The 57,671-nt window shown below is 56.2% G+C and carries 43 protein-coding genes and 1 tRNA gene (2 of these 44 running past the window's edge); 16 read left to right on the top strand and 28 right to left on the bottom strand.

The window, feature by feature from the left end:
* On the top strand, positions 1–487 hold the final stretch of the coding sequence (locus WMO46_RS03825; RefSeq protein ID WP_349093844.1) for a DUF4435 domain-containing protein. The gene continues 611 nt to the left of window position 1, outside the view; 487 of the gene's 1,098 nt are visible here — the last part of the coding sequence; its start codon lies off the left edge, out of view; the stop codon is at positions 485–487.
* A gap of 17 nt (positions 488–504) precedes the next feature.
* Here WMO46_RS03825 and WMO46_RS03820 read toward each other — a convergent pair whose 3' ends face one another.
* Entirely contained in the window at positions 505–1,764 is a 1,260-nt protein-coding gene (locus WMO46_RS03820) for an aspartate kinase (protein ID WP_349093843.1), read from the bottom strand.
* Positions 1,765–1,964: 200 nt separating this feature from the next.
* Complete coding sequence (locus WMO46_RS03815) at positions 1,965–4,100, bottom strand: prolyl oligopeptidase family serine peptidase (RefSeq protein WP_349093842.1); 2,136 nt, start codon at positions 4,098–4,100, stop codon at positions 1,965–1,967.
* A gap of 85 nt (positions 4,101–4,185) precedes the next feature.
* On the opposite strand from WMO46_RS03815, the gene WMO46_RS03810 reads away from it, so the two are divergent.
* The 4 genes from WMO46_RS03810 (at position 4,186) to mdh (ending at position 7,353) form a co-directional block, all read left to right on the top strand.
* Positions 4,186–5,013 (top strand): 2,3,4,5-tetrahydropyridine-2,6-dicarboxylate N-succinyltransferase, encoded by an 828-nt coding sequence (locus WMO46_RS03810; RefSeq protein WP_349093841.1) that lies wholly within the window; start codon positions 4,186–4,188, stop codon positions 5,011–5,013.
* 2 nt (positions 5,014–5,015) lie between these two features.
* Positions 5,016–5,738 (top strand): biotin--[acetyl-CoA-carboxylase] ligase, encoded by a 723-nt coding sequence (locus WMO46_RS03805; RefSeq protein ID WP_349093840.1) that lies wholly within the window; start codon positions 5,016–5,018, stop codon positions 5,736–5,738.
* 81 nt (positions 5,739–5,819) lie between these two features.
* Complete coding sequence (gene gcvH / locus WMO46_RS03800; protein ID WP_019151429.1) at positions 5,820–6,197, top strand: glycine cleavage system protein GcvH; 378 nt, start codon at positions 5,820–5,822, stop codon at positions 6,195–6,197.
* A gap of 214 nt (positions 6,198–6,411) precedes the next feature.
* Positions 6,412–7,353: a malate dehydrogenase gene (mdh, locus tag WMO46_RS03795; RefSeq protein WP_026076674.1), complete on the top strand. Its 942-nt coding sequence runs from the start codon at positions 6,412–6,414 to the stop codon at positions 7,351–7,353.
* A gap of 128 nt (positions 7,354–7,481) precedes the next feature.
* Here mdh and WMO46_RS03790 read toward each other — a convergent pair whose 3' ends face one another.
* The 3 genes from WMO46_RS03790 to greA form a co-directional block, all read right to left on the bottom strand.
* Positions 7,482–9,791: a TonB-dependent receptor gene (locus WMO46_RS03790; RefSeq protein ID WP_276760100.1), complete on the bottom strand. Its 2,310-nt coding sequence runs from the start codon at positions 9,789–9,791 to the stop codon at positions 7,482–7,484.
* A 66-nt stretch (positions 9,792–9,857) separates the two neighbouring features.
* Positions 9,858–10,193 carry a hypothetical protein gene (locus WMO46_RS03785; RefSeq protein ID WP_349093839.1) on the bottom strand — a complete coding sequence of 112 codons (336 nt, stop codon included), beginning with the start codon at positions 10,191–10,193 and terminating at the stop codon, positions 9,858–9,860.
* Positions 10,194–10,330: 137 nt separating this feature from the next.
* A complete protein-coding gene (gene greA / locus WMO46_RS03780) occupies positions 10,331–10,807 on the bottom strand; it encodes a transcription elongation factor GreA (RefSeq protein WP_019151433.1) in 477 nt (158 codons plus the stop codon).
* Between the two features lie 115 nt (positions 10,808–10,922).
* Between greA and cls the strand changes: the two genes are divergently transcribed.
* From cls to WMO46_RS03745, 7 genes are all read left to right on the top strand, one after another.
* On the top strand, positions 10,923–12,287 hold the full coding sequence (cls, locus tag WMO46_RS03775) for a cardiolipin synthase (RefSeq protein ID WP_349093838.1): 1,365 nt from the start codon (positions 10,923–10,925) through the stop codon (positions 12,285–12,287).
* Positions 12,288–12,311: 24 nt separating this feature from the next.
* Positions 12,312–12,923: an outer membrane beta-barrel protein gene (locus WMO46_RS03770; RefSeq protein ID WP_019151435.1), complete on the top strand. Its 612-nt coding sequence runs from the start codon at positions 12,312–12,314 to the stop codon at positions 12,921–12,923.
* A 163-nt stretch (positions 12,924–13,086) separates the two neighbouring features.
* The gene (locus WMO46_RS03765; protein WP_026076676.1) at positions 13,087–13,908 is read left to right on the top strand and encodes an outer membrane protein assembly factor BamD; all 822 of its coding nucleotides are present in this window, start codon (positions 13,087–13,089) and stop codon (positions 13,906–13,908) included.
* Between the two features lie 2 nt (positions 13,909–13,910).
* On the top strand, positions 13,911–14,243 hold the full coding sequence (locus tag WMO46_RS03760; RefSeq protein WP_019151437.1) for a DNA-directed RNA polymerase subunit omega: 333 nt from the start codon (positions 13,911–13,913) through the stop codon (positions 14,241–14,243).
* Positions 14,244–14,256: 13 nt separating this feature from the next.
* Positions 14,257–15,480, top strand: coding sequence for a bifunctional phosphopantothenoylcysteine decarboxylase/phosphopantothenate--cysteine ligase CoaBC (gene coaBC / locus WMO46_RS03755; RefSeq protein WP_129651549.1), 1,224 nt, complete (start codon positions 14,257–14,259; stop codon positions 15,478–15,480).
* Positions 15,481–15,540: 60 nt separating this feature from the next.
* A complete protein-coding gene (gene recN / locus WMO46_RS03750) occupies positions 15,541–17,184 on the top strand; it encodes a DNA repair protein RecN (protein WP_349093837.1) in 1,644 nt (547 codons plus the stop codon).
* Between the two features lie 80 nt (positions 17,185–17,264).
* Positions 17,265–17,852, top strand: coding sequence for a phosphoglycerate mutase family protein (locus WMO46_RS03745; protein ID WP_129651547.1), 588 nt, complete (start codon positions 17,265–17,267; stop codon positions 17,850–17,852).
* A 42-nt stretch (positions 17,853–17,894) separates the two neighbouring features.
* Here the strand turns inward: WMO46_RS03745 and WMO46_RS03740 are convergent, their stop codons facing one another.
* From WMO46_RS03740 to WMO46_RS03730, 3 genes are all read right to left on the bottom strand, one after another.
* The gene (locus WMO46_RS03740) at positions 17,895–18,809 is read right to left on the bottom strand and encodes a DMT family transporter (protein WP_349093836.1); all 915 of its coding nucleotides are present in this window, start codon (positions 18,807–18,809) and stop codon (positions 17,895–17,897) included.
* An 89-nt stretch (positions 18,810–18,898) separates the two neighbouring features.
* Positions 18,899–20,530 carry a chaperonin GroEL gene (gene groL / locus WMO46_RS03735; RefSeq protein WP_019151442.1) on the bottom strand — a complete coding sequence of 544 codons (1,632 nt, stop codon included), beginning with the start codon at positions 20,528–20,530 and terminating at the stop codon, positions 18,899–18,901.
* A 16-nt stretch (positions 20,531–20,546) separates the two neighbouring features.
* On the bottom strand, positions 20,547–20,816 hold the full coding sequence (locus WMO46_RS03730; RefSeq protein WP_129651545.1) for a co-chaperone GroES: 270 nt from the start codon (positions 20,814–20,816) through the stop codon (positions 20,547–20,549).
* A gap of 234 nt (positions 20,817–21,050) precedes the next feature.
* Here WMO46_RS03730 and WMO46_RS03725 point away from each other — a divergent pair.
* From WMO46_RS03725 to WMO46_RS03715, 3 genes are all read left to right on the top strand, one after another.
* Positions 21,051–21,126 (top strand) — tRNA-His (locus WMO46_RS03725).
* A gap of 249 nt (positions 21,127–21,375) precedes the next feature.
* Positions 21,376–22,467 (top strand): site-specific integrase, encoded by a 1,092-nt coding sequence (locus WMO46_RS03720; protein ID WP_349093835.1) that lies wholly within the window; start codon positions 21,376–21,378, stop codon positions 22,465–22,467.
* 1,191 nt (positions 22,468–23,658) lie between these two features.
* The gene (locus WMO46_RS03715; protein WP_349093834.1) at positions 23,659–24,150 is read left to right on the top strand and encodes a hypothetical protein; all 492 of its coding nucleotides are present in this window, start codon (positions 23,659–23,661) and stop codon (positions 24,148–24,150) included.
* A 221-nt stretch (positions 24,151–24,371) separates the two neighbouring features.
* On the opposite strand, the gene WMO46_RS03710 is transcribed toward WMO46_RS03715, so the two are convergent.
* The 16 genes from WMO46_RS03710 to WMO46_RS03635 all read right to left on the bottom strand — a co-directional run bounded on the left by WMO46_RS03710 (position 24,372) and on the right by WMO46_RS03635 (position 50,480).
* Positions 24,372–24,743 carry an RteC domain-containing protein gene (locus WMO46_RS03710; protein WP_349093833.1) on the bottom strand — a complete coding sequence of 124 codons (372 nt, stop codon included), beginning with the start codon at positions 24,741–24,743 and terminating at the stop codon, positions 24,372–24,374.
* Between the two features lie 347 nt (positions 24,744–25,090).
* Positions 25,091–27,097: a glycoside hydrolase family 127 protein gene (locus WMO46_RS03705; protein ID WP_410520076.1), complete on the bottom strand. Its 2,007-nt coding sequence runs from the start codon at positions 27,095–27,097 to the stop codon at positions 25,091–25,093.
* An 83-nt stretch (positions 27,098–27,180) separates the two neighbouring features.
* Positions 27,181–28,338, bottom strand: a complete 1,158-nt coding sequence (locus WMO46_RS03700) for an aldose epimerase family protein (RefSeq protein WP_349093832.1) — start codon at positions 28,336–28,338, stop codon at positions 27,181–27,183.
* Between the two features lie 21 nt (positions 28,339–28,359).
* The gene (locus WMO46_RS03695) at positions 28,360–29,418 is read right to left on the bottom strand and encodes a glycoside hydrolase family 43 protein (protein WP_349093831.1); all 1,059 of its coding nucleotides are present in this window, start codon (positions 29,416–29,418) and stop codon (positions 28,360–28,362) included.
* Positions 29,419–29,441: 23 nt separating this feature from the next.
* Positions 29,442–31,979, bottom strand: a complete 2,538-nt coding sequence (locus WMO46_RS03690; RefSeq protein WP_349093830.1) for an alpha-L-arabinofuranosidase C-terminal domain-containing protein — start codon at positions 31,977–31,979, stop codon at positions 29,442–29,444.
* Positions 31,980–31,990: 11 nt separating this feature from the next.
* On the bottom strand, positions 31,991–34,231 hold the full coding sequence (locus WMO46_RS03685; protein ID WP_349093829.1) for a GH92 family glycosyl hydrolase: 2,241 nt from the start codon (positions 34,229–34,231) through the stop codon (positions 31,991–31,993).
* Positions 34,232–34,237: 6 nt separating this feature from the next.
* A complete protein-coding gene (locus WMO46_RS03680; RefSeq protein ID WP_349093828.1) occupies positions 34,238–36,784 on the bottom strand; it encodes an alpha-L-arabinofuranosidase C-terminal domain-containing protein in 2,547 nt (848 codons plus the stop codon).
* 99 nt (positions 36,785–36,883) lie between these two features.
* Positions 36,884–39,400: an alpha-L-arabinofuranosidase C-terminal domain-containing protein gene (locus WMO46_RS03675; protein WP_349093827.1), complete on the bottom strand. Its 2,517-nt coding sequence runs from the start codon at positions 39,398–39,400 to the stop codon at positions 36,884–36,886.
* Positions 39,401–39,442: 42 nt separating this feature from the next.
* Positions 39,443–41,710 carry a GH92 family glycosyl hydrolase gene (locus tag WMO46_RS03670; RefSeq protein WP_349093826.1) on the bottom strand — a complete coding sequence of 756 codons (2,268 nt, stop codon included), beginning with the start codon at positions 41,708–41,710 and terminating at the stop codon, positions 39,443–39,445.
* A 12-nt stretch (positions 41,711–41,722) separates the two neighbouring features.
* Entirely contained in the window at positions 41,723–43,354 is a 1,632-nt protein-coding gene (locus WMO46_RS03665) for a hypothetical protein (protein WP_349093825.1), read from the bottom strand.
* A 74-nt stretch (positions 43,355–43,428) separates the two neighbouring features.
* Positions 43,429–46,002 carry an alpha-L-arabinofuranosidase C-terminal domain-containing protein gene (locus tag WMO46_RS03660; RefSeq protein WP_349093824.1) on the bottom strand — a complete coding sequence of 858 codons (2,574 nt, stop codon included), beginning with the start codon at positions 46,000–46,002 and terminating at the stop codon, positions 43,429–43,431.
* A gap of 19 nt (positions 46,003–46,021) precedes the next feature.
* Entirely contained in the window at positions 46,022–47,086 is a 1,065-nt protein-coding gene (locus tag WMO46_RS03655; protein ID WP_349093823.1) for a cellulase family glycosylhydrolase, read from the bottom strand.
* Positions 47,086–48,108: a uroporphyrinogen decarboxylase family protein gene (locus WMO46_RS03650; RefSeq protein WP_349093822.1), complete on the bottom strand. Its 1,023-nt coding sequence runs from the start codon at positions 48,106–48,108 to the stop codon at positions 47,086–47,088. Before WMO46_RS03650 ends, WMO46_RS03655 begins: the two co-directional genes overlap by 1 nt.
* 28 nt (positions 48,109–48,136) lie before the next feature.
* Entirely contained in the window at positions 48,137–48,811 is a 675-nt protein-coding gene (locus tag WMO46_RS03645) for a vitamin B12 dependent-methionine synthase activation domain-containing protein (protein ID WP_288661242.1), read from the bottom strand.
* Between the two features lie 16 nt (positions 48,812–48,827).
* Positions 48,828–49,466 carry a corrinoid protein gene (locus WMO46_RS03640; protein ID WP_288661245.1) on the bottom strand — a complete coding sequence of 213 codons (639 nt, stop codon included), beginning with the start codon at positions 49,464–49,466 and terminating at the stop codon, positions 48,828–48,830.
* Between the two features lie 9 nt (positions 49,467–49,475).
* Positions 49,476–50,480 (bottom strand): uroporphyrinogen decarboxylase family protein, encoded by a 1,005-nt coding sequence (locus WMO46_RS03635; RefSeq protein WP_349093821.1) that lies wholly within the window; start codon positions 50,478–50,480, stop codon positions 49,476–49,478.
* Positions 50,481–50,617: 137 nt separating this feature from the next.
* On the opposite strand from WMO46_RS03635, the gene WMO46_RS03630 reads away from it, so the two are divergent.
* A complete protein-coding gene (locus WMO46_RS03630; protein WP_288661247.1) occupies positions 50,618–51,535 on the top strand; it encodes an AraC family transcriptional regulator in 918 nt (305 codons plus the stop codon).
* Between the two features lie 55 nt (positions 51,536–51,590).
* Here the strand turns inward: WMO46_RS03630 and WMO46_RS03625 are convergent, their stop codons facing one another.
* The 4 genes from WMO46_RS03625 to WMO46_RS03610 all read right to left on the bottom strand — a co-directional run.
* On the bottom strand, positions 51,591–53,684 hold the full coding sequence (locus tag WMO46_RS03625; protein WP_349093820.1) for a glycoside hydrolase family 3 C-terminal domain-containing protein: 2,094 nt from the start codon (positions 53,682–53,684) through the stop codon (positions 51,591–51,593).
* A gap of 186 nt (positions 53,685–53,870) precedes the next feature.
* Complete coding sequence (locus tag WMO46_RS03620; RefSeq protein WP_288661251.1) at positions 53,871–54,815, bottom strand: BT_3044 domain-containing protein; 945 nt, start codon at positions 54,813–54,815, stop codon at positions 53,871–53,873.
* A 24-nt stretch (positions 54,816–54,839) separates the two neighbouring features.
* On the bottom strand, positions 54,840–56,777 hold the full coding sequence (locus tag WMO46_RS03615; RefSeq protein ID WP_349093819.1) for a RagB/SusD family nutrient uptake outer membrane protein: 1,938 nt from the start codon (positions 56,775–56,777) through the stop codon (positions 54,840–54,842).
* 19 nt (positions 56,778–56,796) lie between these two features.
* Positions 56,797–57,671 carry the 3' portion of a SusC/RagA family TonB-linked outer membrane protein gene (locus tag WMO46_RS03610; protein ID WP_288661255.1) on the bottom strand. It continues 2,254 nt past the right edge of the window, so only the last 875 of its 3,129 coding nucleotides appear in the window; the start codon falls outside the window, past its right edge — the gene reads right to left on this strand; the stop codon is at positions 56,797–56,799.

Raw genomic sequence — 57,671 nt, 5'->3', positions numbered from 1 at the left:
CGGCGAAAAGACCCTCGAATGGCTCCGGCGCAACGTCACGAAGCGCGAGAAGCTGCTCCGCCGGCGCAATCCGCGGATGATCGAACCGATGAAGGAATTCGAGGAACAGCTCAAGGAACGCGGGCTGAAACCCGAGAACGCCTATCTGTTCATGCACGGCCATACGCTGATGGACAACGTGGTGATGATCGCCCTGAACACCGTGTGCGAGAAGCTGCGGGCGATGTCGATCGCCAAGATCACCGCATCGAAGAAGCAGGGCGTGGCGCTCAAGAACGAGATGGCGAACTACACCAATTCGCTGCGCTCGATCCGCGACGTGCTCCTGGACAACGAGAACTACACCAAATGCGCGCTCTACAAACGTCTGGAGCGCGACATCGAACGCTATATCGCCCGCACGATCTGGAACATGAAGCGCAACGGCGAGATCCGGGAAACATCGATGATCGGCATCATCCACCGCCTCCGGCAGGGGCAGGAGTAAAAAAAAGGAGTGTTTTTCTAACACTCCTTTTTCCGTACCACGCGCACGGTGGACTGCGTCGCCTGCCGCACGAAGACCTGCGGACCGCGGGCGTATCTGCGCCACAGCTCGTCGGTATAGCCGCGCACGGTCAGCAGTTCCATATTCTCGGCCTTCATCACGTCGAAGCCCGCTTCGCGCAGCGCCTCGACCGCCTCGTCGATGTGCCACGAATTATCGACGCACAGACTCAGGTTCACGGCCGAGTTGTGGATCAGGTTGGTCTTGATGCGGAACCGCTCCAGCAGCGAGAAGATCGTGGCGAACTTCTCCTCCAGCACGAACGAAAAGTCGCGCGAACGGATCGTCAGCAGCACCTGGTCCTTCTTGAGGATCAGGATGGGCACATCGACCGGGGCCGACATGCCACGGATGACCGTACCGGGCTTGCGCTTGTCGCCGAAAGGACGCACGTAGAGCGGAATGTTCTTGTTCTGAAGGGGTTTGATCGTCTTGGGGTGGATGATCTGCGCCCCGCTGTAAGCCAGCTCGATGGTGTCGAGGTAGTTCAGTTCGGTGATCTGCACGGCATCGGGGAACGCCTTCGGATCGGCGTTCATCACGCCATCCACGTCCTTCCACACCGACATCGACTCGGCGTCGAGGATGTTGGCCACCACGGCCGCCGAATAGTCCGAACCTTCGCGCCCCAGCGTGGTGGTCGTGCCGTCGGGAGCCCCGCCGATGAATCCCTGTCCGATGAAGATATTCTCGTCACACTTGCCCAGCGCGTTTTTCAGCAGCTCCGTCGAGGCTTCGAGGTTCACCCCGGCATCCTTGTGACGCTGTTCGGTGAGGAAGCAGCGGCGCATGTCGATCCAGCGGTTGGGAACCCCGGCGTAGTTGAGGTATTCGGAGATGATCGTCGTCGAAACCAGCTCGCCGTAGGCCACGATCGTGTCGTACCACAACTCGGCGTCGGCCGGTTTATAGTCGGTCTCCACGGCTATTTTTTCCAGCTCGTCGAACAGCTCATCGACCGCCGGCAGGCGTTTGGGGCCGCGCCACAGGTCGTCGATGATCTCCGCATGGTATTTGCGCAACGCCTCGACATTGTCGAGCGAAAGCTGCCGGTCCCCTTTCTGAACCCCCTCGAACACCTTTTCCAGCGCATTGGTCGTCTTGCCCATCGCCGAAACGATGATGAACAGGTTCTGTTCGTCGTCGATGATCTTGCGCAGGTTTCTCACGCCGTCGGCATTCCGCACCGACGCGCCTCCGAATTTATAGACCTTCATGTTATCTCTCGTTTTAACCTAACTAACCTTACCTTACTGTCTTACCGCTATCTACTGCCGTACTCTCGCGGCCATCGGCCGCGTATACAAATCTACCCCACCCCAAACCCCTCCCGTGGGAGGGGCTTGTCGCAACGCGACCGGGATTTCGACCGGGATTTCAACCGGATGTCCCGAAATGAAAAACCAATTTTTAATTTTTAATTCTTAATTACCTTATAGGGCACTCCGATGTTCTGGAACAGGAATGCGTACTGATCCGTCGCTTCGTCGATGCGCTTCGAGGTGGGTTTGCCGGCCCCGTGGCCCGCCTTCGACTCGATGCGGATCAGGATCGGGGCGTCGCCCGCCTGGGCGTGCTGCATCGCGGCCGCGAACTTGAACGAGTGGGCCGGCACGACGCGGTCGTCGTGGTCGGCGGTGGTCACCAGCGTCGCGGGATATTTCGTCCCCTCCTTGATGTTGTGCAGCGGGGAGTACTTATAAATATAGGAGAACTGCTCCTCGTTGTCCGACGAACCGTACTCCACGGCCCAGCCCCAGCCGATGGTGAACTTGTGGTAGCGCAGCATGTCCATCACGCCGACGGCCGGGAAGCAGACGGCGTAGAGGTCCGGACGCTGCACCTCGCAGGCGCCGACCAGCAGACCGCCGTTCGAACCGCCGCGGATCGCCAGCTTGTCCGACGAGGTGTATTTCTCGGCAATGAGGTATTCGGCCGCCGCGATGAAGTCGTCGAAGACGTTCTGCTTGTTTTCCAGCATGCCGGCCTTGTGCCACGCCTCGCCGTACTCCGAACCGCCGCGCAGGTTGGCTTCGCAGTAGACGCCGCCCTGCTCAATGAAGAGGATCGTCGTCGGGGTGAATCCGGGGGTGATGTTGATCTGGAAACCGCCGTAGGCATAGAGCAGGCAGGGATTCTTGCCGTCGCGTTTCAGCCCCTTGCGGTAGGTGATGAACATCGGGACCCGGGTGCCGTCCTTCGACGTGTAAAACACCTGCTCGGTCGTGAACTGCGAGGGATCGAATTTCACCTCCGGGGCCTTGTAGAGCGTCGATACCCCCGAGGCGATGTCGTATTTGTAGACGGTCGCGGGTGACGTGTAGTTGGTCAGCGTATAGTAGAGCTCCGTATCCTCCCTCTCGCCGCCGAAACCGCCAACCGTACCGATGGCGGGCAGCTCGACCGTGCGCACCAGCTTGCCGTCGTAGTCGTACTGACGGACCCGGTTCTGCGCATCCTGCAAGTAGTAGGCGAACAGATAGCCGCCGGCCGTGCCGACCCCTTCGAGCAGGTTTTTCCCATCTTCGGGAATCACCGTCGCAACCTTGGCGGGAGCATTCAGCTCGATGCGTTTGAGCGCGTAGTTCGAGGCGCCCTCGTTGGTGACGAAGAACAGCGCGTCGTCCTTGCAATCGACGGGCATGTAATCGGCGTCGAAGCCCGGGAGCAGCGTGCGGAATTTCGGTTCCGAGACTTTCTTATAAAGGATCTCGTTCCCCGACGTGCCCTCGGAACCCACGATGAAGAGCCACTTGCCGTCGTCGGAAGGCACGGCCGAGAAGTAGCGCAGCGGGTGCGCCTTGTCCTCGTAGACGAGTTTGTCGGCCGACTGGGGCGTACCCAGTTCGTGGTAGTAAACTTTCTGGAATTCGTTCTTGGACGAATAGGCGCTCTTTTTCGGCGCGTCGTAGGCGCTGTAATAGAATCCCTTGGAATCGGGAGCCCACCGGGCGCCCGAGAACTTCACCCACTCGATCCTGTCGGCGGCGAGCGACTTGTCGGCGGTGTCCATCACGCGGATCTCCACCCAGTCGGAACCCGACGCGGCAGCCGAATAGGCGAACCAGCGTCCGTCCTTCGAGAACGACATGGCGGCCAGCGCCACCGTTCCGTCGTCGGAGAGCGTGTTGGGGTCGAGGAACACCTCGCCCGGGGTGCCCGGCTCCTTCGTGCGCCAGATCACCGCCTGGTTCTGCAAGCCGTCGTTATAAGTATAGTACCACCAATCGCCGTGCTTCGCGGGAGCCCCCTCCTTGGGATAGTTCCACAACTCGGTCAGCCGCTCGCGGATCGCCCCGCGGAACGGAATCTGCGAGAGATAGTCCTGGGTCACGGCGTTCTCGGCGGCGACCCAGGCGGCCGTCGCCTCGGAGTTATCGTCCTCGAGCCAGCGGTAGGGATCGGGGACTTCGGTACCGAAATAGTTGTCCACCACGTCGCCGCGCTCGGTTTCGGGGTAAGGCAGGTGTTTGATCTGTTTCATGTCGCTGCAACTTGCCGCCACCGCCGCTGCACCGAGCAGGACGGCGGCTTTGTAGGAAAAACTCGTCATAATAGAACCGTTTGGGTAATGATCGGGACAAAGTTAGGAAAAATTCGATATTTTCAGTAATTTTGCCTATCGAAAACAACAGACTATGTACAACGAACTCAAAACGATAATCGAGCAGGCGTGGGAAGACCGCGCACTGCTTCAGAACCCCGCCGTGCAACAGGCCGTGCGGCAGGTCGTGGAACTGGTGGACAAGGGGCAGCTCCGCACGGCGGAGCCCGTCGCCCCGGACACGAGCGAATGGCAGGTCAACGAATGGGTCAAGAAGGCCGTGATCCTCTACTTCCCGATCCAGCCCATGCGCAAGATGGAGGCCGGGGAGCTGGAGTGGTACGACAAGATGGAGCTCAAACACGGCTACGAAGAGCTGGGCGTGCGCGTCGTGCCTCACGCCGTGGCGCGCTACGGAGCCTACATCGCCCCGGGGGCGATCCTGATGCCCTCGTACGTGAACATCGGCGCCTACGTCGATACCGGCACGATGGTGGACACGTGGGCCACGGTCGGTTCGTGCGCCCAGATCGGCAAGCACGTCCACCTCTCGGGCGGCGTGGGCATCGGCGGCGTGCTGGAACCCGTGCAGGCCGCACCGGTCATCATCGAGGACAACTGCTTCATCGGCTCGCGCTGCATCGTGGTCGAGGGGGCGCACGTCTGCCGCGAAGCCGTGCTGGGCTCGAACACCGTCATCACCGGCTCGACGCACATCATCGACGTTACGGGACCCGAACCCGTCACCTACAAAGGCTATGTGCCGCCCCGCTCGGTGGTCGTCCCGGGCAGTTACCGCAAACAGTTCCCGGCGGGCGAATACAGCGTCACCTGCGCGCTGATCATCGGACAGCGCAAGGAGTCCACCGACAAGAAAACATCGCTCAACAACGCCCTGCGCGACTTCGGCGTATCGGTATAGGCATGATCTACCGCATCGAAGAGACCACCTCCACGAACGACGACGCCCGCGACGCGAAATACCGCCACGGCGACATCGTATGGGCCGAACGGCAAACCGCCGGACGCGGCCAGCGGGGACATACGTGGACGAGCGCCGAGGGCGAGAACCTCACCTTCTCGGTGGTGCTCTGCCCCCGGTTCCTGCCCGTCGGCGAACAATTCCTGCTGTCGGAGGCCGTGGCGCTGGCGCTCACGGACACCTTCGCGCAGGCAGGCATCGAGACCCGCATCAAGTGGACCAACGATATCTACGCCGGCGACCGGAAGCTGGTCGGCATCCTGATCGAGCACAGCTACTCGGGGCCGACGCTCGACCGCACGGTCGTCGGAATCGGCATCAACGTCAACCAGACGCAATTCGACCCGGCGCTTCCGAACCCCGTGTCGATGGCCGCCGCCGCAGGACGCAGGTTCGACCGCCGCGAAGTGCTCGAAACCTTCTGCGAACGGCTCGAAGCCCGCTACGCGCAACTCGAAGAGGGCGCCGCCGAAGCCTTGCAGCGCGACTACCGCGAACGCATGTACGGACTGGGCCGGCGCCGCACGTTCCGCCTCCCCGACGGCACGCCGTTCGGGGCCGTGATCGAGGGCGTCCGCCCCTCGGGAGAACTGCTGCTGCGCCATGACGACGGCCTGCTGCGGGAATACCTGTTCAAAGAGGTGGAATTCGTGATAAATTCCTGACACAAATCCTTGCTGTTACAGAAATAACAGTTATATTTGCATCGTAAAACAGCCAATTTCAAATCAAACATTAAGAATAACATGAACGTACCTGCAAATCTGAAATACTCGAACGACCACGAGTGGTGCCGTATCGAGGGTGACACGGCCGTCATCGGCATCACCGACTTCGCGCAAAGCCAGCTGGGAGACATCGTATTCGTCGATGTCCCGACCGTGGGCGAAACGCTCGCCGCCGGCGAGGTGTTCGGCTCGATCGAGGCCGTGAAGACCGTGAGCGACGCTTTCCTGCCCGTGGGCGGCGAAATCGTGGAGTTCAACGACGCCGTGGACGCCGACCCCTCCATCGTCAACAAGGACGCCTACGGCGAAGGCTGGCTCGTCAAGGTCAAGATGTCGAACCCGGCCGACTACGACGCGCTGCTGAGCCCCGCCGACTACGAAAAGCTGATCGGCTAAAGCGCTTAAGAAGCAGGCTTTAGGAGCGACGAGCGAAACTGAATTATACTTTCGGATAGTTCACGCCCGGCAAGTTTCCCTCAAAGCCTTCGGATAAAGTCCCCTCACGAGGAGGGGATTTAGGAGGGTCAGACTTGTAAACGCGGCGGAACGCCGCGAATGGAGCCGGCCCGAGAGAACCGAAACGAACAATTAACACAAAATACTTACCGTTATGTCAAAAGTTACCGTCGTAGGCGCAGGCGCCGTGGGCGCCACCTGTGCGAACGTGATGGCTTGCCGCGAAGTGGCGAGCGAAGTGGTCCTCATCGACATCAAGGAGGGCCTCTCGGAGGGCAAGATGCTGGACATGTACCAGTGCTCGACGCTGATGGATTTCGACACGAAGCTCGTAGGAGCGACCAACGATTATAAGAAGACCGCCAATTCGGATGTCGTGGTCATCACCTCGGGCATCCCCCGCAAGCCGGGCATGACCCGCGAGGAGCTGATCGGCACCAACGCCGGCATCATGAAGGGTGTGATCGAGAACGTCATCAAATACTCGCCCCGCGCCATCATCATCGTGGTAGCCAACCCGATGGACACGCTGACCTACCTGGCCCTGAAAGCCTCGGGACTGCCGAAGAACCGCATCATCGGCATGGGCGGCGCACTCGACTCGTCGCGCTTCAAATGCTACCTGGCCAAAGCCACCGGAGCCAACATCAACAACGTTGACGGCATGGTCATCGGCGGCCACGGCGACACGACGATGATTCCCCTCGTGTCGAAAGCCACGGTCAACGGCGTTCCCGTCTCGCAGTTCGCTTCGAAGAAGAAGCTCGAAGAGGCCGTAGCCAACACGATGGTCGGCGGCGCGACCCTCACCAAACTCATCGGCACGTCGGCCTGGTATGCTCCGGGAGCCGCCGCTTCGATGATGGTCGAGGCGATCCTCCACGACCAGAAGAAGCTGGTTCCCTGCTGCTGCTACCTCGACGGCGAGTACGGCCAGAAGGACATCTGCATCGGCGTTCCGGCGATCATCGGCCGCAAGGGCATCGAGAAGATCGTGAAGATCGACCTCACGAAAGAGGAGGCCGAGAAGTTCGCCGCTTCGGCCGAGGCCGTCCGCAAGACGAACAACATCCTGCACGAGATCAAGGCGCTCTAAGCTGCCGAGAGAGGGGGGGGGCAGGCGAGCGGACAGCCGTCCTGCGAAACACGCCCGAACACCCCGTCATATCCCGCAAAAAGCCGCTCTCCGATCGGAGAGCGGCTTTTTCGTGTCCGGCGGCCGGATCAGAAACTGATTTTCGCACCGACGAACCAGCTGCGGGGCAGCGAAGGCCCGTAGACATAACCCGAATCGCGTTCGGCGCCCCGGTCGAAATCCTTCTGATAGGCGTCGAAGAGGTTCTGCACGCCTCCGTAGAGCTGGAGCGTGATCTCCTTATAGATACGCAGATCATAGGCCAGCCGCAGGTTCACGTCGCAGAACGCCGGCGTGGTGACCGCCACGTCCCGGTCCACCCCCGATCCGGCCATGTGCTGCACGAGCATCTCCCCCGTGCAGGTTCCGGTCACGTCGGCCGTGAAGCGGCGCAGCGGCTTGAACGACGCGGTGAAATAGCCGTAGAGATCGGGCGTGCGGAACATCCGGCGCACGGGCGGCACCTCCGCATCCTCGCTCCACTGCTCGGGTTCGGAGTAGCGGCTCCGCTGCCACGTCATTCCCGCCTGGAGTTCGAACCAGCGGGTGAAGGCCGCCCGGCCCTCGGCGTTCAGTCCGCGCACCGTGGCGCCCGAACCGTTGTAACGCTCCTTGATCTTGCCGCCGTCGGCCGTGTCCTCGATGTCCCGCAGGGCGAACACATCCACCAGTTTGGTATAGAACCCCTCGACGAGCAGATTGGCCTGCACGCTTCCGAACGTGTGGTAGAGATCGGCCGAAAGGCTCACGCTGTGCGAGCGCTCCTCTTTCAGATCGTCGGCGAGACGGATGCGGACCCGCTCTCCGCCCACGATGGCGATGTGCATGTCCTCGTCGAAAGCCTGCGGAGCGCGGTAGCCTCCGGCGTAGCTCACCCGCAGGTTCACCGACTCCGAGGGGTTGAAACGAATGTTGGCCCGGGGGCTGAAGATCGCGTGATCCACGAGGTTGTGCTTGTCTACGCGGCCGCCGACCAGCAGCGACCATTTTTTGGTCTTCCACTCGTTCTGCAAGTATCCGCCCACGATATGCACCGTCTGGTCGGTGTCGATGTCGTAGCCGATCGAGCGGTCTTCGAGTTCGTCGAAGCTGTATTCGGCGCCCAAGGTCAGCTCCGAAGGCATGAACAGCAGCTTGCGGAAAGCATGGACATACTGCATCCCGGCCGCCGCGGTCAGGTCGTGCGTCGTGCCGTAGGCGTCGGGGTCCTGATGACCGCCGTAGTAGCTCTTGCGCGCGGTGTTCTGGAACGAGGCGTAGGCATTGAACCGGTTGCTGCGGTCGGCCGACGAAAGGTCGAACGAAAGGCTTCCGCCGTCAATCGCATGGTCGGTCTGCTCGGCGACGAAGGCTTCGTGCGGAGGCAGGTCCAGCAGGTCGCCGCCCCGGCGGTATTCGTCGATGTGGTGATACTGCGCCGTGATGCGCGAATAAGCCCCCGTGCGGAAAAACGAGCGCATGCCGACCGACTGGCTGTTGATGACGGGCAGTTCGGTGAAACCGTCGCCGTCGTGGTCGTAGCCCGAGCGGTGGCGGCTCTGACCGAAGACGCTGATGCCCGCACGGCCGCTCTCGGAGACGATCGAGGCGTTGAGCATCGTCGCATTGTCATAGGAGTTGCTGCCGCCGAGCGAAGTCAGCGTGTGCGACAGCTGGGCCGAACTGCGCGACGGTTCCCGGGTGATGATGTTGATCGTGCCGCCGATGGCCGACGAACCGAAGAGCGCCGAACCGCCGCCGCGCAGCACCTCGACCCGCTCGATCATGTTGGCCGGAATCTGCTCCAGCCCGTAGACACCCGTCAGGGCCGAAAAGACAGGATGCGAATCGACCAGAATCTGCGAATAGTGGCCGTCGAGGCCGTTGATGCGCACCTGCATGAAGCCGCAGTTCTGGCAGTCGTCCTCGACCCGCACGCCGGGCTGGAACGAAAGGCCCTGCGCCAGACACGCGGCATTGGTCCGCTCGAACAACTTGGCATCGAGCACGCTCACCAGCGCCGGAGCCTCGCGCCGCAGCGTCGCCGAACGGCTCGCCGACACGACCACCTCGTCCATCGAGATGCCGTTCTGCGCCACCTCGAAATTCAGTTCCAGCGTCTCGCCGCGCTTCAGCGCGACGGAGGTCCTTTTCGGGGCGTAGCCCAGGGCGCGGACTTCGAGCGTCAGCTCCCCTTCGGGGAGGTTTTTCAGAAAATAGTGCCCCGAAGCGTCGGTCGTCGTACCGAAGGCCGTGCCGACGACGGCTATCGAGGCATAGGGAATGTGTTCGTGGGTTTCACGGTCCACCACGTGACCGTAAAGGTTGGCATCCGTGCCTTTGCGCGGGGCCTCGGCGCCCAGCACGCCGGAAACAGTCAGGCACACGACGAGGAGTACCGACAGGATATGTCGTTTCATAGTAAAATAAAATTGAGAGTGGGGCCCGGAAAACTCCGGACAAATCAGAAAGGAGGCGAAACGAGATTACGCCGCAGGAGGCGCCCGCAGGGAGAAGAACGAAATCTCAGGCGCACACTTGCAGCGCGTGGCCTCGGGCAGCAGCACGGCGAGCACCTCGGCGTAGAACTGATGCGCATAAGGGATTTCGAGCAGATAGGGGAAGAAATGGAAATCATCGACGATACAGAACTCGACGATCTGCTGCTCGGCGCCGTTGTCGGGCACCAGGTCGCCGCTGAACGCCGCGAAGTGGGCCGGGTCCTCGTTATAGATATGCACCTTCTGTCCCGCATAGGCCGCGAGCAGGACCGACAGCAAGAAAGCCGCACAGCATTGTCTGAATCTGAGGTGCATCTTCATCGGACACAAAGGTATAACAAAAAAAGGGCCGCGACAAGCGGCCCCTGCAAAAATACCTAAACATTAGTAGGTTGTATGTCTGTCCGGTCGCCCGCTGCGGGAGACGGACCGTGCGCCCCTCCCGGAAGCCGGGCGCCTCAGATGCTGATGTCGAGGATCTCGAAATGGATCGTGCCGGCAGGTACGTCCACATCCACGCAGTCGCCCTTCTTGCGGCCCAGCAGCGCCTTGGCGATCGGCGTGCCGATGGCCAGCTTCCCTTCGCGCAGGTTGGCCTCGTGCTCGGCGACGATCGTATAGGTCATCTGCTTGTGGGTGTTGTGATTCAGGAGCGTCACCTTGCTCAGAATCTGCACCTTGCTCTTGTCGATCTTCGATTCGTCGATCACGCGCGCATTGGCGATCGTATCTTCCAGCTTGGCGATACGCATCTCCATCAGACCCTGCGCCTCACGGGCAGCGTCGTACTCCGCGTTCTCCGAAAGGTCGCCCTTGTCGCGCGCTTCGGCGATCGCCGCCGAAATCGCCGGACGCTCGACGGAACGCAGGTGATCGAGCTCCTCCTTGAGTTTTTTATAACCCTCCGCTGTCAGATAAATAATCTCTTTTGCCATACCTAAAAAAACATAAAAAATAAAGAATCCTGACCCGTAAAGGTCAGAACCCCGTTGCGTTGCTCAGACAAAGATAGAAAGTAAATTCCATATTTCCAAATCTTTTTCGCGCTCCGTGGCACGGATCGTGCCCGCGAACGGGGTTATGCACACCCTCCTCACGATCCATCTGTTATGGACGCTCGGCGCGGGTCTCGTCATCACGCGCCGGCAGCGGATACCCGCTTCGGCGGCCGTGTGGCTGGCTCTGGTTCTCCTGCTCCCGGTGGCCGGCACGCTGCTGTACGTACTGACGGGATACCGCCGTCCCGCACCCCCGGCCGAAGAGGCCGTCCACAGGGGCGACGCCGTGGAGCAGATCGTCGCCCGGGGCTGCGGCACCTCCCCCACGCGGCACAACCGCATCGAACTGCTCCACAACGGCAACAACGCCTTCGCATCGCTCATCGCCGCCCTGCAACACGCCGCCCGCTCGATCCACATGGAATACTACATCATCCGCGACGACCGCATCGGCCGCACCATCGCCGAAATCCTGATCCGCAAGGCCCGCGCCGGGCTGGAGGTGCGGGTCATCTACGACGCCGTGGGTTCGTGGCGGCTGAGCCGCGCAATGCTGCGGCGCATGCACGAGGCGGGGGTCCGCACGGCCGCCTTCGAACCGGTCCGCTTCCCGTGGTTCACCCCGCGCGCCGCGCGCCGCAACCACCGCAAAATAGTCGTTACGGACGGAAAGACCGCCTATCTGGGTGGCATAAATATTGCGAAATACTACCTCGACGGAGATTGCATGGGCAAGTGGCGCGACGAGCACCTTCGCATCGAAGGCGACGCCGTCGCGGACCTCCAGCGACTCTTCATCGCCGATTGGGCGCGGGCCGCCCGGGAGCGTCTCGACCCGCGCGGATACATCGCCCCTCACCGCATCCGGCAGCGGCTGCCGATCCAGCTGGCATGGTCCGAAGAGGGCCCTTCGCGGCTGACCATCGCCGAGGCGTTCGCGGCGGCCATCGTCCGGGCCCGGAAGCGGGTGCGCATCTGTTCGCCCTACTTCCTGCCCCCGGTGATGATCCTCGACGCCCTGCGGCTGGCGGTCCGGAGCGGCATCCGGGTCGAGGTGATGATCCCGGCGTGCAGCGACTCCCCGTTCTCGGACCTCGTGTCCGACTCCTACGTCGGGGACCTGCTCGACGCCGGGGTCGAACTCTACCGCTACGACAACGGATTCCTGCACGCCAAACTGGTGATCGTCGATGAAGAGCTGGCCTCGGTGGGCACCGCGAACATGGACTACCGCAGTCTGACGGACAACCTCGAAGTCACGGCCTTCATCCGCGGCCGGGAGGCGGTCCGCGAACTGGCGGCGAACTTCGGCGAGGACCTCGCCTCCTGCCGGCGCATCACGCGCCGGGAGTGGCGGCCCCCGCTGTGGCGCCGGACGCTGGGCGACGTGCTGCGGCTCGTGTCACCCCTGATGTGATCCCGTCCTAAACATATATGCACCATGAAACACCTTGTCTTCACCCTCCTCGCCGCGCTCCTCGTTTCGGGCGCGGCCTCCGCCCAACGCCTGATGGTCGGCGTGCGCGGCGGCGTCAATTTCACCGACTACTCGTTCGTCCCGACACGCATCGGCGACATCCGGTTCTCGCCGGGCTCCCCGCGGGCAGGCTACGACGTGGGCTTCGTCCTGCGCCTCAACCTCTCGAAGCACCTCCATCTGCAATCGGAACTGGACTACGCCTTCGTCAACTACTCCGTCCGTGCCGGAGATGCCGGAAACCGCCGCCTGACGCTGCGCACCGAGCGGTTCGAGATTCCCGTCCAGCTGGGCTTCCAGTTCGGCGTGCTGCGGCTGTTCGGAGGCGCGCTGTTCCGCGTCACGGATTCCGAGCGCAGCAGCGCCCCGCAGCTGCTCCGGGTCCGGTTCAACAACGGCGACATCGGGGTCATGGGCGGCCTGGGCTTCAACGTCCGCAAATTCTTCATCGACTTCCGCATCTCGGGCTATCCGCGCTCGCGGGTGTGGCACGACTTCACGTCGGACGGCGTATCGCGCCGTGTCAAAGTGCCCCACGACATCGTCTACGGCGGTTCCGTCGGTTTCTTTTTCTGAAAATCCCGGTCCTGATCCCCCGCCCCGGCGGGGGCTTTCGCATCCGCCGGAATAAAAAACGGCGATCCATCCCTCTTTGCAGCTTCCGCGTGCAATATTTTTTTTTGCAAATCGTTAATTTATGCGTAACTTTGTGCGATAAAGCGCCGTAATAGATTCATAAATGAAGCAGACTTTTTTATACGCCCTTTGCGGACTGGCGGCCGCGGCTATCCTCGGAGGGTGTTCTGGCATGAACGCCCTGCTGAAAAGCGGAAAACCCGAACTGATTTACAGCAAGGCGATGGAGTACTACCAGAAGGAGAAGTGGCAGCGCGCCTCGACGCTCTTCGAAGGAGCCCAGTACTACTACACCGGCACCCCGACCGAAGACAGCATCTCGTTCTTCAACGCCCGCTGCAAATTCAAGAACCGCGATTACGACACGGCATCGACCCTGCTGGACGACTTCCGGCGCAAATTCGGCCGCAGCGCCTTCATCGAGGACGCCGAAGGCATGTACGCGCTCTGCTTCTACTACCTCTCGCCGGGACCCTCGCGCGACCAGACGATGACCGGCCAGGCGCTGATCGCCATCAACGAATTCATGTCGCGCTATCCGAAGAGCGACCGGATCGAGGATTTCAAGAAGATCAACGCGGAGCTCACCGAACGGCTCCACGACAAAGCCTACATCAACGCCTATACCTATTATAAGATCGGCCGCTACAAATCGGCGATCGTGGCGCTGAAAAACGCCCTGAAACAATATCCCGAAAGCAAGCACCGCGAGGAGATCATGTACCTGATCGTCGATGCCGGCTACCGCTTCGCCAGCAACTCGGTCCAGGACAAGCAGACGGACCGCTATCTGACGATGCTCGACTCCTACCTCTCGTTCAAGGAGGAGTTCCCCGAATCGAAGCACATCAAGGAGCTCGACCGCATGGCCAAGAGCGCCCGCGACTACCTCGACCGCAACAACAACAAGGACAACAATATATAAGAATGGAAATCAAGAAGAACATTCCCAACAACACCATCACGCGCAAGCTGGTGGATCTGGACTCGGAAACGGGCAACATCTACGAGAGCGTCAACATCATCGCCCGCCGCGCCAACCAGATCGCAACCGAACTCAAAACCGAGCTCAACCGCAAACTCGCCGATTTCTCGTCGCCCACCGACACTATGGAGGAGACCTTCGAGAACCGCGAGCAGATCGAGATCTCGCGTTACTACGAGCGCCTGCCCAAACCGGTGATCATCGCCACCGAGGAGTTCATCGACCACGAACTGGTCTTCAAGGAGGGCAAGGACGGCGAGATGAAGGTGATCTAATCCGCGCAGGGAGATGGCATCCGAAGGCGTTGCGAATCCCCCGCTGGCGGGACGGCACATACTGCTGGGCATCACGGGCAGCATAGCGGCCTACAAGGCTGCCGTGCTTTGTCGTTTATTGAAGACGGCAGGCGCCGACGTGCGCGTGGTAATGACGCCGCTGGCCAAGCAGTTCATCACGCCGCTGACGATGGCCACGCTCTCGAAAAATCCCATTCTGGTCGAATTCTTCGATCCGGAAAACGGCGCGTGGAACTCCCACGTGTCGCTGGGCGAATGGGCGGACTGCTACCTGATCGCCCCCGCCACGGCCAACACGCTGGCCAAGATGGCCGGCGGCATCGCCGACAATCTGCTGCTGACGACCTACCTCTCGGCACGCTGCCCGGTCGTCGCGGCTCCCGCCATGGACCTGGACATGTACGCCCACGCAGCCACGCAGCAGAACCTGCGGACACTCGCCGAACGCGGCGTCCGCATCGTCGAGCCCGGCGAAGGCGAACTGGCCAGCGGACTGACCGGCAAGGGCCGCATGGCCGAACCCGAAGCGATCGCCGCATTCGTCGGCGACCTTCTCCGCGAAAAAAAAAAGAGTCTGCAAGGTAAACGGCTGATCGTCACGGCAGGAGCCACGATCGAAGCCATCGACCCCGTGCGGTTCATCTCGAACCACTCCTCGGGGAAGATGGGTTACGCCATTGCCGGGGAGCTGGCCGGCAGGGGCGCCGAGGTGACGCTCGTCACGGGCCGCACGGCGTTGCCGACGCCCGCAGGCGTCGAGCGGGTGGACGTGCTCTCGGCCGCCGAGATGTACGACGCCGCGGTCCGGACCTTCGAGAAGGCCGACGGTGCGGTGATGTGCGCCGCCGTGGCCGACTACACCCCCGACAGCGTTTCGGAAACCAAGATCAAGAAAGGCGACGGCGACATGTACATCGCCCTGCGCCGGACGCGCGACATCGCCGCCGAACTGGGGGCGCACAAGGGCGGCCGCCTGCTGGTGGGATTCGCTCTGGAGACCCACAACGAGGAGGCGCACGCCGAAGCCAAACTCACGAAGAAGAATTTCGACTTCATCGTGCTCAACTCGCTGCGCGACGCCGGAGCCGGATTCCGCGGCGACACCAACAAGGTGACCTTCATCGACCGTGCGGGACGCGAAGAGCTGCCCCTGATGGCGAAGCGCGAGGTCGCCGCACGCATTGCCGACAAAATCGAAAAATTTTTCGCCCGATGAATGCCTTCCGCAACGGAAGGCCGGGGCTTTTAATTTTTAATTCTTAATTTTTAATTTCGCATGCTACGCCGTCTGTCGGTCGAAAATTACGCGCTTATCGACAAGCTCGAAATGGAGCTGGACCCCCGTCTGAACATCATCACGGGTGAGACGGGCGCCGGAAAATCCATCCTGCTCGGAGCTCTCGGGCTGCTGCTGGGGGCCAAGAACGACGGTTCGGCGATGAAGGACGCGGCGCGCAACTGCACGGTCGAGGGGATTTTCAACCTCACGGGGCGCGACCTGGAGGCGTTCTTCGACGAAAACGACCTCGACTACGCTCCCGAAACGACCCTGACGCGCATCATCACCCCGACGGGCAAGAGCCGCGCTTTCATCAACGACGTGCCGGTGCAGCTGGCGCAGTTGCGCGAACTGGGGAGCCGCCTGATCGACATCCATTCCCAGCACCAGAACCTGATCCTCTCGTCGGAGGAGTTCCGCACCTCGGCGCTCGACACCGTGGCCGCGAACCGGGAGCTGCTGGCCCAATACACCGCGCAGTACGCCCGGACATCCGAACTGCGGCGCCGGCTGGCCGCCCTGCGCGAAGCCGCCGAGAAGGGCCGCCGGGACGAGGAGTGGCTCCGGTTCCAGACCGAGGAGCTGACGGCCGCCAACCTGCGCGCCGGCGAACAGGCCGAACTGGAAGAGGAGCTGACGGTGCTCGAAAATGCCGACCGCATCGGCGAGGCGCTGACCACGCTGCGCAACACCTTCGACACCGACGAAACGGGGGTGCTGGCGCAGCTCAAAAACTCGGAAAACGAACTCAACCATATCCGCGGCCACTACCCCACCGCCGGGGAATACGCCGACCGTCTGCGGTCTGTGCTCGAAGAGCTGAAAGACATCAACAATTCGGCCGCTGCGGCCGCAGAACGGCTCGACGCCGATCCGGAGCGGCTGGCGAAACGCTCGGCTCGCCTCGACGCGCTGATCGCGCTCCAACAGAAACACCACGTCGCGGACGAAGCCGGACTGATCGACCTGCGCGACCGCTGTGCGGCCCAACTGGCGGCCATCGTCCACAGCGGCGAGGAGATCGCCGAGGCGAAGTCCGCCCTCGGAGAAGCTGCCGCCAAGCTCCTCGCCTTGGCCGACCGCCTGCACAAGACGCGCGAAAAGGCGGCTGCGGGATTCGAAAAACACATCCTCTCGACCCTCGCCAAACTGGGCATGCCCGACACCCTCTTCCGCATCGCGCTGACGCCGCTGGCCGAACCGGGCCGCACGGGGTGCGACAGCGTGCAGTTCCTCTTCACAGCCAACCGGAACATGACGCCCCAGCCCGTCGAACGCATCGCCTCGGGCGGTGAGCTTTCGCGCGTAATGCTGGCTCTGAAAGCCCTGCTGGCCGAGCGGATGCAGCTGCCGACGATCATCTTCGACGAGATCGACACGGGCGTCTCGGGCCGCATCGCCGACGTCATGGGCGAAATCATCGAGTCGCTCGCGGCGTCGATGCAGGTGGTGGACATCACCCACCTGCCGCAGGTCGCCTCGAAGGGCTCGGCGCATTTCGTGGTCTACAAGCGCAACGGGCGCACGGAGATCACCCGCCTCGGCGACGACGAACGCGTGACCGAAATCGCCAAGATGCTCTCCGGCTCGGAGATCACCGACGCCGCCGTAGCCCAGGCCCGCATCCTGCTGGGCAAATAACCGCCCCGAACCGATTTTACACAAGACGGAACGACCCGGAATCGCTCCGCCCGCTACGATAACCCCGCAAAAAACGCATCATGGAAAACATCCTCGAAATCGCGGCCGCCAACCAGCAGCGCGCCCGCGAGGTCATCCGCGACACCGGGCTGGAAGCCGCCTGGCGGGCGGCGGGCGCCGAACCGAACCTCGTGGGGTCGCTCCGCACGGGCCTGCTGATGAAACACCGCGACATCGACTTCCACATCTACTCCCCGTCCCTGAACATCGCCGACAGCTTCGCGGCCATGACCCGCATCGCCGCGAATCCCCGCATCCGCCGCATCGAATACGGCAACCTGCTCGACGCCCCGGACCAATGTCTCGAATGGCATGCGTGGTATGCCGACGCCGACGACCGGCTCTGGCAGATCGACATGATCCACATGGCCCGCGGATCGGCCTGGGAGGGCTATTTCGAACGGGTAGCCGACCGGATCGGCGCCGTGCTGACCGACGAGACGCGGCGTGCCATCCTGCAAATCAAATACGACACGCCCGACGAGGTGAAGATCATGGGCATCGAATATTATCAGGCCGTGCTGCGCGACGGTGTGCGCACCTATGCCGAATTCGAGGCATGGCGCGCGGCGAATCCCGTCGAGGGCATTCTGGAATGGATGCCCTGAATCCAAAATGCAGCGGAGCGCCTTTCGGGGCGCTCCGCTCGTTCAGAGGCGTCGCCGCCGCCACCGTTCGACGAGGATTTCACCCTTGAAGTAGATGACGAGCGAACCGACGATAATCGCCATGCCTGCCACGGTGCTGAAATGGGGATACTCGCCGGGCAACATGATCCAGCTCAAAACCGCCCCCAGCACGGGATTGATCAGGCGGCACATATTGATATCGCTGACCTTCGCGCCCTCGGTGCGCAGGGCCATGAACCAGAAGCTGAAAGCGAAGACCGAAATGAAGACCAGCACCCCGAGGCTTCCGTAGAATCCGGCCGGTTTGGCCCAAAAAGGGTGGAAACCCTCTGCGGCGACGCCCACGCCGTAGATCAGCAGACCGCCGAAGAACATCTGCACGGCATTGAGGAAGACCGGATCGACCTTGCCCTTGTCCTCCGAAACCAAAATCGCGGAGTAGCCCTGAAAGACGATGCTCGCCAGCAGCAGCACGATGCCCCCGATGCCGCGCCAGTCGAGCGGCGCGCCGTCGCTGCCCGTGCCGACGATCAGCAGCAGTCCCGCCAGACTGACCAGCAGGCTCACGACCTTGTAGCGGTTCAGCCGGTCGTCGCTGGCCAGCAGGTGCGCCAGCAGCACGTTGATCAGCGGCGTAAGGCCCATGACGATCGATCCGATGGCTCCGCTGACGAAGTCCACGCCGAAATAAAACGCCGTGTAGCCCAGAAACATGTTGATCAGAATGAGATTGCCGAACAGCCGCTTGTGACGCACGATCTCGCGCCACATACCGCCGTGCCACGTGTAGGCGAAGAGGATGACGCCGACGGTCGTGAAGCGCAGCCCGGCGAAATTCATCGGCGTAAAGTCGTAGCTGAGTCCCTGTTTGATGAACGGATTGACGAGGGCCCACAACACCGAGGCCAGTATAGCATAGAGAATACCTTTTTTCATAACACGTAAGTTTCGGCCGCGAAGGTAATAAAAAAGCGGGGCGGATGGAAATATTCTTCCACCCGCCCTGCTTCAGGTAATGTGCGGAATTACATCATGCCGCCCATGCCGCCTCCGGGCATTGCCGGCATGGCGGGAGCCTCGGATTTCTTCTCGGCCAACACGCACTCCGTGGTGAGGAACATCGAAGCGATCGACGCGGCATTCTCCAGTGCGACGCGCGACACCTTCGTCGGGTCGATGATACCGGCCTTCATCATGTCCTCGTACTTGTCGTCGCGGGCGTTGTAACCGAAGGCGTCCTTGCCCTCCTTCACCTTGTTGACGACCACCGAACCCTCGCCGCCGGCGTTCGCAACGATCTGGCGCAAAGGCTCCTCGATGGCGCGTTTCACGATCTGGATACCCGTCGTCTGGTCCTCGTTGTCGCCCTTCATGCCTTCGAGAGCCGCCGTGGCGCGGATGTAAGCCACACCGCCGCCCGGGACGATACCCTCTTCGACGGCTGCACGGGTTGCGGCCAGCGCGTCGTCCACGCGGTCTTTCTTCTCCTTCATCTCGACCTCGGTAGCGGCTCCGACGTAGAGCACGGCCACACCGCCGGCCAGCTTGGCCAGACGCTCCTGCAACTTCTCCTTGTCGTAGTCCGACGTAGCCTTCTCGATCGAAGCGCGGATCTGTGCCACGCGCGCAGCGATCTCCTCCTTCTTGCCGGCGCCATCGACGATGGTGGTGTTCTCCTTGTTGAGCGTCACCTTGTCGGCCGAACCCAGCATAGCCAACGTGGCATCCTCGATCTTCATGCCCTTGTCGGCCGAGATCACGGTACCGCCCGTCAGCACGGCGATATCCTCCAGCATCTCCTTGCGGCGGTCGCCGAAGCCCGGAGCCTTGCAGGCGGCGATCTTCAACGTACCGCGCAGTTTGTTGACCACGAGTGCCGAAAGAGCCTCGCCATCGACATCCTCGGCGATGATCAGCAGCGCACGGCCGCTCTGAGCCACCGGCTCCAGCACGCCCATCAGCTCCTTCATCGTCGAAATCTTCTTGTCCGTAATCAGGATATAGGGTTTTTCGAGCTGAGCCTCCATCTTCTCGGTGTCGGTGATGAAGTAGGCCGAGATATAACCGCGGTCGAACTGCATGCCCTCGACCACCTCGACATGGGTTTCGGTGCCCTTGGCCTCCTCGACGGTGATGACACCCTCCTTGTTGACCTTGGCCATCGCCTCGGCGATCAGCTTACCGATATTCTGGTCGTTGTTGGCCGAAATGGTGGCCACCTGCTCGATCTTGGCGAAGTCCGAACCGACTTCCTGGCTCTGCTTGCGAAGCGACTCCACGACCTTCGCAACGGCCTTGTCGATACCGCGTTTCAGATCCATCGGGTTGGCGCCGGCCGTCACGTTCTTCAGGCCCACACCGATAATCGACTGCGCCAGCACGGTCGCGGTCGTCGTACCGTCGCCCGCATCGTCGTTGGTCTTCGAAGCGACCTCCTTGACCATCTGGGCGCCCATGTTGGCGAAAGCGTCCTCCAGCTCGACCTCCTTGGCCACGGTCACGCCGTCCTTGGTGATCTGCGGAGCGCCGAATTTCTTGTCGATAATGACGTTGCGGCCTTTGGGGCCCAGCGTTACCTTGACGGCGTTCGACAGCGCATCGACACCCTCCTTGAGCAGTTCGCGCGCCTCTACATTGTATTTGATATCTTTTGCCATGACTGTATGCGAATTATTAGATGATTGCCAAAATATCGTTCTGTTTCATGATGAGGTAATCCACGCCATCGACCTGGATCTCCTGACCGGCATACTTGCCGTAGAGGACCTGATCGCCCACCTTGACCTCCATCTTGACCTCCGAAGTGCCGGGGCCCACTGCAACGACCTTGCCTGCCAGCGGTTTTTCCTTTGCCGTGTCGGGGATGATCAATCCTCCGGCTGTCTTCTCCTCCGCGGGATTCGGGAGAATCAGCACACGGTCCGATAACGGTTTTACATTCATAGTTTTTACGTGTTTTAAGTTTTTATATGTGTTTTTTCAGTTGCTTTCGCACCCCCGTATCCATCAATAGGTGTGCCAACCGTTTTTTGGCAGGTTTTGCGTGACAAACGAGCAGAGGGGACTGCCATTTTGTCACCCGATGCGTTTTCCCGAAGATTTTTAAGCCGAAAATTTTGCACGGACCGAAAAAACATATTACATTTGCATCCCGATACGACGAGTGCGTATCGACACGGTGGATGTAGCTCAGTTGGTTAGAGCGTCGGATTGTGGTTCCGAAGGTCGAGGGTTCGAGCCCCTTCTTCCACCCTTGAAAGCAGTCGAAACAGACTACAAAAGAGAGCAAAAGCCTTGTATATCAACAATATATAAGGCTTTTTCGTTTTTAAGGCAATCGCGTAAAATCTATTTTGAAGCAGGTTTTTATGACCCAATTCGTGACCTATTTTATTTCGGTCAAAAATAGGTCACGAATTACGCATAATATACTGTATTGCACCGTTTTACATCACAATATCCCTATGCTGTACACGTTTAACTATTTCAAACCCATGCAGCTATGTACCAACGCACAACATTCAACGTAGTCTTTTTCTGCAAAAAGACCAAAATCTCTAAAAAAGGAAAGGCTCCTATTTATGCCCGTATCACCACATCCGGCCAAACAACAGAGATCTATACCCAATGTCAAATCGAACCGGAACGATGGAACCAGCGCCTCGAACGCTCCCTTTACAAAGACGAAGTGGATCAGCAAATTAACAGCATCGTCGCCAGTTATCGGGCGAATATCCTTGCGGCCTACGACCAGCTTCTCAAAGAGAATAAAACTCCGGACTGTTTTTCGATCAAACAACGACTGGGCAATACTTCTGGTTCGCGGATGTTCCTCGCCGAGTTTTCGAAATACTGCGACAAACGGCAACAGGAGGTCGGAACACGTATCACACAAGTAACTTGTAACAAATACCACCGTCTACTCCGATACTTGACCGAATATACCAGGCAACAGTATCGGAAAGACGACCTGCCGCTGAATATGGTATCCTATGAATATATCGACGGGCTGAATACCTTCATGCAGACGGCGCACCAATGCAGAAACAACGGTGCCGTAAATTTACTTTGCTGTCTCAAAAATTTCATCTTATTCGCGATACGGAACGAATGGATTGAAAAAAATCCGTTCCAGTATTACAAGATGAAAATAGACAAAACAAACGTCAAGGTTCCATTGACAAAAGAAGAGCTGGACATATTGATAAGCAAGGAAATGCCGAATGAACGGCTGGAGTGTATCCGAGACGTATTTTGCTTCTGTGCACTGACAGGACTGGCCTTTACGGATGCAGACAACTTACGAAAACAACACATTACAACGGATGACAGCGGAACAACGTGGATACATAAACCACGCGAAAAGACCTCTGTAATTAGTCGTGTGCCACTTCTGCCCTACCCGCTCAAAATATTACAAAAATATGAGCACAATCCTGAATTACAACTCAAAGGAAAGTTATTACCTATCCCCAGCAACCAAAAAATGAACTCGTATCTCAAAGAAATCGGAACAATATGCAACATCCATAAAAATCTGACGACGCATGTAGCCCGCCACACTTTCGCAACAGTTGTGAAACTTCTTGCTTAGATATTGTTCCCCAATTATTTAGGTGAATATCAAACAGCCATAGGCAACAGATACGGGACAAAGAAAGCGCTGAATTCTGCTACATTCTACAAATTCTCAAATAACCTATCTCAGATACAAAAATCTGATTTTTTTCTTAATTATGCAAAATTAAACCTCTAATTTTGTACATAGTTTGGTTGACTTTCAAAAGCTCCAGCTTAATCAACACTTCGGCACTATCTTGTCTGAGAAATCTTAGAGAAAGGGTTAATTCCGTGTCGTCAATCCGTAACGTATTATTGTAATGCAAAATGACGTTGGGGCGTATTTTGAGCCGCCAGCCGTTGTGCATCTCTCCAAGGTCGAATCCTTGATAGAACTCGCGGTTGTCCGGGATAACTGTCACCTGTTCATAACGATTCGCCACTCAGTCCCAGAAAGGATGTTTCACAGACTCTTTACCTAAATAAGCAATATCGCTGGCCAGAATGAGACTTTCCCGCAACCAGCCGGGGATGTTCCTTCAAGCAACGGGTGTTATCGTCTAACTCCAATGCAGGTCACTGACGTATTGGAGTTTCAGCATAACGGGAAGTCCTAATAACGTAATCCGAACATCCGAAGTGGAATTTTATTCCCGAGGCCGAATCCTTTGTCGTCGGCAACAACAAAGGAATTTTCAATATTTCGTATCTGTCTGGTCGTTTTTTCCCGTAATGTTTGCATGGCTATTTTGTTAAATATACATTGCAAATATAGGTGTTTTTTGTCAAATATAATTAGCACTTTGTGTTTTCTGCCAAAGTAGTCACTCCGATGTCAAACAAAAACAACTTGACAATTTATTCCCGCCTATTCTTTTCGAGTGCAAAGATGTAATTCCCAAATCTTTGATTTGTGAAATCGCACTTAAGGTACTAGCTTCCAGTAATTTCAAAAAAGTGATTGCTCTACTTTAACGGGATAGCAGTAGAATAAATAATTATTACCTATATATCCATAACTATATAGAATAACGGAAATATTAAAAAACAATAAAATACACCCGCAAAAAAGCACAATAAATAGCAAATATTCAACAAGAAACTCGTTGGATTATTTTTCAAATTTGCATTTTATGTAAAATGCATAACTATGCAAATAAAATTGTTCGTCTATATATTATTACTATCATTTTTTATCCCTTGTCGTGCCCAACACCAAGACAGTATGGTGTTGCATATCAGATTGCAGGAGGCATTGGAGATAACCGCCTCGCAATCATTGGACGCAATCGTATATAAAGACCAAATGCGGATGTCTTATTGGCAATACAGGAATTATAAAGCCGACCTACGCCCTGCCATAATTATGGATGGCACTCTTCCCAGTCTAAACAAGTCATTAACTACCTATCAAAAATCAGACGGCAGTTACGAATTCATACCCAATAGTGCCCTAACAGGTAACATCGGATTGGCCGTAAGCCAAAACATACAATTTACCGGAGGAAAGATTTATCTGCAATCACAAATCGAACGAATCGAGCAGCTCGACGGCAATAAAAAACCGGATGGCTCAGCGTTCCCGCTGCAATTCTTCGGTATTCGTAGAGTGTCCATTGCAAAGGTCAACAGTATTCGGAGACGGCGTACAGACTACTGCTTTATTTTCTTTAGAGTAATGTATAATTGGCTGATAATTAATTTATCATTATTTTAACAATTCCCTGATTTAGGCAACTATTTTTACATAGCTTCATATTTAACACATTGATAATTATAACAATATGCATCAAAGTGTGGATTTGTCACTATATTCCGTTATAGGACAAAAAGGGGGAACCATCCAACAAAATGGTGCGATTCCCCACATTTGAAATTGGTTCAACGCCTATTTGTAACGCTTTTTATCGCGTCCCATTTTATGGAGTAACGCATCTGTCAGCTTGTCAAGATATAGTAACAATAGAACCTTAGACGTTTATTCCTATAATCTTGAATCGCTGTCAATGCCCGATTGAGGTAGGTGTGAATCGCATCATGGGCACCTGCCGGACGGTTTAACTTGATATTGTAGATCTTGCTGTGGTAAATCAGCCGGCTGAACAAGTGCGGCTTGACTTCCTTGAAGAAGAAAATCTCTTCCAACTCATCATGAAAGCGGTAGTCTATGATAAACTCTTTCAACCGTTCAAACATGCTTTCCATGATTTCGACAGTTAAGCGTGAGCGTTCAGGCATCTGCGTCGTCTTCCCGATTTTACGAATTCGGGCTTCGGTTTCCTGTTCCAAGGATTTTATATAAGTACGCATAAGGTTCATTTTTAAGTTTTTTGTTTGGGTGAATGCTATATAAATGATGGATAAAGAGAGCCCCGACGCAAAAATGCGTCGGGGCCATAATTTATGATAGGTTGACCAGATTCTACAAATAAAACAACTTACTCCATAGCTGCAAAATGCCACACACATGGACATAAAAATATCTGTTATCCAGCGGAATAACCGTCAGCTATTGGTTTCGAATGACGTTCAAGGGAATGTGCGTTTATTGTTTGTGTAAAATTTAAAAGTTTATACATATTGACTTGAACATATGAATACAATTGAAGCTATTTATTGGGAGACTAAACTATTGGTCAGCAGTACAACTGGGTGGATCAATCACATCGTATTTCAGTATTCGGATTTTCTATCAGGTTGGGCAACCATACTCGCATAGTCTGATTGTCTCCGCGGTTATTCCATGCGTAATAGGGGATCAGAGTGATTTCGGTCGGGGTTCGATCGCCTGCATCGACGCGGACACCCCGAATCCCGATCTGCGTTATGTTTTTGAGAGGGCCTTCCGTGATAAGGTGCGTACGTGCTTCATCCGAAATCAGGCTCAACTGTTGTACGACACCGTTATCGGCTTCTTCTGCGCAATAGACCAGTGGTCCGCGGGTGACGGCCGTTGTTCCTTCATTTTCCTTTACACGAGGATCGCAGGCGGTCCGGCGAACCGGCATCGGCAGTTCCAACTCCACAATATCCCCGGCTTTCCACGTGCGTTTGACGACAGCGAAGCCGTTGTTCATGTCGTAATCCACGGTCTCACCGTTCACTCGGATCGTTACGGAATATTTCTCCGTATTACGGTATGGGTACAACCCGCCGGGTATGAATTCCCGGCCCGTGCTCCAAGTCGGGATGCGCAGGCAGAGGCGGAACGCTGCACGCTTTTCAGGCGTGAGTTTTATCGTGACCTTGCCGTCGAACGGATAATCCGAGGTCTGATCTACGCCGACGCGGACGCCGTTCATCGGCACGGTTGTCCGGCTGCAGCTGTAGAGCGTCAGATAGAGCCGGTCCTTGCTGTAGGCGTACATATAGCCAGGAACCTGCAGGATCATGCGCGAGATGTTGGGCGGACAGCAGGCGCATCCGAACCAGGGCGAGCGGCACGTATGGCGCTCCTCATCGGCCTCCAGCGGATTGACATAAAAAAAACGGTCGCCTGTGAGGCTGATGCCGGCCAACGCGTTGTTGAACAACGAAATTTCGGCAATATCGAGATATCGGGCGTCACCGCTTCCGAGAAACATCCCCTGATTAAAGAAAACGTTGCCCACGGCGGCACAGGTTTCACTGTAGGCGGTTTTGTTCGGCAGTTCATATGCAGGTCCGAAGCCTTCGATTGAAGCCTGTGCTCCCAATCCCCCCGTGATGTAAATGCGGGTCGAAACGAGGTTATTCCAGATTGCGTTGAGTGCCTTGGCATAATGTTGCTCGCCGGTCAAGGCATCCACCATTGCCATGGCAGTGTAGAGGTAGACAGCGCGTACTGCGTGTCCTACAGGTTCGGTCTGCTCAGAGACGGGAGCATGTTGCTGGGCATAAAACGGCGACATGAACCCGTCGCCTTCCGGGCGGTAAGTCACGCCCCGGATGTCGAGGAATTTTTTCGCCATATCCAAATAGAGCCGATCGCCCGTTACGCGATAGAGTTTGCAGAGCGCCAGTTCGATCTCCTCGTGTCCCGGCGCCTGCATGACAGGTTTGCCGTCGTTATAGGCCGGATCGCCTTCGAAGAAGACCCGGTTTACGTGTTGGGCGTTCTTGATGGCTATGTCAAGCAGGCCGCGCTTACCAGTAGCCAGATAATAGGCTGCCGCAGCCTCGTAAAGGTGACCGACATTGTAGAGCTCGTGGCTGTAGACCACTTTCGAATAGGGCCTCTCTCCTACCCAGAACGGATCGAAACAACCGCATGTGTGACACACGAAGAGGTAACCGTCCTCTTGCTGTACCCGACCAAGAAGTTCGGTCAGCGCATCAATTTTGGCTTCCAATGCCGGATCGGGTCTGAGCATCAGCGAATAGGCCGCACCCTCCATGATTTTGTAGAGGTCCGAGCTGAGCGGACCGTTGGTCGAGGGACGTTGTTTCGGCTCCCGGCCTTCGATCAAATCCGCTCCGTCACGTAGCTGATCGATGGCCGGACCGGCCTGAATCAGTGAGAACGGTAGTGTTACATCGAGTTCGGTCTGCATCCGCTCTCCCCAGAACCCTCCGGTCAGCGTGACTTCGTTGAACGGAACGGGGGTGATCTGTTCCGACTGCTTTGTTGCTGCAAGGAGCGAGTTCCCCCACAATACCGCAGCAATTAAAAGGGCTTTTTTCATTTTATCACGAAATTGTAGTTAGGTTGTTATATAAGACAAGTGGCGGTGCAGACCGCCACTTGTCTTGGACGGATGTCATGTGTTTACCGCTTGACGGTTTCGAATGCGTAGACCGTATGTTGCGTGTAAGTCTCGCCCGGACGCAGTACCGACGAAGGGAAATTGTCGTGGTTGGGGGCATCGGGGAAGTTCTGCGTTTCGAGCGCCAGTCCCGAATGGTAGTTGTGACGATCACCGCGTTTGCCGACCTCCTTGCCGTCCATGCCCTGCCCGGCATAGAACTGGAATCCGGGCTGGTCGGTGAGTATTTTCATCACGATGCCCGTGGCGGGTTCGTATACCTCGGCAGCCAGTGTCACAGCGCTGGGTGCAGGTTTGTCGAGCACCCAGTTGTGGTCGTAACCGTTTCCGAAGGCCAGCGGCTCGTAATCGGTCCGGCCGATACGCTCCCCGATGGCGTGCGGTTTGCGGAAATCGAGCGGGGTGCCTTCGACCGGACGGATTTCGCCCGTGGGAATCAGCCCTGCGTCGGTCGGCGTGAAATGGCTGGCATGGATGGTCAGCAGGTGCGAGTCGGTCGATTTTTCCGACGTGCCGTGCAGGTTGTAGTATACATGACTCGTAGGGTTCACAATGGTCGGGGCGTCGGTCGTGGCTTTGTAGTCGATCACCAGTTCGTTGGCCGGGGTCAGCGAGTAGGTGACTGCGATGTCGAGGTTACCCGGATAGCCCTCTTCGCCGTCCATGGCGCGGTAGGTCATTTCGACCGCGGGGTTGCCCTGCTTGTCAACCGTCTCGCTACCGTTCCATACGCGGGCTTCGAAACCTCCCGTGCCGCCGTGCAGATGGTTTTCGCCGTTGTTGATCGTGAGCTGATATTCCTTGCCGTCGAGTGTGAAGCGGCCCTTGCCGATGCGGTTTCCATAGCGTCCCACAACGGGGCCGCAGTACTTGTCGGCCGTGTTCAGGTATCCGTCGATGTTCTCGAATCCCCAGACCACGTCCTTGTGGGTTCCGTCGGCCGACGGAACCCACAAGGCGACGATGCGTGCGCCGTAGTTGGTGAGTTGAACGGTCATGCCGTTTTCGTTTTGCAGGGTGTAGAGCATGACGGGTTTGCCTGCGATTTCGGTTCGGAATGCGGCGGCATCGAGCAAGTCGATACCGTTTCCTGCACCGGAATTTCCGGTGCAGGACAATAGGCAGACCGCAATTGCTACCAGAAAGATGTATCGTTTCATAGTCTCAGGTCTTTACATTCGTCATTTGATTCGGACGGGGCTCACCCCTTCAAATGTCATCTTCACGGGTTTGATGAATCCGTCAGCGTCGAATTCCATGCGGTCGATGCAGGTCTGGCGCTGTCCCATGGTGGTCGCGCCCAGCGGACGGCGATGGTAGACGATGTAATATTCGTCCCTGCCGGGAATCTGTATCACCGAATGGTGACCGGCTCCGGTCGCGATTTCAGGGTCCTGCTGAAGAATCTTTCCGATACGTTTGAACGGTCCGAACGGGGAATCGGCAATGGCATAGGCCACGCTGTAGTCGGGACCACCCCAACCGCCTTCGCTCCACATGAAATAGTACTTGCCATTGCGTTTGAACATGAACGGTCCTTCGACATAATTTTCAGGCGTTACGGGCTTGTATGTCTCGCCGTCATCGAACGGAACGACGCTCAGCAGGTCGTCCGAGAGTTTGACCATATTGCAGTGGTGCCAGCCGCCGTAATACATGTAATGCGTGCCGTCATCGTCGCGGAAAACGAACTGGTCGATGGGTTGTGCACCGTTAATGATACGGTCGATCAGCGGTTTACCCAATGCGTCTTTGTACGGGCCTTCCGGACGGTCGGCCACAGCTATGCCGATACCGCCGTATTCGTGGTCATTCTGAATGTCATTGCCGCTGAAAAAGAGGTAGTATTTGCCCTTGTGCTCGAGTATCGCTGGTGCCCACATGGCGTATTTCACCCATTTCACGTCGTCGGTCGTGAGTACTTTCGGATGTTTGGTCCAGTTCACGAGATCTTTCGACGAGAAGGCATCCAGGTAGGTTTGAATGTTGTACAACTGGTGGAATGCCGAACTTTTTTCAGCAGGATAGGCCGGCATCTCCTCGCCCGGTGCGGCATAGAGGTCTGAGAGGGTCGGGAAGATCCAATACTCCTTGCCGAAGACAGCGCCTTCTGGGTCGGCGTACCAACCCGGAAAGATGGGGTTTCCCGAAAGGCTTTTACGTACAGTTTTGGTGCTGCTGCACGATGTCGGAAACAGCAGGACGGCAATGGCCGGAATGAGAATCAGATACTTTGTCATCGGTGTATTGAGATTGCAAATTATTATTTATCGAGAGGTATGCGCAGGATCGTGAGTGAGTTGGGGGCACATTCGACGGGCACTGTGCGCCCTTCGATACGGAACGTCGATTCACATCCTGCGATCTTTTCAGGTTCTTCGAATGAATTTTCATCGTAGATCGATGCCGACGCAAGTTCAATGCGCCGCGCATTGACGGGGGCGACTTTCCCGCCTTTCAGCACCAGCGAGGTTCGCCACGGCTCTGTGCGGCCGTTGACCAGCTTCACGACCAGTTCGTTGCGTTGCCGGTCGAGTCCCGCCACAGTGTAATGCTTATTGACGATGTTGTAGTCGTACGAATATTTCAACTCACCGTCCATATAGCATTTCCAAACGTTGCCACGGATTTCGATGCGTACGTCGTACCAGCGATCCACTTCGATCGGCTCCTGATTGCGGTAATCGAAGAGCGAGATCGAACCCTTGTCACCAATCTCACGGAAGAGAACCGATTCGTTGGTGTGACTGCCCATGTCAGCCATGAAATAATGGTGGTCGTCCTGCATGCCGAACACGACGCGGAAACCTTCGTATCCGGCCGTCTTGCGGGCCTTGAGGGTGATCGTGCAGTCGCCGACTTCGAGATCCTTCAGACGCAGGAGTGCATCGCCGCCTGCAACAGGCTGCGTCAGAATGCCGTTTCCGACCTGCCATTCGCCGCGCACGGACTCCCAGCGTTCGTTGAAGTCGCTCCAATCGGTGGTGTAAAGCGTGCGGCCGCCGCTCGTAACCTTCAGGTCGCGGAACTGCGCCGCCGTATTGCCTGTGCTCAAACCGATGAATCCCTTAGGCGAATAGGGTTTCGCTGTCTGCTCGCCGAGAATGCGAGCCGGAACGTTCACATCGGGGCGGTTTTCCGAGAAGAGTTTCATTACGTGATAATTCGTACGTCCGTAAACCTGTTTGTTGTCAAGCACCATCAGGTGGTTACGGCCGTAATGAGCATTCTCGATCAACGGGGCGTATGAGACCAACTGAACCTTGTCGGCGTTGCGCTCCACACCTGTCAGGTAGGCCGCTTCGGCCAGCGACGCATAAAGGTTCGACTGTCCGATAGCGGCGTATTCGCCGACGTAAATCTTGTAGGGAATCTTTTTCGGAAGTTTGTCGTAGACATCAGCGTTGTTGTAAAACCAGTCGGCGGTTTCGTAATAGTGGGGATCGATCATCTCCACCTCGTCCAGACGCTTGATGTCGTTGCTGAACATCAGTGCCGAAATGACCGTCAGCTGCGGATATTTCGCTTTGATCGCCTTGTGAAAACGATTGTAGTTGGCCGCATAGCGTGCGAAGACATTTTCGTTGCCCACCTCGACGTACTTGAGCGGAAAGGGTTCGGGGTGACCGTTTTTGGCGCGCTCAGCACCCCACCGGGTCGTCTTTGCATCGCCAAGAGCATATTCGATGGCGTCAAGCGCCTCTTGAATCAACGGTTCGAGTTCGTCACCCTGCACATAGTCGCCGTTGCGAAACAGACACGACATGCCCGCATTGCAGACGAACATACCGTCGGCGCCGATGTCTTCGCAGAATTGCAGAAATTCATGATAGCCGAATCCGTATGTACTGCGATAGCCCCACAGATTGTACTCTCCAGGCCGTTTTACCGGGGCACCGATGGTCTCCTTCCATTTCACACGGTTGTCGAGTGTCAGTCCCTCGACAATACAGCCGCCGGGCCAGCGGATGAATGCCGGATGCAGTTCTTCGATCATCGTCGCTACATCTTTGCGGAGTCCGTTGGCGCGGCCTTTGTAGGTATCGCGCGGAAAAAGCGATACGTAGTCGATCCAGACGCGGCCTTCGGCCGGAAAGGTAAGGTACAGGGTGTTTTTGTTTCCGGTTGCCGATGGAGTGAAGGTCGCCGTATAGCGGTGCCATTCGCTATCTGCCGTTAGGCGTATATCGTTCACGGCGACATGTTGCCCGTCGGGCGCAACGATCGCAGCGCGGCACCACGGAGTCTTCTCCGCCCGGACGTATAATTCCAGGTCATAGCTCTTGCCTGCTTCAACGGCGATTCCCCAATAACCGCTGTTCACGGCACTCACTTCACCGCGGCATGCGGTGAGGTCAATCCGCAGGGCGTGAGGCGTGGCATCGTTGAGCGGATATTCATCGGTAATGGACGAAGCGGCCTGCGACCCGTCGGCGTACTGCGTCCGCCAGCCCGTCATTGCCAGGTCGGAGCTCCACCGCACACGGAAGCGGTTGACTGAGTCGTTCGAATAGCAATGCGCATGGGGCGCAGCAGCGTATCCCTCGGCATCGAGCGTGCAGCCCGTAGGGAGCACACCCTCCTCGAAGCCCCGGTTGCGGATCATCTCGGCATAAAGGCCGCCATCACCCGAACCGGTAATTTCTTCGAAAAAGATGCCGTAGAGCGATGAGGGAATTTCCGCTCCGCGTTTGCTGAGATCTATTTCGATGCGGCTTTCGCTGCCGTTGCCGGCAACGGCCGGCAGCAGAGCCACAATACCGACAAGAGTACAGAGCAGTCGTTTAGGATTCGGATTCATAGTGGTTTGAATTAGCGTATTTCGTTATAGGGGCGGTGTTCGGGCGCGGAGCCGAAGTCGTAGTTGGGATGCGGTCCCATGACGAATTTCAGCGTGCCGCCTCGCACGATGTCATTATAGGTAATATAGGAATTAGCGTAAGGTTTTCCGTTGAGTTCCACGGATTGAATATAGCCGTTTTCGGACGAATTGTTCTCGGTCAGGATCGTGAATTTGCGTCCACCGGGCATGTTGAGCACTACCTTGTCGAAAAGCGGACTGCCGAACGAATAGACTCCGCAGGAGGGATTGACCTGATAGAAACCCAGTGCCGAGAGGATATGCCATGCCGACATCTGTCCGCAGTCCTCGTTGCCGATAATCCCATCCGTCCGGTCGGTGTAGAAATGACGCTGTACGTAACGTACCAATTCGGCAGTTTTCCACTGCTGGCCTGCGTAGTTGTAGAGATATATGATGTGGTGCGAAGGCTCGTTCCCGTGGGCATATTGGCCGATCAGTCCCGAAATGTCGGCCGAGGCATGAGGACCCATGTCGCCGGAAACGTGAAACAACGAATCAATTTTAGCACGAAAAGGTTCGTCGCCGCCCATGGCTTCGATCAATCCGTAAGGGTCCTGCGGTACGAAAAAGGTGTACTGCCACCCTGTGCCCTCGGCGAAGTAGCCAGTGCCACCATGCACCGACTGGAACGGATCGTAGGGCGTAAGCCAACTTCCATCGTCGAATTTCGGGCGGATGAAATTGATATCGCCGTCGAAGTAATGCTTCCAATAGCGGGCGCGCCGGGCAAAAGTCCGCTCCGTCTCTTCGTGTCCGAGTTTGTGCGCCATGGCGGCTATGCCCCAGTCGGCCACGGCATATTCCATGGCTTTCGACGTGGCCTCGAACTCTTTGTCTGCGGGTATGTATTCCCGGTCGAGGACGAAGCCGATGCCGGCCTGTTCCCGAAAGGTAGCCGTTTTGACGGCGCATTGCAAGGCCCTCTGCGTGTCGATTCCCCGAATGCCCTTGACTACGGCATCGCTGACGATCGGGATGCTTCCGTAGCCGGGCATCTGGTTCGTCTCGCCGCCTATCAGCGGCCAGATCGGGAGCTTGCCCTGCTGGTCGCAGATCGAGAGCATCGAATTAACCATGTCACCCACGCGGTCGCTCTGAATGATCGTGAACCACGGATGCAGCGCCCGGTAGGTGTCCCAGCACGAGAAAGTCGAGTAGTTTGTCCAATCGGCCTTGCGGATTTTGTTGTCATGGCCGCGGAATTCGCCGTTCACGTCGCAGTAGGTCGTGGGCGCGATCATCGTGTGGTACATGGCCGTATAAAAGATACGTTTGGCACGCTCGTCCGAGGTGGTGATATCGACACGCTCCAATTCCTTCTCCCAAGCATCGCGGGCTGTCGTCATTACCTTGTCGAAATTCCAGTGCGGAATCTCCCTGCGCAGATTTTCCAGCGCATTATCAGTACTTACTGACGAAACGGCGACTTTCAATGCCAGTTTATCGACCCCTTCTTCGAAGCAAACAACGCCCTTCACACCTTCGCCTTCCAGTTCGCCGCGTCCGGCCGGCTCGTCGTCGTTGAAGACCAGCAGTTCGGCAATCGGCCGGTCGCTCTTCAAAGCGAAGTAGATACGGTGTTCCGGAGCCCATCCCTTGACAATGCGATGTCCGACAACAGTGTAATCGTCCACTAAACGAAGCGACGAGGCAACCGACGGAAATCCGTTGCCTTCACGGAGGTTAATAAGCAGACGAGCCTTTTCGCCCACAGGAAACGTGTATTTGTGGAATGCGACCCGTCGTGAAGCGGTCAACTCGGCATGGATACCGTTGTCGAGCGTAAGAGAATAGAAATAAGGCGAGACCTGCTCGTTTTCGTGCCGGTAGCGGGCGGAACAGCTGTTCGAGATATCGTCTTGTTCTCCGCGGCGCGTACGCACATCGCCCGTAAAGGGCATGACCTGGATGTCGCCCAGATCAGTACAGCCCGTGCCGCTGAGGTGCGTGTGCGAAAAGCCGATTAACACGTTGTCCGAATAGTGGTAGCCCGAACACCAATCCCAGCCTTTGAAGATGTTTTGCGGTCCGATCTGCACCGTTCCGAAAGGAACGCAGACCCCGACGAACACATGGCCGTGGCCTCCAGCCCCTATATACGGGTCCACATATCGAAGGTAATTTTTATTGCCAGCTGAGACCGTCGGAGCGATGGCGGCGAACAGCAGTGTGATGAGAATCTTTTTCATACGGGTTTATAGCTGAGTTTTATTGTTTTCAGATGTGGCAGGCTGCTTTATTTTCGTCCTGATTCGCAGCACGGTGAGCGACCAGGGTTCGAACGCATAGTCGAACTTTTCGGCGAAGTCGTCGTAGCGGCTCTCTTGGGGGATCACCTTGCACGGCTCGTCGAGTGTATTTTCATTGGTCGGGGCGGATGCTGTGAGAGTGACCACGCGTCCGCGCTTCCCGACATTTGACGCATGAGCCAGATCAATTGACGCAACGAAAGGATTCGGTGTGGCATTCACGAATTTGACGATCAGCTCGCCCGTATGCTCGTCATAGCCCGTGGCAATGAAACGCCGAGCGGTTTCGGGATAGATTTCGAGTGATTTTTTCCCGTCGAGGTAATAGGTGAAGTGTCCGCCCTCGATATCAATGCGGATGTCGTACCAGCGCCCGGTTTCGATCTGCTGGGCGGTATGGTTCGCTATGATTGTGTTGTCGTTGCCTGTTACGCGCTGGAATGCGGTGGAACGGTTGTTCCAGCCGCCGATATTGAGTACATAGCCGTGCTGCTCATCCTGCATCCCGAAATAGATAAGGAATCCCTCGGTCCCGGTTGTTTTGCGAGCCTTGAGCGTGATGGTACAGTCGCCCAACGGCTCTGATGTCTCCCACAGAATACGGCGCAGCAAGTCCGGGCCGCTTCCTTTCAACACCGTCCCGGCTGCGGTCCAGATACCCGACAGGGGCTTCCAGCCCTGCGTCATGTCGGCTTCGACGGTATGTCCGTCGGCGAGCGCGACCTTTAGGTCCTTGTACTCGTTGTCCGTGTTCCAACCGCCCAGCGCGATCCGCCCAGCGGCTTCGAACGATGTTACTGGTTGTTCGAGCACGTTTTTCACATTGTAGGAAGGGCGGTTCCGAGAGAACAACTGTTGTACATAATACGACGAACGACCGGTTACACGATATGCGTCCAACTGAACCAGAGTCGGTGACCAGGCCCGATCACTGACATTGGTCAACAACGGCGCATAGGATGTCATCCGTACCAGGTCGCAATTACGTTCCGCACCCGTGAGAAAAGCCGCTTCGGCCAGCGCCCCGAGCAGGTTCCCGTCGCCAACGTGCTTCGTCACAGCATATTCGCCGACGTAAATCCCGTATCGGCCGCGTTCCATGCCGTCGAACATGCGGGCCCCTTCGAAGAAGAAATCGGGCGATACGTACATGTGGGGGTCGATGAGGTCTACTTCCTCGTGGCGGTATTGTTCGCCGAATCCAAGCGTCGAGATAACCGTCAGCTGCGGGTATTTCGCCTTGATGGCCTTATAGAACCGGTCGTAGCGTTTTTCATAGACCGGGCCCCAGTTCTCGTTGCCGATTTCAATGTATTTCAGCGGGAAAGGTGCCGGGTGTCCGTTCTCAACGCGTTTACGGCTCCACGCAGTAGTGCCGTCGCCCAATGCATAGTCGATGGCGTCGAGCGCATCGGCAATGAAAAGATCCAACTCCTCCTCCGGGCATGCGTCACCCACCGCCGCCTGACCTCCCAGCCCGGCGTTGCAGACGAACATGCCGTTGGCGCCGATGTCTTCGCAGAATTGCAGAAATTCATGGTATCCGAATCCGTAGGTACTCCGGTAACCCCAAAGGTTGTATTGTCCAGGGCGCTTTATGGGATCGCCTATGGTTTCTTTCCATTTGACGCGGTTGGAGACCGTGATGCCCTCGACGATGCCGCCGCCCGGCCAGCGGATGAATGACGGATGCAGCGCTTCGAGTGTCTCGGCAACGTCTCGGCGCAGGCCGTTTTCCCGGTTGCGGAAAGTCTCCTGCGGGAAGAGCGAAACGTAGTCCAGCAGCAATGCACCCTGTCCGTCGAGTTCGATAACGAGCTGTGCGCGAGTGTCCGAATCCGTCGCGGTCAGTGTCGTATCGTGGCGTTTCCATGCCTTGCCACTCCCAACGTCGATCCGGTGGGAACATAATTCCGACCCGCCTTCGCCGACTAACCGAGCCGTCACGTCGCCCTTGAACCTGCCGATGTTCGAGGTGTGCAGGCAGAGTCGGTAGTTTTTGCCTTTTTCGATATGCATGCCCCAGTAACCGGAATTGGCGACCGTGACGCAGCCTCGAGTCGGCAGGGTAACGCAGAGAGCCGCTGGGGTCGCAGGATCAAGCGGATATTCCCGAGTCAGGTGCATGGATGCACCCGAGCCCGCCTCCTGTTGCAGAGTCCAGGCGGGAATTTCCTCCGCATTCCAGCGTAGGGTCATATCCTGCGAAGGCAATGCCCCCGTCAGGTGGTTGGGCAGAGCCGGCGGCAGGAGCTTGCCCTCCTCAAGCCGGTAGCCTTCGGGAATGGTCGAATCCTCGAATCCTCGATTCTGAACCAACTCGGCATAGAGTCCTCCGTCACCCGCGTGGTCGATCTCCTCGAAGAAAATGCCGTACAATGATTCGGGAACCGTGTGCCCCCGATCAGCAAGGTCGATGCCGATACGGCCCGTCTCTGTAATGTACGGGATGTCGGTTGACGTGCATGCCGCAGAGGTAGCCGATAACGACAAAACGAGGAGCAGTTTTTTCATTCGTTGTTGAATTTACGAAAAAAGAGGGACAACCCGTCTTACCGTATTGGTCCGGCGGGTTATCCCTCGATTGAGTGTTTAGATTTCAGCCCCGATGCGCAACACGGTGAACGACCACGGTTCGAAAGTGTAGTCGAACTTCTTCGAGAATCCGTTGTAAGTGCTCTCTCGGGGGAATACCTTCTTGGGATCGTCGAGCGAGTTCTCGTCTTTGGGATCGGCCGACGTGAGGGTGACGACTCGACCCTTGCGTTTTATGGAGGTCACGTTCTCCAGGTTGATCGACGTGGTGAACGGCTCTTCGGTGGCGTTCACGAACTTAACGATCAACTCGCCCGCCTGCTCGTCGTAACCTGTCACGACGTAGCGCTGGATGTGCTCGATCGTTGTTTCGAGCATCTGTTTGCCGTCGAGGAAGTAGGTGAACTTGCCGCCCTTAACGTCGATACGGATGTCGTACCAGCAATCTGTCTCTACGTTCTGCGAGATGTTGTTGGGAATCTGTGGCATATCGTTGCCGTTGATGGTCTGGAACGCCGTGGTTTGGTTGCCCCAGCCGCCGATATTGAGCACGTAGCCGTTCTTCCCGTCGTGCATGCCGAAGTAAATCAAGAACCCTTCGACACCCGCAATCTTGCGTGCCTTGAGCGAGATGCTGCAATCGCCGAACTGCTCCGAAGAGGTCCACTGCGCCCAGCGCATCACACCGGGACCGGTGACCTTCAGCACGCCGTTTTCGGTGCTGCAACTCCCCTCCTGGGCCTCCCAGCCCTGCGTCATGTCAGCCTCGACGGTACGTCCGTCGGCAAGCGTGACCTTCAGGTCCTTGTATTCGTTGTCCGTGTCCCAGCCACCCAATGCGATCTGTCCTTTGACTTTGACAGGGATGACAGGTTGCTCAAACGACGCAGCGACGTTAAACGACGGACGGTTTTCGGCGTACATCTTCTGTACCTGGTAAGACGAGCGGCCCATAACGCGGTGCGAATCGAACCAAATAAGATTCGTAGGCCATACGCGGTCGTTGACGTTCTCGAATAACGGAGCGTAGGAGGCCATCTTCACAAGGTCGGAATTGCGCTCCACACCCGTCAGGAAAGCTGCCTCGGCCAATGCACCGAGCAGGTTGCCACCGCCGACGTTCTGGTTGACTGCATATTCGCCGATGTAGACCTCGTAATCTCCGCGTTCCTGATTGTCGAAGAGTTTGTCGCTGGCGAAGAAGAATTCGGGCGACACGTACCAGTGGGGATCAATCATATCGACTTTCTCATGCCGCTTCTGTCCGCCCAGACCGAGCGTCGAGATGAGTTTCAGTTGCGGATATTTCGCCTTGATGGCCTTGTAGAATTTGTCGTACCGCTTTTCGTAAACCGCGCCCCAGTTTTCGTTGCCGATCTCGACATATTTCAGCGGGAAAGGTGCCGGATGTCCGTTCTCGACTCGTTTGCGGCTCCATACGGTCGTGCCGTCACCCAAGGCGTAGTCGATAGCGTCGAGCGCATCGTTGATGAAGAAATCCACCTCGTTTTCCGCACAGGCGTCGCCCGCACGGCCCTGGCAACCCAATCCCACGTTGCAGACGAACATGCCTTCGGCATTGATATCCTCGCAGAATTGCAGGAATTCATGGTACCCGAAGCCCATCGTGGTGCGGTAGCCCCAGGTGTCGTACACGCCCGGACGGGTTGCCGGATCGCCGATGGTCTCCTTCCATTTAATGCGGTTCGAAAGGGTGATGCCCTCCACCACGCAGCCGCCCGGCCAGCGAACGAATGCCGGACGCATCGCCTCGAGCGTTTCGGCGATATCCTTGCGCAATCCGTTTTCACGGTTATGGAACGTCTCGGCCGGGAAGAGCGAGATGTAATCGAGCAGCAGCGTCCCTTTACCCTCAAGCTCGATGACGAAGCGGGCTTTATGGTCGGTACCCGTAGCTACGAGTTCGCCGGTGTACTGACACCAGTTCTTGTCGGGATCGATGCCCAGCGGGCGGTTGCAGAGCTCCGTGCCGTCGGCGCCGACGAGCTTAACCGTCGCTTTGCCGTCGAACAGATTGCCGTTCGAGGTGTTGAAACGCAGGAAATAGCTTTTGCCCTCCTCGATGTTGATTCCCCAGAATCCGGTGTTGGAGATAGCGACACGTCCTTGTGCGGGAAGCGTGACTTTCAACGCTGTCGGGGTTGCGCTGTTGAGCGGAAATTCGGTCGTGAGCGTCATCGACGCGCCTGCGCCATCCAGCTGCTCGAGCGACCATGCAGGTATTTTGTCCGTCGGCCAGCGGAATGACAAGTCGGGATGGGGCTTCGAGCCGGTCAGATGGTTGCATACGGCGGGCGGATAGACTTTATCGCCTTCGACCCGGTATCCTTCGGGTATGACGGTGTCTTCGAATCCGCGGTTCTGAATCAGTTCGGCGTAAAGTCCTCCGTCCCCCGCATGGTTGATCTCCTCGAAAAAGATGCCGTACAGAGACGAGGGTACGTTTGCGCCGCGCTGCGCTGCGTCGATGCTTATTTGGGCATCGGGCTTCGAGCAGGCTCCCAACAGCAAAGTCAGCGTCGGCAACGAAAGAATCAGGTGTAAGGTTTTCATGTTCGGTTTTCTGTTATTTGGGTTGACTGTGATTCAGCTGTTTTATCGTTCAATGGGACGGTGCTCCGGAGCAATGCCGAACTCCCGGTTCGGCTGCGGCCCCATCGTTAGACGCAATGTGCCGCCCTGCACGATGTCGCTGTGGCGAATGTAGGCGTAGGGATAGGGCTTGCCGTTGAGTTCTGCCGACTGGATGTAGATATTGCTTTCCGAGTTGCCCTCGGCCTTTACCGTGAATTTCCTGCCGTTGGCGGTCCGTATGGTCGTCTCCTTGAATTTGGGGCTGCCCAAAACATAGATTCCCAGCGAGGGATTGACCGGGTAGAACCCCATTGCCGAAAATACGTACCACGACGACATTTGACCACAATCCTCGTTTCCGGCCAGTCCATTAGGACGATCGGTATACATTTCGTTGAGTATGCGGCGTACCATGCGGGCTGTTTTCCACTGCTGCCCGGCGTAAGCGTAAAGATAAACGGTGTGATGCCCCGGTTCGTTGCCGTGCGCATATTGGCCGATCAGACCCGATATGTCGCCCGACGCCTGTTCGCCCATGTCGCCCTCGACCGTGAAAAGGCTGTCGAGTTTCTCGACGAACGCCTCGTCGCTTCTGAACAACGAAATCAGTCCCCGGACATCATGCGGAACCAGCCAGACGTACTGCCAGCCCGTACCTTCGCAGTAGTCGTCGTCGCGATGGGTCGAGTGGAACGGGTCGAACGGTTTGCGGAATGATCCGTCGAGGTTGCGGCCGCGGAAAAACCGGGTTTCGGAATCCCAGTAACTTGTGTAGAACCGAGCACGCCTGCCGAACAGACGGGCATCCTCTTTGCGGCCCAATTTTTCAGCCGCAAGGGCGATGCAACCGTCCGCCAGCGCATATTCCAACCCTTTGGCAACCGACTCCCCCTCTTTGTCGGACGGGATGTAATCCTGTGTGCGGAGCCATGCGAGTCCCTTGTAGTCGCTCAGCATCGAACGCTTCATGGCCTCGAAGGCACGGTTGTAGTCGATATCCGGAAAACCCTTCATCACGGCATCGGCGACAACCGGGACCGACTGTATGCCGATCATCTCGCGTGTGTCGGAGCCATAGAGATGCCATACGGGCAAATACCCCTGCTGGTCGTGGATGTCGAGCATCGTATTGATCATGTCGGAGACCCGTTCGGGTTGCAGCAGCGTGTAAAGCGGATGTGCAGCACGGTAGGTATCCCAAAGCGAAAAGACGGTATAAGTCTTGTGACCCGGGTCAGGGTAAGTTTTGCCGTCGGCACCACGGTATGCACCGTCGCAGTCGTTGAAGAGATTGGGCTGAAGAAAAGCATGGTAAAGCCCGGTGTAGAGGATACGGCGGGCTGCATCGTCTGTCCCTTTTACCGCGACTTTATCCAGTTCGCGTTCCCATTTGCGGTTGGTGGCCTTGACCGTCGCCGCAAAGTCCCAGCCGGGTAATTCGCGGTCTATATTACGTGCCGCGCCGAGCATACTGACGGGCGAGATGCCCACCTTGACCAGCACCTCGTGGGCGGAATTGTCGAGCCGTGCAACACCCTTAAGATTTATGCCGCGTTCGACGCTGCTGCCTGCGGTGAGTTTGTCGTCCTTGTAGATTTCGAGCGTTACAGGTTCCGAGAAGCGTGCCGTGAAATAGATGCGCTGCTGTTTGGACCAGCCTGCCGAACAACGGTAACCGCGGATCGTGTAGTTGTCCTGCTGTTCGATGAAAGTCTCCGTTGCCCGGTCGTCGCCGTTGGCGTTGAAGAGGTTTATCAGCACTTGCTTCTGCACATCGGCAGGAAAGGTATAGCGGTGAAAGCCCACACGTTCGGTAGCGGTTAGTTCAACGTCGATGCCGTAATCGTCCAGATGCAGCCAGTAGTAGGCCGGAGCGGTTGCTTCGCGCTCATGTGAGTAGCGCGAAGCGTAGCCGCTGTCGGGATTTTCCTGCGATCCCGGAAGCACACAGATCTTACCGGTTGTAGGCATGAAGATCAAGTCGCCTGTGTCGCTACAGCCCGTACCGTTGAGGTGCAGGTGCGCGAAGCCGACGCAGATCGAGTCCGAATCGTGGTAGCCCGAACACCAGTCCCAGCCCTTGTTGAAATTGTTGGGACCCGGTTGTACGGCACCGAACGGTGTCGAGACGCCCATGAACGTATGACCGTGTCCCGATGTTCCGATCCGGGTATCGACCCACTGTAGTATGCCCTCTTGCCGGGCGAGTTGCAGGTCGGGAGTGCGGGCCATCACCGCAGATGCGGCGCCGGCGAGCGCAATGAACGAGATGATCGAGTGTCTGAACATGGTCGGTGCAAGTTATTTGTTCTGCAATTTATTTTTCCATGGAATATGTTCGGGATGCTGCTCGTAGTATTTGCGTGCCGTGGCGGCATTGTCCTTGGGCAGCAGGAACACGAAACGACCGGGGAAATCCTTTTCCAGCCGCTCGGCTTCACGTTTCAGGCGGGCCACGCCGTGATAGCCGTAAGAGGCCGCCGTGGGGTAAACGTTAAGGAAATGGGGACGCGCGGGATCGAGCTGGCCCTGACGGTGGGCGAGGTTGTTGTAAAGGTCGCCTTCAGCTACAAGATGATCGCCTTGATTCATCACAATCACCCCTTTGTGGCAGTCGAGGATCACATCATCGTCGCCGTTGAATACACCTTCGAGCCCAGCGGTCTCGACATAGCGGTAAAACCGCTCCGTGCCGTAGGAAGTGTGCCAGAAACATCCGGTTTTGAAACCTGCCGAAGCAAGCCATTTACGGTTCTCTTCAAGCCATTTTTCATAGCCCTCTTCGCTGTAGTCGCGGCCATAGATGAACTGGTAGCCCGAAGGCCCGGCCATCAGCTCGTCGTTGGCGCTCATGTGCTTGTAGTACCATTCCATCAGGAAGGGGTTCAGCTCCTGCATGCCGGCGCAGAAGGTCGTACCCACAGGGAATGCCCCACGGTCTTTGTCATCGGTCCAGATGCCGTAGAGCGCGTTTTGGTCGAACTGCACGTTGTCTCCGTCGCTGAATACGACACTGACGTAGATTTTGCCGTTTTCGGCCTTGATGGCTCTGCCCGGCCGCTGTTTGAATGATTTGTTGGGATAACTGCACCAAAAACTGCCGTTGGCGTAATAGTCGCTCACGACATAGCCGATATTGTAACGGTTGGTGACGTATAACAGATCGTCGCCACTCTTGGCATAGCCCATGACAATGGCTCCCGGCCTGAAATCTCCCTTCTGGCAGATTTCCTCGATGATGGAGCGCTCCGCCTCGTCAGCGTCGTCGAGCCAGAATGCGAAGCCACGCGAGGCGACAGCATAGTCGTAGAGTGTCCACGGGTTGCCGAGCCAGTCGCTGCGCAGTCCCAGCGAAAAGAGAATATTCGGGTGGCATGCCGGCTGGATAGTCTTCATGGCCCATTCATAAGCGTCGCGTTTGGACGCCCAGCGGCCATACAAACGTTCGACGTGACCTTTCCACGGGATTTCGGCCGTCAGGCTGGCATAGAGTTCCTCGGTTAGCGGCAATCCACGGTGTTGGGCAGAAAGCATGACAGCCATGTTCCACGACCAGTCCTCCTCGGGACTCCAGATGTAGATATTCTGCACACGGTCCGCATAGGCCTTGAACAGCGATCGCAGCCCCGGATCGCGGCCCTCAGCAAGGGGCAGCACCTCGAAAGGCCGTTTGGTGTCGGCGAGCTGGCGCACATGGTGGTCGGCCAGATAGAGGTAGCATTCGGCCGTCTGCTGATTTATGAGCCCCTGGAAAGCCGTGGAGATCATGCGTGCGGGACCGTGATCCCGACGAATGTCGGCAACGGTGATCGTACCTTTGTGCATCTGGGTTTTGTAGAACTGTCCCGACTGCGGTGCGGCCGCAACTTTGCAACCGATGAACATTGCGGCAACTGTCAAGAACGGGAATATGCGGTGTTTGATGTTTTTCATGTTCGTTCGGGTTTACGCCTGCGGCCGCGTCTGCCGCCGGCTCGGTATGATGCGGCGGCAGACGGGCGGCACGGCTATTTTTTGAGTTTGAGTCGCAGTACAGTCATCGACTGGGGGCGGAACGTCACTTCCATGTCGGAACCGACGTGGTTGAAAACATCCTCCACGGGAACGATCCGGTTCCGCTCCTCGAAGGTATTTTCCTCATGCTTGGAGTTCGCCCAAAGGGAGATGCGTTTGCCCAGCGGCTCGAATTCGGCGTTGCGAAAATTGAACTTCGTCCGCATCGGAACATCCTCAGCGTTGATCACCTTGACGATCACTTCGTTGTTGGTGCGATCCAAACCCGCAATGGCGTATTGGCGCTGTACGTAGTGGTTGTCATAGCTCAGATCCTTATGGCCGTCGATCCAGCACTCCAGAATATCTTTGTCGCGGATGACGAGTTTCACGTGGTAGGTGCGCCCCGTCTCGATGCGTGTCGTCGGACGGTCGGTGTTCAGCACAAAGGCGTTGTCGTTGGCGACACTCTGGAAGATTGTCCATGCATTACCGAAGCTGCCCAATGTCAATTGGTAACAGTTCGCCGGGTCTTTGGCGCCGAACTTGAGAACGAATCCCTCTTTGCCGCCCAGTTTCTTGGCGTCGAATTCCACGGAAATGATTTTCGACTTGACGGCGTCGAGCCATTGGTCGCGGAGCATGATCGAGCCGGTGCCGTTTTCGTTGGGCTGGATCAACTTGCCGTTTTCAATTTTCCAGTCGCCCGAAGCGGCGATCCATTCTCCGGGATTATTCTCCAGGTCCGAGGAGTATACCTCTTCCCCGTCAACCGAAATGCGGATGTTCGAGTATTCGGCCGCCGTCTGATAGGTCCCCAGACCAATACCGCCGACCGGAGTGGTCTTGTCGGGCAGCAGGCCCAACTGCGTGTCTATGGCAAGATTCACATCCGGGCGGTTATCGGTGAACATGCGTTCGACCCAATAGGAACTGCGACCGATCACATCATCATTCTGCACCAGAATCAGATTGACGCCCATGCGGCATTTGGTGTTCTCCATCAGTGGAGCATAGGAGGTCATCGTCACCAAATCCGAGTTGCGTTCCATGCCCATGATGAAAGCCCCTTCGCTCAGCGCACCTTCCATATTGCCAGAACCGACACCCATGTTGCAGGCGTATTCGCCGACGTAGGTTTTGTGCCCCTCTTCGCGCGGGAACTTGTCGAAGTAGTCAGTGTTGGAGTAGTACCAACTGGGGAAGTTATAGAAATGGGGATCGTTCATGTCATAACCGTCGATCCATGAGAGCTGGTCGCTCATCGGCAGACAGGTAATGATCGTAATATCGGGGTACGCTTCGCGGATGCGCTTGTAGAAGCGGTTGTAGTATTTGGCGTACATGGCGCTGTGGTTCTCGTTGCCCACTTCGATATAATCGAGCGTGAAAGGCTCGGGATGTCCGTTCTTCGCACGTACAGCGCCCCATTTGGTGGTCTTGGCGTCGCCCGTGGCGTACTCGATGGCGTCGAGTGCATCCTGAATCAGCACCTCGACCTCGTTGTCGTCGTAATAGTCGCCGTTGCGACCGTCACACGACATGCCGGCATTGCAGACGAACATCGCCTTCGCGCCCATGTCCTCACAATACTGCAAAAATTCATGGTAACCAAATCCGTTGGTCGAGTGATAGCCCCAAAGGTTGTACTCACCCTTGCGGAGTTCGGGTTTGCCAATAGTGTTTTTCCAGTTCACCCGGTTTTCCATTGTCAGACCCTCGACGATACAGCCGCCGGGCCAGCGCATAAAGGCCGGTTTGAGATCGGCGACGAACTGGGCGACATCCTTGCGCAGGCCGTTGGGTCGGTTGTGGAAGGTCTCCTGCGGGAAGAGCGATACATAGTCGATTTCCAACTCTCCGGCCGAGTCGAAGCGCAGAGCGAACCGTCCGTCGTTCATGGTCTGCGAAGGCTTCATAACGGTTTCGAAGTATTTCCATTCGCCATCGCCTTTCAGCGCGAAACGTTTCGAGGCGACGACCTCATTCTTCACCGTGAGTATTTCCGCCGTCACGCCACCCTTGTAACCGGGCGCGGCCTTGATATAGAAACGCAGGTCGTATTTTTCGCCCGCCTTGACGGCCAGCCCGTAAAACCCGCTGTTCACCAGGCGGAACGGAGCCGCATGACGGTCGATGCTCAGGTACATAGCCTTCGAATCCTCGACGCCCAGATGGTCGGTGTCGTCGATGCGAACTGAATATTTGCCGTCGGCCGGACATTCGATCGTCCAACCTGGATGTGTATCCTCGATGTTCCACGGAATGCTCCAACTCCGCAGATGTTCGGGTGAGGAGTAGACCGATTTGCGGGGTGCGTATACACGCTTATCGTTCGGATTGTAGGTACAGCCCGACGGGAGGTTCGCCTCTTCGAAGCCGCGGTTGAAGATCAGTTCGGCATAGATGCCGCCGTCGGCCGAGCGGTTGATGTCTTCGAAGAATATACCGTACATCGTCGGGGCGACTTCGGCTTTCTCCTGCGCGACATCGATGTCAATGCGCGTCAGGGGAATCTCCTGCGCTTTCACAGCCGGAGCGAGACCTGCTACCCCTAAGGAAAGCAGTGCTAATAGTTTTGTTCTCATTGTCTTGCGGGTCGGTATTTTATTTGCAGTATTTTTTCAGCAGGTCGATCTCGGCCTGATCGTAAGGGGTGAAGTCTCCGTGATAAATGTCATGCTGCCACGGTCCCTTGTACTCGCCGTGTTCGGGACGATGGCCCCACGGAAGGTCGGTCTGCGTTTTGCCGTTCACCAGCCCCCACAACATGCAGCCTACTCGTTCTTCGGCAAAGACGGGCAATACAGTCGGGATCGTCGATGCGGCGGGGCGGTTCATCCATTCGGTGCAGATCACCGGACGCCCTTCCTTTTTCAGTTCGCGGCATGTATTGCGCGTATGGTTCGCATCGGCATAGCAATGGAAACTGACGATGTCCGAGTTATCGAGACAGAAGCGGTTCAACCCTTCGTTGCCGCACCATACGCCGATGGTGATCGGTTGCTTAACATCGACCTCGCGCGCCCATTTCACGACGTTCTTCAGCAACGGCAGACTGCGGTCACCCAATCCGCTGTTGGTGGGTTCGTTGTAAAGGTCCCAGACGAAAATGCGGTCGTCTTGGCCGAAACGGGTCATGATATCCTTGACATAGGTTTCAAGCAGGGGATGCGTGCGTTCGTCAATGACCATCGTATGGCCGGGCGAGGGCGACCATGCCCAGGCATACCAGCCTTTAAGCGGTTCGGGCTGCGATCCGGTCACGGGATCGGTGTTAGCTCCGAAAACGCAGTCGTCGAAGAAGATCGGCATCGCCTTGATACGGTGCTTGTCGCAGATCGAAAGAAACTTGTCGAATGCCTTGATGAAATGCTTCGGATTCTCGGCATAAACGGCATACTGAAGCACGACGCGGGCGCAGTTAAGCCCCGTCTCTTCGGCAAGCGCGAGTTCGCGCTCCATCACTTCGGGCGAAAAACTCGTCTTGTCCCACATGGCCGTGTAGTTGACGGCATTGGCGGGAATGTAATTGAAACCGCAGAACCACGGATTGGCTTCGCCCCATGCCTGTGCCTGCGCCTTGGTCCAGCGTTCCGAAGCACATGCGCCGGTCGTATGAATCGTCAGGACCGTTAATATGGCTGCAAATAGAATAGTAGTTTTTTTCATCAGTTTCGGTTTGAAGTTTTATTGTATTCGGTCAACGCCTCGTAAAAGGCTTCAATATTGGCGAAAGGCGTTTCTGGCGGTACGTCGCAACCCGACGAAAGAATGAAGTTGGGATATGCCGCCGTAGCGTTCAGCAGGTCCTGCGTTGCCCGGTACATTTCATCGGCGGATGCCTGTTTGAATAGTCCCACGGGATCGATGTTGCCCATGACCAACGTGTCGGTGGGACATGCTTCCAGTGCCGCAACCATCCCAGCCTGATTGCCGAAGTGGTAGCCGGCCGCTCCGGTTTCGATCATGGCTTCGGTGCAGTGCCCCGTGTTACCGCAGTTGTGCAGTACTACGAGGAAACTGTCGTCTTGAACCGACTCTACGATCCGGCGCACATATGAGGAGGAGTAAAGACTGCAATCCTCATTGGAAACGAGCCCGGCCGCGGGTTCGGCGATCACAACACCCTGTGCGCCGGCCTGTTTGAGCACCTGGCAGTATCCGCTGATGAACCGAGTGCATTTTTCCAGTAGCAACTGCACAGTTTCGGGCTCGGTGAAGATGGCCATCATCAGTTCGGTCATGCCGAAGAGCCTTCCGGCCAGCGAGAACGGGCCGATACAGCCTGCGAACAAGGGTTTGTCACCGATAGCTTCGGCCACGATGCGGTTAGCCTTGATATACTGCGGGATACGGCCGGTTTCGAGCGTTGGAATTTTCAGGGCTTCGATTTCCGCAAGGTTGTGCACCAAAGCATCGGTGACACTCGGAACTTCATTCTCCGGAAAAACGATGTGTGCGCCGAAAGCTTCCGCCTCTACCGTCAGGTCCATGATGACTGAACAGGCGTCAGCCGGATAGCGGTCATTGAGAGCCAGAATGGCACGGGCATGCACCTCGCCGTCGGTGACGGCGTCGCGCACCGTATAACCACACAATTCGATGCCCGGATGGGTCATGATCGGAATCGCCAGGCGGCGTTTACCGCTTCGGGCAGCTTCGGCCCAAACTTTCATATCGAGTGTTTTCATGTTCGGAGCGTATTTTAATTAGTGATTATCATGAAATCCTACGTTTATAGCATGCCGTGTTGCGACAGATTGCGCAACCATACGGTTTTCGTTCGACTCGACTGCCGATACCAATGATGCCACTGACCGATTTAATCGGGTACATCAGTGAACTTTCGGTCAGTTCAATGCCGCATGGCCGATCCGGGAGCATGCCGAACAGCAAATGTTGCTCGGTAACCCTCCAGCCGCAATATCCCGGACTGTAAGGGAGCGTGTGCGGTATCTCCAGATCGCAGTCCAGCTGTTGTTCGAGTTTTGCGACGCAAGCCTCGGCCAACACACTGCCTACGGAGTCGGCGATAAATTCCCGAACGCAGTCTCCCGACTCTTTGTAGGTGTGGCGAAACTCTTCGAATTCACGCCCTGCCGTAGCCACGAACAGACAGAACAGTTCCGCGCCAGCCAGACTGTCCGTGATGATCTTACCGGGACGAAAATTCACACCGCCGATCTCGATATGCAGCGGCGTCATCACCTGCCCGTTGCATATCCGGTAAAGGAAGCAAGGCTTGCAGACACGCTGCGCTTGGGAGAGCACTTCGTCGAGCATATCGAGTATCTCGGGTTCAGGTGTTTCGTCGCCGTAACCCATAGCGCGGTAAATCTCCTGCCGGTCGATCGTAAGATCCTTGTAGTTAATGTCTACTTGTCGGGTTCGCATGGAGGCGTCATTGGGTTCAAGCAATGCTGAGCAGTTGTTTCGCGCCTGTGACGGCCGCGTTGGCATTCGAGGTGTAAAGGTCAGCGCCGATTTGCGCAGCGAATGCCGCATTGACGGGTGCGCCACCCACCATGACTTTTACCTTGCTGCGCAATCCTGCTTTGTCCAGCTCCAGGATGACATTGCGCATGTAGTTCATCGTAGTCGTAAGCAGAGCCGAAAGGCAGAGTATATCGGCATTATGCTCCTCTACGGCTTTCACGAACTTTTCGCTCGACACATCGATACCCAAATTGACGACCTTGAATCCGCACCCTTCGAACATCGAGGCCACGAGGTTTTTGCCGATGTCGTGCAGATCGCCTTTGACCGTGCCGATCACCACGGTTCCGATGTGGGTTTCAACTTCGCTACTCATGTGAGGTTTAAGCACTTCCAAGGCTCCCTTCATGGCGCGCGCGGACATCAACAGATTGGGAACGAATGCTTTGCGGTCTTGGAACCGCTGGCCGATCTCGGCCATGCCGACGGTCAGATAATCATTGATGATCGTTTGGGCATCCATGCCGGATTCGATCGCTTTGCCGACCAGCTCTTGGGCAAGTTCGAGTTTGCCATCTACGATCGCCTGTGAAATTTGGTTCATATCTTCCATGGTCGTAGGTTATTTTAATTGTGAATTGGCTATGTCTATGAACGTAAGCATGTTTTCGAGCGACGTGTCGCTTTCCACCGAGTGCGAAGGTGAAAAAATGTAACCGCCATCACGGCCCAATTCGAGCAAGTGGCGGGATTCCCTCGCTACATCTTCTTTGGTACCGAAAGGCAGGGTTTTCTGCATGGACAGACCTCCGTGGAAAGCCAGCCGCCCCCGGTAACGGAGCAGCAATTCATCCACATCCATCACCTCGGGCTGGAAGGGATTGAAACAGTTGAGTCCGATTGAGATCAGATCGTCGAACAGTTCGTCCACATCGCCGCAACTGTGTATCATCACATATTTTCCGGCCTGATGGACGCGGCCGTACATACGCTGCAAACGGGGATAGATAAATTCCTTCCAGAGGTCGTATCCCATGATCAGTCCGATTTGTTGTCCCCAGTCGTCGCCGAAGTAAACCGCGTCAATATCGTATTCGAGGGCTTTGTCTATCTGGCGCAAATTGTAATCGCAGATCGCGTCGAACAACTGATTCACGAATTGGGGGTTGATATAGAAATCCATCAGCAGGTTTTCGATGCCTCGCAGCGTCCATGCCCGCTCGTAGAGCGAGAACCCGATCTGGAACACCCGGAACATGTCGGGCTTTTTACTGATTTCGCTCTCGATGTTAGCGAAGAAACGAGGATCGAGCGGATCGGGGAATGCGTAGCCTTCAAGCGTGGGATTTTCGAGAACACAACCCTTGACATCACCGATATCCTTATCTACGCTGCGATCCCACACCACGCCGAAGACATCGCGAACGTAATTGTCGCCCAGATCTTCAAAGAAGCCGATATCGCTTCCCAGTTGCAGGATATGGTTGCCCAGTATCGGATCGAGGTCGTCCGTAGCGTAGTACTTCATGAGTTCCTCTTTGGGCTCTTTGGTGAATTTGAAAGACCAAGGCACGTAGGGCGGTTTTTTGCCGTCGAGCACGCACTTGATTACTTCTCGTTTGGTCATATCGTTAATTTATAAAAATGAAGCGAATTTAGTTATACAAATATATAGGATAAAAAATCTGCTGTCTACGGTGTAATTTGCAAATAATTGTGCTATATTTGCACTAAGGGCCATTCTCTCGATAATAATATAAGATTATGCTTTACGAAACCATCATTCCGGCATCCGGATCGTCGTTTACGAAGAAGAATTTTATATTCAAACATTTTCCGCCTGACTGGCATTATCATCCCGAGTACGAACTGGTCGCCATTACGGAAGGAGTCGGGAAGCGTTTCGTCGGAAACGGTGTCAGTGAATTCTTTCCGGGAGACATCGCATTCATAGGTTCGAATGTGCCCCATTTCCATCTTAGCGATCGTGCCTACTATGAAAACAACGATCTATATTGCTGTTCCGAAGTGATTCAGTTCAACCAGAATATCTTTCCTGCTGATTTTCGCACTATGCCTGAATTCAGATCGATCGTACGCCTGCTGGACGAAAGCTCCCGCGGCCTGCTCTTTCACAATGATGAAGTGTTGGATCGTATCCGAACCCGTCTGTCGGATTTCGAACGACTCGACGGTTTGAAACGGCTGATGGAACTTTATCGTATTCTGGGGATGCTGAGCCAGACTCCTGATTTCTCCTACCTATCGATCTCCGAGATGGATTATAACCGGGTTAAAGACTTGCATAATCTGCCGGTATATCGGGCATATCAATATTTGGCCAATAATTTCAAGGAGTCCGTTACGCTCCAGCAGGTAGCCGAATATGCAGGACAGAATCCCACGGCACTGTGTCGAAATTTCAAGCAATCAACCGGACGCAGCATTTTCAACTGTCTGTTGGAAATCCGCATTGATTTCGCATACAAACTACTTGTCAACTCCGATTTCAGCATCATCCAGGTCGCTTATGAATCGGGGTTCCGCAATATCTCGCATTTCAATCATAAATTCAAAGAGATGTCGGGGCTCTCACCGTTGGAATACCGCCGTGCGCATCAGACGAAATTGAGTACGGAATATTTGGAGGAGGAACTTCCGGCCATAGCCTGCGACGAATGATCCGAAACGATAAGGCCGGTTCCTCTTTCGAAACCGGCCTTATCGTCTCGGATCGTTACCGGGCTTGCACCCTGCGGGGACCTTTGACGCGTATCTCGGTGGAGTGTTGCTTCCGGTCCGTTTCTGAGACGGGCTGAGAACCACCTACATAAAATGAAATACGCCCCGGGTTGCAGGCGACGGAACCGTCTTCACCGACCAGCGCGAGATCCCGCGCAGTGAGGTAGAATTCGACGATCTGGTCTTCGCCTGGTTGCAGATGAATGCGTTTTACTCCTTTCAACGCGCGGATCGGCTTGGGTTGCGGAGCATCGGGATGGCTAATGTAGAGCTGTACCACTTCATCTCCGGCTGCACTGCCCGTATTGCGGACGCGGGTCGCTATTTTCACAGGCTCTCCAGTGACGGCAGTTTTGGCGGTGCATACTGGAGCGTCATATGCAAAAGTCGTGTAGCTGAGTCCGTATCCGAACGGGTAGAGCGGTCGCCCTTCGAAATAGCGATAAGTACGGCCTTTCATCGAATAGTCGTTGAAATCGGGCAGTTGGTCGTCACCGGCGTAAAACGTGACCGGCAATCTCCCCGATGGGTTGCAGTCGCCCCACAGAATGTCTGCCACGGCCGTTCCGGCGGCCTGTCCGCCATACCAAGCCTGTAAGATCGCATCGGCGTTTTCAGCCTCCCACGGAAAAGCCACCGCACTACCCGACATCGAAACGAAGACAAGAGGAATTCCGGCCTGTTTCACTTGCTGCATTACTTGGGTCTGAACCTTGGGAAGCATGATGCTGGAGCGGTCGCCACCGAGGAATCCGTCGAGTTTTTCGCGCCCTGCGTCACCCTCTTCGCCCTCCAGCCGGGGCGAAATGCCCCCGACGTAAATCACGAGGTCAACACCTTCGATGGCTTTGCGAATCTCCTCAGCTCCGGCCTCGGGGGTGGTGTAATTCGAAGCGCGCAGATAGACGATTTCAGCGCCCGTCTTTGCCCGGATGCCTTGCAGGGGCGTTATAACCTCCGAAGGAAATCCGTTGTAGTTGCCCAGTTGAACTTCGGGCGAATCGGCGTTGGGCCCGAGTACGGCTATACGGCGCAAGTTGTGGTGCAGCGGAAGCAGACCGTTGTTCTTGAGCAGTACCATGGACTCGTGTGCCATTTTCAGCGCATGGGTTTTGTGTGAATCAGCTTCCAATATCGAATAGGGAACAGTAGCATAAGGATCGCGTTCAGCAGAGTCGAACATGCCGAGCCGGAACCGGATCGTCAGCAGCCGTGCGAGCGATTCGTCAATCACGGCTTCGGAGATAAGCCCCCGTTCGATAGCTTCGGGCAAATAGGCGAAGATTTCGCCGCAGTCCAGATCGGTCGTATGGATCACTGCATCCGCTGCGGCCGACGCCCCGTCCGGATGAGTCTTGTGGTTTTTGAAGAAATCGTCAATCGCCCCACAGTCCGAGGTAACATAACCCGTGAATTCCCAGTCGCTGCGCAGAATCTCCTGCATCAGCAGGTCGCTGGCACAGCACGGTTGTCCGCGGAACCGGTTGTAGGCTCCCATCACGGCACTGACCTTTCCATCTACTATCAGGTCGCGGAATGCGGGTAGATAGGTATCCCACAAGTCGTAGTCGCTTACATCGGCATTGAAGACATGCCGTGAAGGTTCGGGACCGCTGTGGACAGCATAGTGTTTGGCGCAGGCCGAAGTCTTCAGCAGAACCGAATCGTCGCCCTGCAATCCCTGCACGATGGCTTTGCCCAACAACCCGGTCAGGTAAGGGTCTTCGCCGTAGGTCTCCTGTCCCCGGCCCCAGCGCGGATCGCGGAAAATATTGATGTTCGGGGTCCAGAACGTAAGCCCTTTATACTGGATGCCGCCTTTGCCCGTGCGGTTGGCTTCGTTGTAGATGGCGCGCGCTTCGGTCGAGGTAATACTGCCCATTCTACGTAACGCTTCGGAATCGAATGTTGCAGCCATCGCTATCGCCTGCGGAAAGACGGTCACCTTGTCCCACGAGCGTCCGACACCGTGCAGACATTCGTTCCACCAGTTGTAGGCCGGAATTCCGAGCCGTTCGATTGCAGGCGTAAGGTTCTGCATTTGGGCGGCTTTCTCTTCGAGAGTCAGGCGCGATATGAGGTCTTGCACCCGGTCGGCGATCGGAAGACCGGGATTGCGGAATGGGTATTCTTGAGCGTGAGTCGTCAGCATGAAGAAACCGGCGATCCCAAACAATAGACAGCGGGGTGATTTAGTCATTCTTATCTATTCGAATTAATGAAACCTATGGAGGCGGACGTATCCGCTCCATAGGTTTTGTGTGGGGAGATGTTGTTATTTAGAGAATACGGTCTTCGTTCGTGAACAGGTACCTTCCCAACGCATTTCGATGGGCTCGGCAGGGTCCGTCTTGTCGATGTAGTTATAGTACATGTAGAATGTCGTGACTACATAGGATTTATGGGAGTTCTGCACATCGACCGTGCGCTCCACCAGGATTTTGTTCCGCGGGTTCTTGGGATCAAGATTCGGTTCGTCCCGTATGATCTCGATGATGTCGGGATGCATTGGTGTGAACGTAAGCGTAGAATCGGCATTCACGGTCATGTTCATGCGGTAGTTTTCCCGGTTGGTAGCTCGCTCTGAAATGTTGCCGGCGTAAAGCGATACCGTGTTCGGATCGACGACACGTAGCGTCCGAGTCGTGCGGACATCTATGAAATCGCCGGTTGCAACTTCCCGGATCGTACCTGAAAGCGAATAATTGCCTGTGTACGAATTCGAAAGTACGATATTCATCAATATGGTGCTGTAATCCGGATCTCCGATTTTATATTCTGATGTCGAGACGATCGAAATCGGCAGAATGAAACTTTTATCCTTATCGATTTTGTCGAGATTGAAACTGATCGGAATGTCGGTATATTCCGTCCCGGCTTTGATGACGACACCCTTGCCGTTGAACGAGTAGCATTCCTCCGGCAGTAATTCATAATAAAGACTGTTGTCGTTGCGATATCTTTCCCAGTTGTAACCCGCGAGCGTGTCGGGATTGATCGCCAGATCGACTACAATATCCCGGTCGAGTTTCGACGATCCGTTTACGGCGACGGTAATAATCGTATCCCGAACCGAAGCGTCTACATAGTTGAGATCGTATTCGCGGAAGCCGTTCTGGTTGATCAGCACATGCTTGATGAAGAGTTCATCTTCAAGGTTGTTGTCGCAGGCAGTAAACGATACTGCTACGGCAAGCAGGAATATGATTGTTTTTTTCATTGTTCAAATTGTTTTTGTCGGTTACTACCAGCCCGGATTCTGGGTCAATTTCGTATTACGCTTCAACTCGTCGTCACTGAAGGGCCATAAATACATTTTGGCCATGAATACTTTGGTAATTTGCGTCGGCGTGGTTTCGTAGAAGCGCTCTTTCTGGGCTCCGGAGCCTTTCATGTCCACATTCATACCCATGACCGGTTCATTCTCTTCTATGGCGGCATCCTTCCAGCGGCGCAGGTCGAAATAGCGCGATCCCTCCATGAAGAATTCGATCTGGCGCTCGCGCTTGAGTTTGTCGCGGAACAAGTCAGCCGAATTGTACTCCGCATCCGTCAGATCGGGCAGGCCGGCGCGGAACCGCACCTGTCTGAATGCGCTTCTGATTTCATTCGCATCGCGTTTTACCGCAAACGGTTCATCGTAGATCACGTGGTTGAATTCGTAAACCTCACCGTCAGGAAGTTCATTGAGCGCTTCGGCATACCACAACAACACATCGGCATAGCGAATTTCGGGATGAGGCTTGAAGGTTGTGCGGCCGCCTTCGTCCCATGAATCGTCGGAATCGTAATATTTCTTGATTCCGATACCCGTGAGCGGGAAGTTGTACGGGCGCGACAGCTGTTTGCCGTCCTGACCTGCACGATAATAGTTGCAGCGGAAATTCTGGTAGTTCTGATCGGCGGTGCCGTTCTCCCAGATACAGCCGTTGTAGGCGATCGATGCGTAGAAGCGCGGTTCGCGGTTCAGCCACATTCTGTGGCAGTCGGTTGGTACGAACGGATCATTGGTTTCGCCGGTTGTGAATCCCGATGTATAATAGGGATATTCCGCGCTGGCCTGATCCTTGTCACGTCCGTCACGCATATAGTAGGCATTGACTTGTTTCAGGGTGGCGGACATGTTGTTGATGCCATTGTGTGAGTAAGGAAAAGCCTTTTGTACGAAAGTGTTGACATTTACACCGCCCAATCGCATGAAAATAAATTCGTTGTTGAGTGTTACGGGCGTCTCTCCGTTAAAAAGTTGCGCATAAGACTCCATCGGGTCGATGTTACCTGCTCCGGCGGGGAAATCATCAGTGGGAACGTTGGGAGCGAGAGGAGCCGTATTTGCTGTTGCTCTTACCGTAACGAGTTCATAAAGCCCCATTTCAATGACTTCACGGGCGGCAGCCGCTGCGCGCGCCCATTTGTGGACATCGTATTGCTGGGGGATCAGGTTGCGGCCTTCGTCGTCTTTGACATTGAACAGTTCTGTGTTGCCGTTGAAGAGTGGAGATGCCGCGTAGAGCAGGATCTTGGCCCTCAAGGCGAGTGCGGCGCCCTGTGTGGCGCGTCCGATCCATGTCGAGGCGTATTCCGTCGGAAGAACACGGGCGGCACGTTCCAGGTCGGCAAGCATAAAATCGACCATTTCGTCGATCGTTGCACGGGGCAGCGCCAATGCTGCGTAATCGAGCGAGATATCCTGTCCTTCATCGGGGACAATAGGCACCGGACCGTATTGGCGCATCAGCGTGAAATAAAAATAGGCACGCAAGAAACGAGCTTCTCCTTCCAGACGTTCCCGCTCGGCCGAAGAGATCTCCAGACAACGGTGCACGTTATGGATGAATATCGAAGCGGTGCGGATGCCGATGTACATGGCACTGTAGCGGTCTTCCCAAATTTGGTTCGACGAAGAGTATTGTCCGTTTTGATACAGTTCACACGATGCCGTTGCGTCGTTGTAAATCGCCTCGTCCGATGCGAAATAGAGAGCACCTGTGGAGATGGACGGAGTCTGTTCCAGCGAACTGTACACTTCCCAGAGCCATTGCTTCGTCGTGTTTTCCCGGACGAATATCGAATCGTATTGCTGCATGTCCTTCACATAGGTTTCGACATCGAGGAAATCACCGCATCGAACCATGCTTACGATGGCAACTGCTGCAACCAGAATATTTCTTATCTTTTTCATAATCATAGAAATCTTAAGGTTAGAAACTAACATTCAGGCCGAACGTGTACGTGCGCTGAATAGGATAGACGTTGCCGTCCCGACTACCTGTTTCAGGGTCCCACCAGTCGAAAGACGACCAGCAGGCAAGGTTGTAACCCAAGAAGAAGATGCGCAATCTCTCCATTCGTAATTTGCGGGTCAAAGACTTGGGAAGCGTGTAGCCTATTTCGAGGTTTTTCAGACGCAGATAATGTCCGTCGCGCAGCCACCATGTTGACCATTTGGTGTTGTTTTCACGCGGGCCGTACGAAAGACGCGGGAATATGGCATCTTGACGTTCAGTTGCGGGGTCTCCGGAGATTTCACGGGATATCCAACGATTCTTGGGATCGGCTACGGCCGAAAGTATGTTGCCGGCATCGTTGGCGACGAACGGGAACATGGTGTAACCTTCCATGATGAAGTCCATTCGGCCGGAGCCCTGGAACAGCACGCTGAAGTCGAAGTTTTTCCACTGAGCGCTCAAACCGAGTCCGTATACGATTTCCGGAGTATTCGAGTGTCCGATCGGTACAATGTCATCATCATTGATGACGCCGTCGCCGTTGACATCTTTATATTTGATATCGCCGGGCATCAATTCTTGTCCGTACTGAGTCGGACTGCTTGCGATTTCCGCTTCGTCCTTGAAAAGCCCCAATGCGATCAGACCGCGGTTTTGCTCCCATTTGTAGCCCTGTGTCATACGGTAGTAGAGCGCATTGGCAGCCTCGTCGTATTCCAGAATCTTATTGCGGGCATAGGTGAAGTTTCCGCGCAGCGTGAAGATAAAATCTTTGCCAATGCGCTGCGTGTAGCCGAAGTTACCGTCGATACCTTCCGACCGCATGGAACCGACGTTGGCCCAAGGAC

Origin of the sequence: Alistipes intestinihominis (assembly GCF_040095975.1) — a bacterium.
Lineage (GTDB): Bacteria > Bacteroidota > Bacteroidia > Bacteroidales > Rikenellaceae > Alistipes > Alistipes senegalensis.
Note: the sequence above shows the minus strand (reverse complement) of the source record. Positions and strands in the feature narration are given on the sequence as shown.

Bases quoted from the DNA above. Each gene is read 5' to 3' on its own strand.
- WMO46_RS03820 (WP_349093843.1), bottom strand. From the start codon at position 1,764: ATGAAGGTCTATAAATTCGGAGGCGCGTCGGTGCGGAATGCCGACGGC.
- WMO46_RS03815 (WP_349093842.1), bottom strand. From the start codon at position 4,100: ATGACGAGTTTTTCCTACAAAGCCGCCGTCCTGCTCGGTGCAGCGGCG.
- WMO46_RS03810 (WP_349093841.1), top strand. From the start codon at position 4,186: ATGTACAACGAACTCAAAACGATAATCGAGCAGGCGTGGGAAGACCGC.
- WMO46_RS03805 (WP_349093840.1), top strand. From the start codon at position 5,016: ATGATCTACCGCATCGAAGAGACCACCTCCACGAACGACGACGCCCGC.
- gcvH (WP_019151429.1), top strand. From the start codon at position 5,820: ATGAACGTACCTGCAAATCTGAAATACTCGAACGACCACGAGTGGTGC.
- mdh (WP_026076674.1), top strand. From the start codon at position 6,412: ATGTCAAAAGTTACCGTCGTAGGCGCAGGCGCCGTGGGCGCCACCTGT.
- WMO46_RS03790 (WP_276760100.1), bottom strand. From the start codon at position 9,791: ATGAAACGACATATCCTGTCGGTACTCCTCGTCGTGTGCCTGACTGTT.
- WMO46_RS03785 (WP_349093839.1), bottom strand. From the start codon at position 10,193: ATGAAGATGCACCTCAGATTCAGACAATGCTGTGCGGCTTTCTTGCTG.
- greA (WP_019151433.1), bottom strand. From the start codon at position 10,807: ATGGCAAAAGAGATTATTTATCTGACAGCGGAGGGTTATAAAAAACTC.
- WMO46_RS03770 (WP_019151435.1), top strand. From the start codon at position 12,312: ATGAAACACCTTGTCTTCACCCTCCTCGCCGCGCTCCTCGTTTCGGGC.
- WMO46_RS03765 (WP_026076676.1), top strand. From the start codon at position 13,087: ATGAAGCAGACTTTTTTATACGCCCTTTGCGGACTGGCGGCCGCGGCT.
- WMO46_RS03760 (WP_019151437.1), top strand. From the start codon at position 13,911: ATGGAAATCAAGAAGAACATTCCCAACAACACCATCACGCGCAAGCTG.
- coaBC (WP_129651549.1), top strand. From the start codon at position 14,257: ATGGCATCCGAAGGCGTTGCGAATCCCCCGCTGGCGGGACGGCACATA.
- recN (WP_349093837.1), top strand. From the start codon at position 15,541: ATGCTACGCCGTCTGTCGGTCGAAAATTACGCGCTTATCGACAAGCTC.
- WMO46_RS03745 (WP_129651547.1), top strand. From the start codon at position 17,265: ATGGAAAACATCCTCGAAATCGCGGCCGCCAACCAGCAGCGCGCCCGC.
- WMO46_RS03740 (WP_349093836.1), bottom strand. From the start codon at position 18,809: ATGAAAAAAGGTATTCTCTATGCTATACTGGCCTCGGTGTTGTGGGCC.
- groL (WP_019151442.1), bottom strand. From the start codon at position 20,530: ATGGCAAAAGATATCAAATACAATGTAGAGGCGCGCGAACTGCTCAAG.
- WMO46_RS03730 (WP_129651545.1), bottom strand. From the start codon at position 20,816: ATGAATGTAAAACCGTTATCGGACCGTGTGCTGATTCTCCCGAATCCC.
- WMO46_RS03720 (WP_349093835.1), top strand. From the start codon at position 21,376: ATGTACCAACGCACAACATTCAACGTAGTCTTTTTCTGCAAAAAGACC.
- WMO46_RS03715 (WP_349093834.1), top strand. From the start codon at position 23,659: ATGGTGTTGCATATCAGATTGCAGGAGGCATTGGAGATAACCGCCTCG.
- WMO46_RS03710 (WP_349093833.1), bottom strand. From the start codon at position 24,743: ATGCGTACTTATATAAAATCCTTGGAACAGGAAACCGAAGCCCGAATT.
- WMO46_RS03705 (WP_410520076.1), bottom strand. From the start codon at position 27,097: ATGAAAAAAGCCCTTTTAATTGCTGCGGTATTGTGGGGGAACTCGCTC.
- WMO46_RS03700 (WP_349093832.1), bottom strand. From the start codon at position 28,338: ATGAAACGATACATCTTTCTGGTAGCAATTGCGGTCTGCCTATTGTCC.
- WMO46_RS03695 (WP_349093831.1), bottom strand. From the start codon at position 29,418: ATGACAAAGTATCTGATTCTCATTCCGGCCATTGCCGTCCTGCTGTTT.
- WMO46_RS03690 (WP_349093830.1), bottom strand. From the start codon at position 31,979: ATGAATCCGAATCCTAAACGACTGCTCTGTACTCTTGTCGGTATTGTG.
- WMO46_RS03685 (WP_349093829.1), bottom strand. From the start codon at position 34,231: ATGAAAAAGATTCTCATCACACTGCTGTTCGCCGCCATCGCTCCGACG.
- WMO46_RS03675 (WP_349093827.1), bottom strand. From the start codon at position 39,400: ATGAAAACCTTACACCTGATTCTTTCGTTGCCGACGCTGACTTTGCTG.
- WMO46_RS03670 (WP_349093826.1), bottom strand. From the start codon at position 41,710: ATGTTCAGACACTCGATCATCTCGTTCATTGCGCTCGCCGGCGCCGCA.
- WMO46_RS03665 (WP_349093825.1), bottom strand. From the start codon at position 43,354: ATGAAAAACATCAAACACCGCATATTCCCGTTCTTGACAGTTGCCGCA.
- WMO46_RS03660 (WP_349093824.1), bottom strand. From the start codon at position 46,002: ATGAGAACAAAACTATTAGCACTGCTTTCCTTAGGGGTAGCAGGTCTC.
- WMO46_RS03655 (WP_349093823.1), bottom strand. From the start codon at position 47,086: ATGAAAAAAACTACTATTCTATTTGCAGCCATATTAACGGTCCTGACG.
- WMO46_RS03650 (WP_349093822.1), bottom strand. From the start codon at position 48,108: ATGAAAACACTCGATATGAAAGTTTGGGCCGAAGCTGCCCGAAGCGGT.
- WMO46_RS03645 (WP_288661242.1), bottom strand. From the start codon at position 48,811: ATGCGAACCCGACAAGTAGACATTAACTACAAGGATCTTACGATCGAC.
- WMO46_RS03640 (WP_288661245.1), bottom strand. From the start codon at position 49,466: ATGGAAGATATGAACCAAATTTCACAGGCGATCGTAGATGGCAAACTC.
- WMO46_RS03635 (WP_349093821.1), bottom strand. From the start codon at position 50,480: ATGACCAAACGAGAAGTAATCAAGTGCGTGCTCGACGGCAAAAAACCG.
- WMO46_RS03630 (WP_288661247.1), top strand. From the start codon at position 50,618: ATGCTTTACGAAACCATCATTCCGGCATCCGGATCGTCGTTTACGAAG.
- WMO46_RS03620 (WP_288661251.1), bottom strand. From the start codon at position 54,815: ATGAAAAAAACAATCATATTCCTGCTTGCCGTAGCAGTATCGTTTACT.
- WMO46_RS03615 (WP_349093819.1), bottom strand. From the start codon at position 56,777: ATGAAAAAGATAAGAAATATTCTGGTTGCAGCAGTTGCCATCGTAAGC.